We start from the raw sequence: 50,698 nt of genomic DNA on the forward strand, positions 1-50,698 counted from the left end.
ATCCTCCGTCTCCTCGGTTTGAAGCGGATTCTATCTCAAACCGGAGGAGAATGCGGGGCTCAGGTCAGCCTCAACACCGCTTCTTCCAGCACGGGACGGCGGATGGATGTCCTTTGCGTGCAGGTGCCGAGCTTGCGCGCGGCCGAGCAGGCCAGATAGTCCCGGCCGACGGCGGCAAACCCTCCACCGCAGGTCCCGCAGCGCAGAAGGTCGGTCAGCAGGTGGATCTGGCCCTTCTTCTCCCAGAAGCGCGTGGCCTTGATCGCCGTGATACGCGGGTCCTGATCGATCTCCCACTGCCGTCCCTTCACCTGCTCCCAAGGCTCCCCTTCGATGATCCTGTGTTCAAGGACCTCTGTGATAATCAGCGCTTCAGGCGGGTTCAGTCGAGAGACACGGCGGCCGGTGCCCGGGTCCTTCACATAGTGCGGTCGGTTCCACACCAGCCGGCCGATGCAGAGTTCGTTGTTCAATAGCCCCGCACCGAGGGTGCAAAGACCGCAGATCCCAGTGAGCGGAAGCTTATATACTAGCCGAATGCGCTACGGTGCAGGTTATTTTATGGTGAACCACGCAATCGTATCCGTCACCACGGGTGACCTACGCGCAGCTTTCGGCCCCGGAAGCCGGGGTTGTAATCTCGACACGACGCTCTGGCCCCTACAATATTTGATGCACTACATGGGCTTCTCGGTTCTGCCGCCCTTCATTTTCTATGGAGTGCAGGGGTATTCTTACAGCTACGAAGACCACATTAGCGTGGAAGAGAGGTTGAGCAAAAACTTTTGGATCCAGACCCACTGATTTTGGACCGATTTCGTCATTAAAACCGCTGCAATTAGACCTGATCTATGAGCAACTTGTTCTGGCTGATCCAAGCGCAGATGGCGCAGCTTCGCCCTTTCTTTCCAAAGAGCCATGGCAGGCCACTTGTCCATGATCGGCCGGTCCTCGGCGGAATTATTCTCATCAATCGCAACGGCTTGCGAAGGTGATACGCACCAAAGGAATATGGACCGGCGAAGACGCTCTATAACCGTTGGAAGCGCTGGAGCGATGACGGTGTCTTCTCCCGGATCATGGTGGGCTTGGCCGCCGATGCAACCGATCCGAAGACAATCATGATCAAAGTGAGCAGGCGAACGCCATACGTTCTAGTGTTCTTGGGCAAGTATCTGAAAGCGCACCACACGGCTTGCAGAATGGGTACAAAAAAGGGGGCGCGATCGCCAGACCGGTCGAACGAAAGGCGGAATGAACACAAAGCTGTTCGCCGTCACCGATGCGAAAGGCGACTTCATGTTGGCGAGACAGCTCAGTGATTATACCGGCGCAGCGGCGCTTCTGGACAGCCTGTACAGGTCAATTGGTTTCGGGCAGACCGGGGCTATGACGCTGACCGGCTTTGACAAACAGTGCCAGACAGAGGAATAAAAGCCTGCATTTCCGGTCGATAGTCTTGTAAGAAGACCGTTAAATACGACAAGTGCCGCTACAAAAGGCGCAATCGCATAGAGATCATGTTCGGGTGGCTGAAACACTGGAGACGTGGCGCGACGCGTAGCACCAAGTGTCCGGAGACCTACCTCTCCGCAATCGCATTGGCCGCCACTGCCCCGTTCTGACCGTAGCTTCATCTGCTATATCCCAAGCTGATAACTGATCGTTTCGGTGGTCAAATGGGCCAATGGAATGGGTGACCCCGATATATTCATTGCCGTGGATATGCTGATGGAAGCGTTTGATTGAACGCTGAAACTTGTCGAATGGGCTGGGGAAGCCCCAGACCGGCAACGCCACACGGCTAGTTATTACATCTGGGCCTTGACGCAGCCGGGAACGGCACCTGAACCGTCATACTGCCCGCGATATTCGTCCAAGTTCGGGGACAAGTTGCATAAGCGCCTGATAATGCGACAAGAACACCCCGCCTGTCAGGTGATGCATGAAGTCGCTGCGCTTCAGTCGGTCCATGACCGGGCCCTTGACCTCGGACAGGTGCAACTGGATGCCCGCATCATGCAACCGGTGCATCATCAGCTCCAGGCTTTCCAGCGCGCTGGCATCGATGCTGTTGATGGCGGCGCAGTTCAGCACGACGTGGCGCAGGTCGGGCCGGTCGGCAACCTGTTGCTGGATGACGGTCTCAATGGCGCGGGCATTGGCGAAGAACAGGCTCTCGTCAATGCGCAGGCCCAGGACCGAAGGGGTGCAAAGGACATCGTGTCGGTTCACGTTGCGGAAATGCTGGGTGCCCGGCACAAGGCCGATCACCGCGACATGCGGGCGCGAGGCCGCCCAGAGGTGCAGCAGCACCGAGACTGCGACGCCGGCCATGATCCCCGCCTCGACGCCAACGCCAAGCGTGACCAGCAGGGTCGCGGCCAGCGCCGCGAAATCGGCATGGGCGTATTTCCAGGTCCGCCGCAGCGCGCCGAAATCGGCCAAGCCCAGCACCGCGACGATGATGGTGGCAGCCAGCACCGCGATCGGCAGGTGATACAGAAGCGGCGTCAGAAAAACGGATGCCAGTGCGATGCCGATGGCGGTGAAGGCCCCCGCCGCAGGGGTCTGGGCGCCGGCATCGAAATTGACCACCGAGCGTGCGAAACCGCCCGTCACAGGATAGCCCGCGGTCAGGGCCGCCGCCAGGTTTGCCATGCCCAGCCCGATCAGCTCCTGGTCGGGGGCGATTGATTGCCGCCGCTTGGCCGCCAGGGTCTGCGCGACCGAGACTGACTCGACAAAGCCGATCAGCGCGATCAGCGTGGCGGCGGGCAGCAGCGTGATCCACAGCGACAGGTCCATCGCAGGCAGCGACAGGGGCGGCAGGCCACGTGGAATGTCGCCCACCACGGCCACGCCTCGTGCGGCCAGATCCAGAACCGTCACCGCAATGATCGAGGCGATCACCACCATCACCGGCCCGGTCCGCGACACCAGTGCGGCGACCCCTTCCGGCACGTTCAGCGCCTGCAGCGTCGGTTTCAACCATCGCCGCGACCACAAGAGAAATGCGGTCGCCGCCATCCCGATGATCAGCGTCGGCAGATGCGTCCGCCCCAGGTTACCCAGCAGCGAGGGGAGGATCTGGACCAGGGTATGGCCCTCGGCCTTGATGCCCAGGATATGCTTCAACTGGCCTGCCGCGATCAGCAGGCTGGAAGCAGTGATGAAGCCTGAAATCACCGGGTGCGACAGCAGGTTCGCCACAAAGCCAAGCCGAAAGATACCCATGGCCAGCAGGATCAGCCCCGACAGCAGCGCCAGCGCCAACGCTGCGGCCAGGTATTCGGGGCTGCCCGGCGTTGCGACGGCGCCGGCCGCGGTTGCGGTCATCAGCGACACCACCGCCACCGGTCCCACCGACAGGGTACGGCTGCTGCCGAACAGCGCATAGACCAGCAGCGGCAGGATCGAGGCGTAAAGCCCGACAACCGGCGGCAGGCCCGCCAGCATGGCATAGGCCAGCGATTGCGGGATCAGCATGATCGTCACGATCACCGCCGCCATCCCGTCGCCCACCAGGGCCTGCCGGTCATAGCGGCGGCCCCAGTCCAGGATCGGCAGGAACCGGCACAGGCCGCGGGCTTTCGGTGCCATGCGCCCTCTCCTCAGAAGCGGTTGACGGGAATCTTCAGATAGCTGTGACCATCGGCCTCGGTCGGGGGCAGGCGGCCGCCGCGCAGGTTGATCTGCAGCGCTGCCATGATCCGGTCGGGCAAGGGCAGCGTGGCGTCGCGTTCGTTGCGCCGCTTGATCCAGTCGTCACGGTCGGTGCCGTCCTTGACATGGCGGTTTTCGGCGCGGTGCTGCGCCACGGTGGCCTCCCATTCGGGTTCGTCGCGGGTGTCGCTGCCGTAATCATGGCCGACGAACAGCCGCGTGTCACCGGGCAGGGCCAGGATCGCCTGGATCGAGTCCCACAGCTCTTCGGTGGTGCCGCCGGGGAAATCGGCGCGCGATGTGCCGACATCGGGCTGCATCAGCGTGTCATGGGTAAAGGCCGCATCGCCGCAGACATAGGTGACGGACCCAAGCGTGTGACCGGGCGACAGCATCACGCCCACTTCCAGATCGCCGATGCGGAAGGTCTCGCCATCGGCAAACAGGCGGTCGAAATCGCGGGGCGGATCGAAGGCGTCGGGCAGGTGATAGAGATCGGCCCAGATGCGGGCGATGTCGGGAGCCTTTTCGCCGATGGCGGTCGGTGCCCCCGTTCGATCGCGCAGATGGGCCGAGGCCATGACGTGATCGGCATGGGGATGGGTGTCCAAAACCCATTCGACGCTCAGACCATGCTTGCCGACAAGGTCCAGCACCTGATCCATGCTGGTGGTCGAAAAGCGATAATTGCGCGGGTCCAGGTTCCAGACCACGTCGATCAGCGCCGCCTTGCGGGTGGCGGGGTCGGCGCAGATATACTGGATGGACCCGGTATCGGGTTCATAGATGCCCCAGACATCGGGGCTGCCTGCGCCGCGGGACGGCGAATGACGAACGACCGGTTGCTTGAGTTTCGAACGGCTCATGCTGATGCTCCTTTCATGTCGGAAAGCCCGCGGGCCTTGATCCGGGCGCCGATCCACAGGCCGACCAGCATGGCCGGCACGAAGACCAAGGTGCCTGGTGCCAACAGGGGAAGTGCGGTGAAGGCGGGGCCGGGACAGAAGCCGCCGATCCCCCAACCGATTCCGAACAGCGCCGCGCCCGTCAGAAGGGGCCTGTCGATCCTGCGGTTCGTGGGAATGTCGAAGGATGTGTCCAGAACGGGCGCCGGGCGCCGCCATGCCATGCGGTAACCCAGAAAGGTCGTGATGGTGGCCCCGCCCATGACGAAGGCCAGGCTGGGGTCCCAGCTGCCCGCAAGGTCCAGGAAGTTCAGAACCTTGGCTGGGTCAGACATGCCCGAGATCACCAGCCCCAGCCCGAAGACCAGGCCAGAGAGAAAGCCCCATAGGATGCGCATCACAGACCCCCCATCACGTGGCGGATGACAAAGACGGTGACGAAACCCGCCGCCATGAAGGTGGCGACCGCCGCCAGCGACCGCCTCGACAGCCGGGCAAGCCCGCAGACCCCGTGCCCCGAGGTGCATCCCGACCCCAATGCGGTGCCGACGCCGACCAGCAGACCCGCAATGCCCATGGCGGGCAGGTTCTGCGGGACGGTCTGAACTACGCTGCCGCCGAAGGCCAGAATGGCCAGCGGTGCCGCCAGCAGTCCCAGCAGGAAGGCCCATCGCCAATCCCTGTCACGGGCGGCACCCTGCAGGGGCACGATGGCGCCCAGGGCACCTTGCGATATGCCCGCGATCCCGGCGATGCGCCCGAAAAGGGCCATGACCATCACCGCGCTGAGGCCGATCAGGATGCCGCCGCCCAGGGATGCCCAAGGCGTGAATGCGGTCTGTGTCACGATCTGCATGGCCGTTCTCCATCATGGCGGCGCCACTTGTCCTGCGGTGCCCGATGCTGTATATATTAAATAACGCTAATTCAGTCAAGGCTAATATAATGGAACTGGACGATCAGGCCTCGCGGATCCTGCAACAGCGGGCCGATCACGTCGCAGGGCGGCTGGCACTGGTCGCCAATGCCAAGCGCCTGCTGATCCTGTGCGAACTGGCCAAGGGGGAACGGTCGGTGGGGACGCTGCAGCAGGCGGTGGGCTTGGGCCAATCGGCCCTGAGCCAGCACCTGGCCAAGCTGCGCGAGGCCGGAATGGTCGATACGCGGCGCGAAAGTCAGACGATCTATTACCGGATCAGCGATCCCGATCTGGAGGTGCTGATGGCGGCCCTCTATGAAGCCTTCTGCAAGGACAACTGAGGGCGCACCGGCTCAGCGTTTGGGCATGCCCGACGGGCGCGCGGCGCGTTTCTGGGCGGCGATGCGGAAGGGCGCGTTCGGCGCGCCATAGCCTGCATACCCGCCCTGACGCTGGACAATTTCAAAGAAGAAGCCATCGGTGCGGGGTTCGCTGTAAAGCTGGAAGAAGTGGCCGTCGGCATCCTCGTCATACATGATGTTGGCGCGCTGCATCCGCGCGACCAGATCGTCCTCCAGCCCGAAACGGGCTTGGATGTCCTGATAGTAATTGGCCCCGATCCGCAGGGGTGCGAATCCCAGATCCGCCAGGCGGTCCGCCGTGGCAAAGATGTCGTCACTGGCAAAGGCCACGTGCTGGACCGAGGCGCCGAAGCTGTCCTCGATGAAGCGGCCCGCCAGGGTGTGGCGCGCCTCGGCGCCGTTCAGCGTCACGCGCAGGCCGCCCAGCTGCACCGCCTGGCTGCGGACCAGCCCGTCGGGGTCCACCACATCCACCATCGGTGCCTTCTGCCCGTCGAAGATCGAGGTATAGAACAGCGTCCAGCTCAGCATCTCGTCATAGGCCATCGTCTGGCCCACATGGTCGATCCCGGTGATGCCCGCCCCGACCGGCGCGGGGGCCGAGCGGAAATCGACCTGCCAGATATCGGCCAGGTCCGATCGGTCATCCAACAACCGGATCACGCTGCCGCCGACGCCGCGGATGGCGGGAATGGCCAGCTGGCCCAGGGGCGCGTCCTGCCGATGGGGCTGTGCCAGCAGCGCGGTGGCGCGGGAAAAGGCCGCCCGCGCGTCCCCGACCAGCAGCGCGATTTCGGAAACGGTGGTGCCATGCGCCACATAGGAGCTGTGCGAAAACCCCATCGGATCGGTGTTGACCAGCAGGTTCGTCGCGCCCTGACGCCACAGGGTGACCTGCTTGGACACATGCTGGCCGGATTTCGCAAAGCCTGCACTGGCCAGCAGGGCCTCCAGCGCGGGGGCTTCGGCCTCGCTGGTGGCGAATTCGATGAATTCGACCCGTTCGACGGGTTGGGGGGCCGAAAGGTCAGGCAGGCCGGGAATGGCCATGGACGACGACCGCCGCACCGCATCCATGACCGCGATCAGGCTGCGATGCCCGTCCTGCGCCACCAGCCGGGGCAGCCCGGCGCGAAACTGATCATTGAAGATCTCCAGGCTCAGCGGGCCGGAATAGCCGGTCGCGGTGACCGCGCGCATGAAGCCTGCCACGTCCAGATCGCCCTCGCCGGGCATGTTGCGGAAATGGCGCGACCAGTACAGCAGGTCCATGTCGATCGCCGGCGCATCGGCCAGCTGGACGAAAAAGATCTTGTCGCCCGGAATCGCCCGGATCGAGGCCGGGTCGATCTTGCGCGCCAGCGTGTGGAAACTGTCCAGGATCAGTCCGATATTCGGGTGATCGGCGCGGCGCACCACCTCCCAGGCATCGCGGTGGTCGTTGACGAAGCGGCCCCAGCACAGCGCCTCGAACCCCACGCGGACGCCGTGGCGGGCGGCCATGTCGCCAAGGTCGCGGAAATCCTGCGCCATGCGGTCGATGCCGCCGATGGCCGCCGGATGCACGGTCGAACAGACCAGCATCAGGTCGGTGCCCAACTGGTTCATCAGGTCGAACTTGCGTTCGGCGCGAGCGAAGGCGCGGCTCCGATGCGGTTCGGGCAGGCCTTCGAAATCGCGGAAGGGCTGAAACAGCGTGATCTCCAGCCCGTGGTCGCGGACCATGCGGCCCACTTCGGCCGGGGCAAAATCCGAGGCCAGGAAATCCTGTTCGAAGATCTCGATCCCGTCGAAACCGGCGGCGGCGATGGCGGCCAGCTTGGTCGTCAGGCTGCCCGACAGGGACACGGTGGCGATCGAGGTCTTCATTCGGTGTCATGCCCCGCTGCCAGATCCGCCCGCAGGCGGGCTTCGTCCAAGGGCAGGCCGGTGAACAACGCCCAGGCATCGACGCCCTGTCCCACGAACAGCTCGTACCCCGAAATGATCTGCAGGCCCGCCGAAGCGGCATCGCTCAGGAATTGCGTCTGGACGGGCGTGTAGACCGCATCGAAGGCCCAGGCAGCACCCTGCATCAGGAGCGCAGGCAGCGGTGTGCCGTCGTAACCGACCATGCCGACGGGCGTGCCATTGACCAGCCCATCTGCGCCACCCGCCATCGCGGCCGCATCCGTGCCTGTCAGGACCGTGACGCTTGGCTGTGCGTCGCGCAGGCTGCGAGCCAGAGCCTCGGCGCGCGCCAGGTCGCGATCAGCCAGGCGGATTTCCGTGGCCCCCAAGGCGATCAGGCCAAAGGCAATGGCGCGCCCGACGCCGCCCGCGCCGATCATCAGCACAGCCCCCGGCGCCCGCTCGCTCCGCACACGCCGGTATGCCGACACAAAGCCGGAATAATCGGTGTTGAACCCGCGCGGGCCATCCGCATCGAACAGCACCGTGTTCACCGCCCCCATCGCCCTGACCAGCGGATCGTCGATCTGCAGCTTTTCCGTCACTCGCTCCTTGTAGGGATAGGTGACGTTGATGCCGCGATATCCCGACACGGCGCAGCGGGCGAAAAGCGCGTCGAAATCCAGCCCCTCCAGGGCGGGGATCAGGCTGTCATAGCTGACCGGGCAGCAGTTCTGCCGGCCCGCCAGCCGATGCAGGCGCGGGGATTGCGACGCCGCGATGTTGTCGCCGATCAGGCCAAGGCGAAGGGGCTCAGTCATGGTCTTGTCTTTCTGCAACGGTTTGGCCGGTGGCCTTGCGGGCGCGCCAGCGCACCCACCAGGGCGTGTTGGTGACCAGGATCATCACGACCGCCAAGAACAGGCACAGCGACAGCGGGCTGGTGAAGATGCCCATCATCATGGCGCCGAAATCCTCGCGTTCGCTGATGATGGCGCGCCGCCAGTTGTCATCCAGCAGCCGCGACAGGATCACCCCCAGGATGATCGGCGCCAGCGGATAGCCGTAAAGCCGCATGAAATAGCCCAAGATGCCAAAGCCCAGCATCCAATAAACATCGGTCAGGCTGTTGTTGATGGCATAGGCGCCGACGATGGACAGGACCATGATCACGGGCAGCAGCACGGTGCGGGGAAGTTCGACGATCTTGACGAACAGCCGGATGCCCGTCAGCCCGAACAGCAGCATGAAGCAGTTGGCCAGCGCCAGCGACCCCACGATGAACCAGAACATGTCCGGCTGTTCGATCATCAGCATTGGGCCGGGGTTCAGGCCGTGGATGAACAGCGCGCCGATCATGATGGCGGTGACCGCGTCGCCGGGGATGCCAAGCGTCATCATCGGGATGAAGGCGCCGCCGACGGCTGCGTTGTTGGCGGTTTCGGGGGCGACCAGGCCTTCGACCGCGCCCTTGCCGAAGGGGGTCTCGGGGTTCCGGGTCACACGCTTGGCGTGGTCATAGGCCATCAGCGCCGCGATGTCGCCGCCCGTGCCTGGCAGGGCACCCACGATCGTGCCGATGGTCGATGTCTGCAGCCCAAGCGGCAGGTGCTTGCGCACCTTGGCCCAGCTGGGAATGATGCCGGCCACGCGCTGGCGCACGGCGGGGCTGTGGATGCTGTGCATCTGGATCAGGGCCTCGGACACGCCGAACAGGCCGATCATCACTGCCACGAAGGAAATTCCGCCGCGCAATTCGTCGATGCCGAAGACGAAGCGGTCCTGGATGGTCAGCGGGTCCATGCCCACCGCACCGATGGCGATGCCGAAGGCCCCCGCGAAGACGCCCTTGACCAAGCTGTCGCCCGACAGCGATCCGACCAGCAGGATGCCCATGATCGCCAGCAGCATGAAGTCGCGCGGCTGAAAGCCGATGGCGAAATCCGACAGCAGTGGCGCAAAGGCCCCAAGGGCGAAGATGCCGATGAAGCCGCCGATGAAGGACACGACCGTGACGATGCCGATCGCCTCTCCGGCACGGCCCTGTTGGGCCAGCGGAAATCCGTCCAGCGCCGTGGCGATGGCCGAGGGCGCGCCGGGGATGTTCAGCAGGATCGCCGTCCGCGACCCGCCATAGACGCCCCCCATGTAGATGCCGATCATCAGCGCCAGCGCCGGATAGACCTCCCATGAGAAGGTGAAAGAGATCAGGATCGACACGGCCATCGTCACCGACAGGCCCGGAATGGCACCGACATAGATGCCGGCAAAGGTCCCCGCGCCGATCAGGAACAGCAGTTCCAGGTTCAAAAGCGGCATCAGAAGGTTTGACAGGATATCCATGGCGCCCTCAGAACAGCGACGTGATGAAAGCGACGATGCGCCCTTCGGGAACGATCCCTTGCGGCATCAGCACCGCAAAGATCAGCCGGAAAATGGCCCAGATGACGATGACCGTGCCCAGGGCCACGGCCAGGCAGAAGCCCCAGGACCGTCGCGACAGGAACCGCACCAGGATGAACAGGAACAGCGCCGAGGTGGGCAGGAACCCCAAGGGCCGCAACAGCAGCGCATAGCCCAGGATCATCACGATCGGCACGACCACGACCGCCGGCAGGATATCGCGACGCAGGCTCTGGTCGCCGCGGCCTTTGCGCAGCGTGTCGCGCAGGATGAACACCCCCGCGATGGCCATGATCGCCGTCGTGGCCATCGGGATTACGCCCGGGGAAGATAGGGCCTCGAACCCCGAAATCCCATAGGCGGAATAGAGCAGGAACAGGCTGGCAAGCATGATCGCCACGTTGAAGATCAGCTCTCCGGGGCGGCGTTTCGGGGGCATGTCCATGGAGGGGTCCTTCCTTGCGGTCACCGGGCGGCGCGGGCAACATCGGCGCAATGGGGGGCTGCCCCGGCATCACCGGGACAGCGCGACATGTCGGCGTCAGGGACGCGGGATGTCGAAGTCTTCGGGAGAGTTCTTGGCGATCTCGCCGTCCCACAGGATCCAGGCGGTCTGGCTTTGCCAGGTGTCCAGGAAGTCCTGCGCCTCGGTTCCGGTCAGCGACAGCATGCGGAAGCCGCGGCCGTCCATCATCGACAGGAAGTCGGGGTTCTGGGCTGCCTGACCATAGGCGTCGGTCAGTTTGGCCACGACGTCGTCGGGCGTGCCAGCCTTGACGAAGATGCCGAAGAACGGGCCCCAGGGCAGAATATCGGCGAATTCTGGATTGGTGTCGGTGATGGCCGGGGTGTCGGGCAGCTGCTCGACGCCTTCGGTATCAAAGATCGCGATGGCCTTCAGGTTGCCGGCCCGCACCGGTTCCAGCGCGGCACCCAGCACGGCAGGCATCACGTCGATGGCGCCGCCCTGCAGCGCCGTCAGCGCCGGGCCGTCGCCGTCATAGGGGACGGCCGTGACATCCAGCGGCGTCTTTTCGTTGATCATGGCGGTCACGACCGAAGGCAGGCCGCCCGGACCGGTCGAACCGAAACGGATCTCTCCGGGGTTGGCGGTGATGTATTCGACCATCTCGGGGAATGTGTCGAAGGGTGCGTCGGGTCGGGCGACCAGAATGGGAATGCCGCGGGCGATGATGTTGATCGGGACAAAGTCCGAGTAATCCTTCTGGCCCAACCCCATCACCTTGTACAGCAGCGGGTTTTCCGCACCGAACAGCAGCGTGTAGCCATCGGCATCCGCCCGTTCGGCTTGGTTCAGGCCGATGGCACCCACGCCGCCCGTGACGTTCTGCAAGATGACCTTGGCGCCCAGGATGTCCTCGGCGTGGGGGGTGACGGACCGGCTGACCGTGTCGGTGGACCCGCCCGCACCCCATTGGATGATGCCTTGGATGTCGCGTTCGGGGTATTCGGCCAGGGCGGGTGCCGCCGCAAGGCCAAGCGCGACGATCGCGCCGCAAACGATGTTCCGCATGTAATCCTCCCTTGGATCGGCCCCGTCCACTGGGGGCTTGTCATGGGGATATCGCAAAACCGTCTTTAACGGCAAATACTGTTTTTGCCGATGTCGTAACATGATGTTAATCTGGGGCGCGATCCCATGTCTCGCGCGCGCGGGCCTTGGCCAATTCGCGGCGGAACAGATGGACCGTCTGTTCGGCAAAGCTGGAGAGCTGGCGACCGCGTTTCTGCACCGACCAGGCGGTGATGATGGCGGGTTCCACCAAGGGGCGCCGCACCAGACCGGGCATATAGACCTCGGCCACCGAAAATTCGTCGATCACCGCCACCCCCAAGCCGTGGCGCACCAGGCTAACGATGGTCTGCGCGAAACGGCCACGCATGGCATGGCGGGGGTTCAACCCGGCATCCAGAAAGGGCCGCGCCAGCGTGCGCCCATAGGGATCGTCGGGGTCCACGCCGATGAAGGGATAGCGGATCAGGTCACGGATCGACACGGCGGACTTTTTCGCCAGCTCATGTCCCTCTGGCATGATCGCCACGATCCGCCCCTCGCAGATGGGAATGCTTTCGACCGCTGGATTGTCCAACGGCGAGGACATGATCACGACCTCGCCCTCCTCCAGCAGCAGATAATCCAGCGTCTCCTCGATCTTCAGGATGTCCAGATCGATGTCCAGATCGGGAAAGCGCTGCCGCAGGCCGGTGATCACCCGCGCCGCGATGAATTGCGCGATCGAGGGCGCCGAGGCGAAGGACAGCGTAAAATCATGCCCCTTCTGCAACGCGCCCACCGCCGCGTTCAGGTTGTCCATCCGGCGGTGGACCTGTTCCAGCATGGCAAAGATGGAATGGGCTTCCTGCGCGGGGACGAAGACGCCGGCGCGTCGTTCGAACAGACGGATGCCAAGCCCGTCCTCGGTATGCTTGATCAGCCGGCTGATGCCGGGGGCTGACACGTTCAGCAGGTTGGCCGCGCCTTGGATCGTGCCCGCGATCATCACGGCGCGCACCACCTCGACCTGGCGCAGGGTAAGTTCCTTCATGCCAGCGATGGTAGGCACGGCGCGGGGGTTTGCAAGACGCATCCTGCAGCAGCGGACGCATCGCGATCGGATGAACGGACGGCCCCTTGGGACCGTCCGCCGAACCCGTTAGCGGGAATAACTGTTCAGCTTGGCCGCCAGGCTTTGGATGTCTGGCCCGGACACCTTGGGCACAATGCGGTAGGCCGCGTTGACAAAGCAGAAGACCGCAAAGCCGACCAATCCCAGGCAGATCCCGATCACCAGGATCTGGCCATAGACTTGGCCCGACAGCCAGGAAAAGGCTTCGCCCGTCCCTCCCGCCTGCTGGGGGTTGGCCCGCCATGTGGCGAACAGGAACAGCAGGCCGACGACGCCCACCACGATTCCATGCGCGATCAGGCCTGCCTTCAGGATCGGATTCCAACGGGTAGTGAACTGGTTGGCCTGAAGCTGCTGGCGGTATTCGTTCGTCCATCCCTGCTTCATGTAATGGATGCCCGCGCCGATGATCAGCAGGGCCGCGATGCCGATGATCCAGCGTCCGCCCGGCCATTGCATCACCGCCCCGACATAACGGGGGATGCTGGACCCCTGGCCTTGGTCGCTGCCGCCGAACAGCAGGGAAAAGGCCAGAACGCCGATGCCCAGATGGATGGCGCCGGTGACCAGCATGCCGATCCGGGCCACGATGCCCTTGGCCTTGCTGCCATAATCTTCCAGATCGAAGGCGGCGTCGATGACGCGCCACAGGGCATAGGCGAACATCCCCAACAGGATGACAAACAGTGTCACGCCCCCCCACAGGGTGTTTTCCAGCCAGCCCAAGGCGGACGAGGTGTCCTGCGCCTGCCCGCCCCGCCAGATCGAATAGAGCGAGATGCCCGCGACGGCCAGATAGACCAGCCCCTTGCCCGCATATCCCAACCGCATCAGCGGAATGGCCCAGCCCAGTTTGTCTTTCGTCATCTTCTCCACGCGCTTGACACCTCTCAGCCGGCCAAAGGGGGCCGAACGGTTTCCGATCATGGAAAGCGCATCCCGACCACGCGGCCGGGACGTTCCGTTCACCATGTTGTGGGGCCAACGAACCGAGGCGACAGGGGTTCCGGGGGAACTGGCGGCATTCATGGATGCGCCGCCCGGGCCGGTCAGTTCAACAGAACGCGGGTCAAGTTGATGATCGTCAGGATCTGCTGCGTCTGCGCATCCACGCGGATCAGGCGGTCCCCGCCGCGGTAACAGCGCCAGTCGTCGCGGCGTTCGATGTCATAGCGGCTGTAATCGTGCACCAGCGTGTAGTCGCCCACGCGCAATCTGTCGCCCACATTGCGGCCATAGTGGATGTCGTTTTGGTGGGCCTGCCCGGCGGCACGCAGGACGGCGACTTCTTGGACAGCCCCGGCGGACAGCCGCTGTGCTGCTGGACCTTGTGCCCATGATGGCCGCCATGTCCGTTGCCCTTGCCGGGGTTTGCCATGGCTGGCAATGCCGTCAACGACAGCGCTGTGGTCAGTGTCCTTTCATGAATACGCAAGGCTGTCATCTTCTGTGCCGGATCGTTCGATGTGACCGTTTAACAGACGAACGGGGCATTCGGCAGCATTCCGATATAGTGACAGGCGGTTCCCCGCTTTCTGTGCGACGGGCCGGAGGTTGACCAGGGTCGCCGGAATCATGCCCTTGGAACAATCGACCACCAGCGGCATGACGGCAGCGGTTATTCGGTCCGCATCGCAACCCCGAATGCCCTGTTCCATGGACAAGGCCTGCCTGCGCGCGACGATACTCTTCAGGTCGGCGTCCCGACGCCCCGTATCCCCGTATCCCCGTTGCCCGTAACCAACGATTACCGTGAGCGCACCGATCCCGAGCTGGTGGGGATCGGCTTATGTCCTACGTCACGGTAGCGCTGTCCTTACGCAGCAAAGCTGCGAGCAAGCCATGGTGCCGACCCCCACGGCGGCAGAGCGCCACAATAGCGCGGGGGCTGCGCATATTTGCCTGTGGAGGGGAGTGCCGCCTTGACGGATGACGCGGACTTACACAGCGCAGCTTTGGAAGCCCGATCCCCTCTCAGCACCATCACATTATGGTAGGTGATAGGATCGCCCCAAAGCTGACCAGGCTTGGACGCGAGGCAGGTTGCCGCCGACCTCAGCGCAGGACGTAATCGACCTGCGATCCGTCCTCGGCTGCAAAGCGGACATGGACCAGCGTCGCGCCTGCGAACCACAGGTCGCGCTTCAGATCGCCCCGCAGCGCGTAATGCGTGGCCTGAACCGGGCCCTGGCCCGTCGCGATGGTCTCGGCGCCCAGATTGCTGACGCTGATCTGGTCGGTGCTGCCGTCGATGGTGTTCAGGACCTGACCTGCGGCCAGAATATCGGCATCCCAAAGGCTGGCGGGGACCAGCGATGTCGCGCCCACGCTGATCTTGTGGGGCGTGCCGTTGTCGTCCGTCTGAGAGGCCAGCGCCGCCAGTTGCCCGCCGCGCCAGGTTTCCGTGCTGGTCTGGCGGAAGCGATAGGCGCTGACGCCGATCACAGGAACCTTGACCGACACGTCGGTGGCCACATCCACGGTCATGTCGCCGCCTTGGCCGCGAAAGGTGACGACATAGTCGCCGATGTCGCGTCCGTTGCGCATCACGTCGAAGGCCAGCCGGCCCGAAGACGGCACGCTGGCGGCAGGGGCGGCATGCGCGGTGCCGAAGGCGGTCAGGGTCAAGGCCAAGGCGGCCAGAAGGGTGCGTGTCATTGGGGTCCTCATGTCAGATCATTCCCATGCCGATGAACAGGTTGCGGTTGGCGTCGGCGATGGCGCGGCGACCATGCATGACGCGGGTGTTGTCCAGGATGGCGATGTCGCCGTCCTGCCAGTTGATCTCGTGCGTGACCTCCTCGGCCAAGGCGCGGATATCCTCGACCTCGGTCGGCGTGACGACGCTGCCATCGGCCATCGCATAACGCGGCGGCTGATAGTTGTGCGACGGACCCATGACGGCGTTGGCAAAGCCCGGGGCGGTGCCGCCCAGAACCGATCCGCGCACCGGATCGACAGTCAGGCGATAGGTCAGCGATCCGTCGTCATGCAGGGTGAAATCCTGCCCCGGCACGCTGGCCTTGAACTGCAGCACATGGTCCATCGTGACCTGGTCGGGGTCGCTGAGGGCCGGGTGTTCGTTCACCAGATAGCGTTTCCACAACGCTTCGGGCAGCACCCGTTCGACGGTCATCGCCTGCGACCAGCGGCTGCGTTGTGCATCATCGAAGCGGTCCCAGACCGCGCGCCCGTCGCAGATGGTGGTCTGCGAGCCCTCGAAGGCGGCGGTCTGCGCGAAGAAGGTGACGATGTCGGGACAGCGCGGCGTATTGCCGTTTTCGATATGCAGGCCGATGGGACCCAGGCCCGCATCGACCATCTGCGTGGTGGCGGTGGTGTGGCTGCGCGCCGGGTCGAAGGTCACGCGGCGGCACAGCGTCGTCACCAGCCCCGAAAAGGCCTGCATGTCGGGATCAAAGCCGCGCAGCAGGGTCCAGCCGTCGCGGGCCAGGTCCCCACGGATGGTGGCCAGCAGGCCGGGGTCGGACAGGCCGTTCGGATGGTCGCGGTGGCGCAGGATGTTGTAGGTCATGGGGTCCTCATGGGCGGGAAATATCGGGTTGTGCGGCGGCGGCGACGGCGGGGTCGCGTGCCAGTCGGATCAGCGCGCGGTCGATCAGCGCCGGGCGCAGCCGTTGCAGGGCGATGAACAGGCGTTCGCGGCTGGCGGGCATCTGGTTCGGGCGGCGTGCGGCGATGGCGCGCCAAGCACGGGCGGCGACGGCATCGGGATCGTCCAGTGTCATGGCCATCGGGCCGACCAGCGACTGGAACCCCTGCGCCGCATTCGTCCGGGTGCCACGCGGCGCCAGATGCGTCACCGCGATGCCGCGCGGGGCCAGTTCCCGGCGCAGCGCGTCGGCCATGCCCCGCAGCGCGAATTTCGAGGCCGAATAGGCCGCGAAATAGGGGAACGCGATCTCTCCGAAGACCGAGCCGACCATCACCACCTGACCCTTGCTGGTACTCAGCGGAACCAGCAGGTCCCGCGTCAGCGCCAAGGGCGCGGCGACGTTCAGCGCCAGAAGGGCCGTGATGTCGGGATCGCTCAGACCCTCCAGCGCGCCCGAGGGGACGGTTCCCGCATTATGGATCAGGATGTCCAGCCCGGTCTGTGCAACCGCCGCCGCGATGGCGGCACGACCTTCGGGCGTGGTCACGTCGGCGGGCAGGACAAGCGCGTCGCGCAAGGTATTGGCGGTGTGCGCCAGCGGCTCGGGGCGGCGGCCCACCAGGATGATGCGGTGGCCATGCGCGTTGGCCTGTTGCGCCAGGGCACGGCCGATGCCGGACCCTGCGCCGGTGATCAGGACGGTGGGACGGGTCATGCCGCGATCCCCCGCGCCAGCGGGATCAGCACGCCGGGGCGGGCGGCGATCTGGCGCGCGATCTGGCGGTCGGCGGTGCCCGATAGCCGGATCAGCCCCGGTTCGCGCGGATCGGCGACGACCAGGGCATCGGGGCGCGCATAATCGGGCAGCTGCGCCAGCCGTGCCATCAGCGCGGCCATGTCGGGCGCGGCGGTCGCGGCCAGGACCAGCACCAGCCGGTCATCCGGCATCAGGACCAGAGCCGCGGCGGGCAGGGCGGGATCGGCCAATGCCTCGGCCTCGACCCATTCGGGGGCGATGTTGCGCCCCGAGGCCCGCAGGATCATCGCGTCGCGCCGCCCCAGAACGGTCAGGCGACCGCCCTCGATTCGGCCCAGATCACCGGTCCGCCATGGCCCCACATGGGACGGGCCATGCAGATAGCCCGCCATCACGGTGGGGCCATCGACCACGATCTCTCCGTCCTCGATGCGCAGGGAAAGGCCGTCCAGCGGCATCATGGCCGACCCTTCAGGCGCGTCCTGCGGGGTCAAGGCCACAACCGAACAGGCTTCCGAGAGGCCATAGCCCTCGGCCACGGGCAGGCCCAGTGACCGCGCCTCGGCGATCAGCGCGGGTGAAACCGGCGCCCCGCCGACGGCGACATAGCGCAGGCCATCGGGCCGGGGTGCGCCCGCACGCAGCGCCGCAACCCACAGGGTCAGCTGGCGCGGCGCCAGAAGGGTCACGGTGGGGCGGACCTGATGCGCGATCCGCGCCAGCGCGCGCCCGTCGCCGGTAAACAGCGCCGATGCGCCGGGCGGACAGATCACCGTCTGCGCGCCCGCCAAGATCGGCAGGAAGACGCCGCAGATCTGTTCCAGCAGCTGCGCCTGCGGCAGGACCGAAAGATAGCGGTCATGCGGTCCCGCAGCCAGCACCCGCGACAGCCCCACGGCCGAGGCCGTCAGCTGGCGATCGCCCAGGACCACCCCCTTGGGCCGCCCCGTCGTTCCCGAGGTATAGATAACCCGCTCTGCCCCGCCGGCATAGGTCAGGGGCAGCGACCGCCCCGCCTGCGGCAGCTGGTCGACCAGCGTGGCACCCGCATCCTGCAGCAGATGGGCGATTTGCCCGGTCGAAAAGAAGCCCGGCACCGGCACCACGCGGCAGCCTGCCAGCGTCGCGGCCAAATCGCCGATGACATAGTCCAGCCCGGAAAGGCGCAGACCGACCGCACGGGGACCCGCGTCGAAGGCTGCTGCGGCTTGCCCCACCGCATCGGCCAGCCCGGCCCAGGTCAGGCGGCGGTCGCCATCGACAAAGGCCGTGGCATCGGGACGTTCCCGCGCGTGGCGGGCCAGGGCGTCGAAAATGGGTGTCATTTCGGATGAACCTCGGTCAGGGGGGTGGCCCGGCGGGGCATGAAGCGCAGGGGCTGGGTGCATTCCTGCAGCGCGCAGACCCAAGGGTCGGTGTCGTAATAGCGGCCCCACCGGGACGCGTCGGGCAGCCGGTCGGGGCGCGCAGGGGCCAGCGGCATGATGGGTACGCCGGTGCGGCGCAGCATCCGCATCAGCGGACCGGTGGCGGTGAACAGGCCCCAGCTGGCGCCACGACGGCGGCCTTCGGCGGTGATCGCCTCGATCAGCGGCAGGGTGGCGGCGGGGGTGGGACAGGCCATCGACACGACCTCGATGACGTCGCCCGGCGCGACGGGGCTGTCCGAAAGGCGGCTCAGTTCCGTGGCCACGGGGCGGTCCAGATAGACCTGGCTGAAAAAGCCCCGACCCGCGTCGCGCAGGCCCGCCGCGCCCAGGATGCGCCCCTGCGCACCCGTGGCGACCGCCAGGGGCAGGGCGGGCAGGGTGACCTGCGCGCCGTGGGTGGCGTGGAAATGTGCCCCGATCATCGCGGCGGCGGCGTGCCATCCGGGGTCGCGCCAGTCCAGGATATCAACCTGCATGGGGCTGGCCTGTCGCGGGATGGGGGAGGGGGTTCGTCATGGGATACCTGCTGTCTGCCTGTATGGCCCAGAAATCCCGCCAAGCTTGCGGCAAGCTTACAGAACAGGGACCGCCGCTCACGTTGGCGTGTTCCATGATGGGCATTGATCCGCGGCGGGCGCCGCGTCATCTGTGGGCAACAGGACAGGAGAACCCGATGCGCGTCTTGATGGTCGAGGACGAGGCCGACATCGCCGATGCGCTTGGGCGTTTTCTGCGCGCGGACGGGCATGCGGTCGATCACGCCCCCGATCTGGACGGTGCCGAAGCCGCGCTGGATGTTGCCGAATATGATGCGATCCTTCTGGATCTTGCGCTGCCGGACGGGTCCGGTCTGACCCTGCTGCGCGATCAGCGGCGGCGGGGCAACCGGGTGCCGGTGATCATCGCGACCGCCCGCGACCAGATATCCGAACGTATCGCGGGCCTGGATGCGGGGGCGGACGATTACGTCGTCAAACCCTATGACCTGGCCGAGATCGCGGCGCGCCTGCGCGCCCATGGCCGGCGCGCCTCGGGCGATCCGGCGGCAGAAAGCTGGCTGGGCCCCTTGCGGGTCGACCGTGCAGGCGCGCGGCTGTTTCTGGAGGACGCCGAAATACGCCTGACATCGCGCGAATGGGCGTTGTTCGACGCCCTGCTGTCGGCGCGGGGACGCGTCCTGTCGCGCCAGGTGCTGGAGGAACGGCTCTATGCCTTCGACAATGCCATCGAGGGCAACGCGGTCGAGGTCTACGTCTCGCGCCTGCGGTCCAAGCTGGGCGCGGGCGTGATCCAGACACGGCGTGGGCTGGGATACCTGATCCCGTGACGCGGCCGTGGTCCCTGCGCGGGCGGCTGGTGCGGCGGGTGGTGCTGGGCGCCAGCCTCAGCTGGCTGGTGGGGGTGGGACTGGCGGCCCTGGTCATCGCGCATGAGATGTCGGAACTGATGGACGATACGCTGGCCGGATCGGCGCGGCTGACCCTGGCGCTGTATCAGGGCGGCGCAGACATGGCGATGGGCGGCGATACGGGTCAGGCCTTGCGCATCATCGCCGAGGGGAACGAAGTCATCGCCGCGCCTTGGCCGCCCCTGGATGCCGATGGCGGCCACGATGTCGAAGGCTGGCGCGTCCTGCGGCTGACCGACGCCGAAAGCGGCATCATCGTCGAGGCGGGCCAGCGCGACGAATGGCGGCGGGACGAATTGCTGGAAAGCATCGGCTGGCTTGTCGCGCTGATGCTGCCGGTGCTGCTGGGCGCGCTGGTGGCGGCGCGGGGGTCCGTGACGGGCGCGCTGCGACCCGCGACGCGGTTCGCGCAGATGCTGCGGTCGCGATCGGCGCGCGACCTGTCGCCGGTTGCCGCCCCCGACCTGCCATCCGAGCTGACGCCGATCCCGCAGGCGCTGAACGGATATCTGGACGATATCCGCGCCATGATCGAGATCGAACGCCAGTTCGCCACCAATGCCGCCCATGAATTGCGCACCCCCATCGCCGCCGCATCGGGTCAGGCGCAGCTGATCGCCGCCGGGCTGGCAGACCGCAACGCAGCAGGCAGGCTGGCGGCCGCGCTGGCCCGCATGGGCCGCCTGGTGGAACGTCTGTTGCAGCTGTCGCGGGCCGAAGGCGGCGCGGCGGGGCGGGGGCCCTGCGATCTGGTGCGGGTCGCGCGGATGGTCATCGCCGACAGCGGCCTCTCTGCGCGCTTTGATGATGCCGAGATGATCTCGGCCCCCGTGGCGGTGGACCCCGACGCGCTGGCGCTGATCCTGACCAACCTGCTGCGCAATGCAGCCGAACATGGCACCGGGGATCTGCGAGTGACCCTTGCGCCGGGGCCGACGATCAGCGTGTCGAACGCCGTCCAGCCGGGCGCGGTCTTCCGTCACGGGACGTTCGAGAAATCGCCCGGTTCGCATGGGGCGGGGCTTGGTTTGGCGATCGTCGCCCGGGTCGCCGAAACCCAAGGCATCACGCTGGACCACGTGATGAATCTGCACCGCGCCACCGTGACGCTGCGCTTTGCCAATGATCCGTCGGCGGGATCACGCTGACGCGGCGTCGAACCGCGGCGACGCCTGTGTTATGCTGCAGTCCGATGACCGGAAGGAGCTGCCCCCATGAGACATCTGACCCGCCGCCACGCCTCGCTTGCCATGCTGGCGGCCCTTGCGGCATGCGGATCGCAGGGGGCAGGGCGCGCGCCTGTCCCGAATTTCGTCCGGTATGACGGCCCCCCGGTGACGCAGGTCGTGGTGTGGAAGGGTCAGCGCCGGATGCAATTGCTGAACGGGCAGACGGTCCTGCGGTCCTATGGTTTTGGTCTTGGCAACCAGCCGGTCGGTGCCAAGCAGTTCGAAGGCGACGGCAAGACCCCAGAGGGGCTCTACTATATCGACCGTTTCAACCCGCGCAGCCGCTATCACCTGTCGGTCGGTATCTCTTACCCCAATGACCAGGACCGCGCCTATGCCGCACAATTCGGTCAAAGCGCCGGCAGCGACATCATGTTCCACGGCCGCGGCCCCGAGGGTAATGCCAAGGCACCGCGCAATCGCGACTGGACCGCCGGCTGCATTGCGCTGACCGACCCAGAGATCGAGGAGGTTTATGCCATGCTGCAACCGGGCATTCCGGTCCTTCTGCTGGCATGATGCAGGGAACCAGGCCCCCGCCGGTCACGATCCCGCGCAGCGGTTCAGAAATGCGTTGATGCGATGCCTGTGGGATCATAGAAAAATTTCATGACCCGTGTGTTTCGCCAACTGGCCGCGCTTATCGTCGTGACGTTGATCACGATGGGTGTCGGCATCTCTGCCGGAAATGCGGGCATGGGTCTGGAATGCCAGATGGCGATGTCCCTGGCGCGGGCCGATCACCATGCGCACCCCGCCGCGGGTGACGTCGGAACCGGGGCGGATCATGCCCATGACGCGGGCCTGTCCCCGCAGGGTCAGGGATCGCATTGCCAAGCCCATCTGTGCCCCGCAACGGCGCTGGCCGTGCCGGTGGATGTGGCACGTGCCCTGCTGATCGGCCGACCGCTGGAGGCCGTCGATACCCTAACGCTGCCGGAAACGACTGTTTTGGACGGGTTGCACCGACCTCCGCGCGCCTGATTCCCGGACCACTGATGATCTCTGCCTTGACCGGTGTCGGACTGATCCCCTGTTCGCAGGGGTGCAGGCCGATGGGCAAGGCCGACACGAACGCTAAAATACGAATGACCCGCAACGATTCAGATCGGAGATTACAATGACCTTCTGCAAGATGCTTGCTGCAACCGCCCTTGTCGTGACTGGGTTGACCCTGCCCGCTTTGGCGCAGGACGCAGCGCAGGACACGGAATTCCGCATGCCCGAGGTCTGCACCGCCGCCGCGGCGCAGGACGGAATGCATGACGGGCACGATCCCGAGGCACCCATGGACCACGCGGCACATGCCAGCGATGCCGAGGATGCGGATGCGTCAGGCATGCCCGAACATGTCCGTGAGAACATGAGCCGCATGAACATCACCATGCCGGCCATGCAGCAGGGCATGATGCAAGCGGATGCCGATGTCGCCTTCGCCTGCGGGATGATCGCCCATCACCAGGGGGCGATCGACATGGCCCAAGTGCTGCTGGAGCATGGCGACGACCCCGAGATGATCGAGCTTGCCGGCGAAATCATCGCGGCCCAAGTCGGTGAAATCGAACAGATGACCAATTGGCTGGCAGAAAACGCCAAGTGATCTGTTCCGGGCCGCGCGATCCAGGTCGCGCGGCCTTTCTGCAACGATTATCGGGCGTCGCGCGTTTTCCAGCATGCCGACAAGGGGTTGCGAAATAAACCTGACAGACTTCTTGACCTTCCTATGGTTGGAAGCCCCATATCGCAGATCATGTCACGACGGAGCCTTGCCATGAACATCGGAGACGCCGCCGCCCAATCGGGTGTATCGGCCAAGATGATCCGCTATTACGAACAGATCGGGTTGATCCCTGCCGCTGCGCGGACGGCGTCGGGGTATCGCGACTATGACGGCCCCGACATCCATATGCTGCGTTTCATCGCCCGGGCGCGGGACCTTGGCTTTCCGATCGCCGAGATTTCGGCGCTGCTTGACCTGTGGCGCGACAAGGATAGGCGCAGCGCCGACGTCAAGGCGCTGGCGCAGGCGAGGGTCCGCGACCTGCGCCACAAGATCGCCCACCTGCAGGACATGGCCGACACGCTGGAGGATCTGGCCAAAGGCTGCGCGGGCAATGACCGCCCCGAATGCCCCATCCTTCACAGGCTGCAGACACGTGACGATGCCGCCGCCCAAGCCCAGGAAAGGACCCCGTCATGACCAGCGCGAACGCCAAGACCGCCACCCTGTACCGGATGGTAATGACCAAGCACATGTGCCCCTATGGGCTGAAATCGCGCGACCTGCTGCGGCGTCAGGGCTATGAGATCGACGACCGCCACCTTACGACCCGCGACGAGGTCGACGCCTTCAAGGCCAAGCACGACGTGCAGACCACGCCCCAGACCTTCATCGATGGTCAGCGGATCGGCGGCTATGACGACCTGCGCCGCCATTTCGGCAAGACCGTCCGCGACAAGTCCAAGACCACATATCGCCCGGTGATCGCGCTGTTCGCGATGGCCGCCGCGATGGCGCTGGCCACCAGCTGGGCCGCGCTTGGCCAGCTGGTCACGGTCGCCGCCGTGGAATGGTTCGTGGCCTTCGCGATGTGTCTGCTGGCCCTGCAGAAGCTGAAGGATGTCGAAAGCTTTGCGACAATGTTCCTGAACTATGACCTGCTGGCGCAGCGTTGGGTGCCTTACGGCTATATTTATCCCTTTGCCGAAGGATTGGCCGGGGTGCTGATGGTGGCCGGTGCGCTGATGTGGCTGTCGATCCCCGTGGCGCTGTTCATCGGCACGATCGGGGCCGTTTCGGTCTTCAAGGCGGTCTATGTCGACAAGCGCGAACTGAAATGCGCCTGCGTGGGGGGCGACAGCAACGTGCCCTTGGGCTTCGTGTCCCTGACCGAGAACCTGATGATGATCGCCATGGCTGTCTGGATGCTGGTCAAGATCACCATGTTGGGCCACTGAGGCGGACCTCACGCCTGCTGACCTGAACCTGAGAGGAAGAAGGAAAGACCCTATGGGATATGGACGCTTCGTCGCGATGATCGCCACATCGACGGTGGTGATGTTCGGCCTGATGTATCTGAACACCTATTCAATCGATCACATCGAATTTTCACAGACCCGGATGTGGATGGCGATGTATATGGGGGCGGTGATGGCGGTGATCATGCTGGCCTTCATGCTGGGCATGTATTCCGACCGGCGCAAGAACATCGCCATCGTCCTGGGGGCCGGTCTGGCCTTCGGACTGTCGTTGTGGCTGGTGCGAAGCCAGCAAACGGTCGAGGATCTGGCTTGGATGCGCGCCATGATCCCCCATCATTCCATCGCCATCATGACCAGTGAACGTGCCGACATATCGGACCCGCGGGTGCGCGCGCTTGCCGATGCCATCATCGAGGCACAGCGAAACGAGATCACCGAGATGCAGCGCTATATCGCCGATATCAAGGCGAATGGCGACGCCCCTTCCGGCACGCCGCGGGCCAAGGCGCCATAGATTGCCGCATCGGGACCTTTGCAGGCCCGGGTACTGGACCTTGGTCCGGTTCGCAGGCGGGCGGGATGTGATTTGATCGAAGGGTGTTCAATGGCCCTTGTGGCCTCGACCCGGAGAAATCAGATGTTCACGAAGACCCTTTTGCCCAGGATGCAGATGCGATCCCGGCTGGCAGTTCTGCTGCTGGCAGGCGCTGCGATCACTACCCCCGTCATGGTGCGCGTCGATGCGCAACACGGCCTGCGCCTGCTGCCGGCGATGGCCCATGCGAAGGATGGCGACCGCAGTGGCGATGACCGTGGTGGCGACGATCGCGGCGGCGATGACCGTGGCGGGCGTGGCGGTGATGACCATGGTGGCGATGATCATGGCAGTGACGACCATGGCGGCCGCGACGACGCCGATGATCGCGGCGATGACGACCGCGGCGGCCGACGCGGCCGGGGGCGCGACGACAAGCCCTCGGGTCCGGTCGGTGGCGGCTATGCGGGCGCCCGGCCGACCGAGGTCGAGCGTTCCACCCGCGGGATCGAGGTGACCTATTCCGACGGCTGGCGCGAGGAAGTGGAAAACGGCCGGTACGAACTAAAGGATGCCCAGGGCCGCACCGTGATCGAACGCAGCGCGACCGCGCAGGACCGGGCGCGGCTGGCCTCCTTCACCCGCTGAGACCGCCCATCCACCGGCGCAATGGCTAGCCGTTGCGCCATTCCTTTTGCGCCAGCAGCGCGGCCTCGGTGCGGTTGCGCAGATGCAGCTTTTGCAGGATCTGCGTCATGTGATGCTTGACCGTGCGTTCCTGGACCTGCGTGCGGCGGGCGATTTCCTTGTTGGACAGCCCTTCGGAAACCAGGCGCAGCACCTCTTCCTCGCGTGGGGTCAGCAGGTCCAGCCCGTCGCGCGATGTGGGGGCGGGGCTGCGCATCCGCGCTAGCATCCGGGCCGCAAGCGACGGCGCGACATGGCTTTCGCCCTCCATGATGCGATCCAGTGTCGCGACCAGCTCGGCCCCGCCGATCCCCTTGAGCAGATAGCCCCGCGCACCCCCCTCCAACGCGGCAAAGACGGCGTCGCCATCCTCGGACACGGTCAGCATGACCATCACCGGCGCGGGGTCCTGAAGTGCGATGCGTTCCAGCGCCCAAAGCCCGCCCTGCGGCATGGACAGGTCCAGCAGCACTAGGGCAGGCGCGTGCAGCCGCGCGCTTTCGACGGCCTCGGCGCCCGATGCGACCGTGGCTACGACGTCGAAATGGCCGCTTTCCTGCAGCGTTCTCGCCACCCCTTCGCGATAGAGCGGATGGTCGTCCGCCACCAGAACCCGATGCCCGCTCATGTCTCGACCTCCATCCACAATTCCGTCCGTCCGTCCCGGCGCTCCATCCCGAAGCGACCGCCCAGTGATTCGACCCGGTCGCGCAGCCCCCGCAACCCCAATCCGGGGGCGTGGTCGGGGGCGGGACCGGGGCCGGCATCCGATACCGTCACCCGCAGCCGATCCGCGTCCCCCTGAAGGCGCACCGTCAGATCCGCGCCGCCGGCATGGCGGGCGGCGTTGTTCAACCCCTCTTGGACGAAGCGGAACAGGCAGATGCGCAGTCCCGGCGACAGGGGCGGATCGCCCTCGGCCTCCATATGCAGGGCGACCGGGGCGGGACAGCGCGCCTGATGCGCCTCGACCGCCAGGCGCGGAATGGCGGCGGCGGACAGATGCGCCAGTTCCGGCAGCGCCAACCCGTGCGAGATCTGGCGGATCTCGGACATGGCACGGTCCAGAGCCTGCTGGATGGCCGCCAGTTCGCCGGGCTGGGGGGTGCTGCCCCCGTCCAGGGCGTCCAGCCGCAGCCGCGCATAAGCCAAGTCCTGGGCCGGCCCGTCATGCAGATCGGCGCCGATGCGGCGCAGGCCGCCCTCGGTCGTGGCGGCGGCGCGGCCCGCGGCCTCCTGGATCCGCGCCCGCAGCTGTCCGTTGCGATGCGACAGGCGGCGCAGGTCTTCCAGCTGTCGGTCCAGGTCGCGGCGTTGGCGGTTGATCGTCCGGCTGCCCTGTCGCACGATCGCATAGAGGATCAGCCCAAGGGCCAGGCCGCCGCCGCCGACCCCGGCCCAAGCTGCCGCACGCGCCGCCGCCAGATCCGCCTTCAGCGCCGGATCGGCGATATAGAGTTCGGCCACGGCGATGATCTCTCCGGTCCAGTCGGCGCGGATGGGGCTGTAGATTTCCAGCAGCGGCAGCCCCAGGGCGTGTTCGCTGCGATCCTCTTCCTCGGCCTCATCCTCGAAGATGGCGGCGATCTGTCCCGACCAGGCGCGCGACAATTCGTGCGATGGTGGGAAATTCCGCCCCATCAGGTCGGCATTCGACGCGGCGATGACCAACCCACCCTTTCCCCACACCTTGTAGGAGACGATCCGCTCGGCCATGCCGGTGGCGGGCAGGACCTCGGACAGGGCGCGTCGCATGGCGGGCGAAGGCTGGGTGCCGGGAATGTAATCCTCGACCAGCGGGTGCAGAAAACTGTCCATATAGAAGGCTGCGGCCGTGGCCGTGTTGCGGATCACCACCTGTCGGATGCGGTCGGCCAACAGCCAGCCCGCAAGACCCATGAAGATGGCCAGCACGACGCCCCCCACCACCGCGAACCGGGTCGAGAGGCTGGCATCACGCCAGAAACGGGTTGCGGAAAGCGACTGCATCATGGCGACACGCTGCGGCATTTTACCGGGCTTTGCTACTGGACAGAAGGGCAGCCTTTCCGACGGCGCGGGGGGCTGATGGCCCATGTCCGAAAAGAACCGCGCCATGCCGGGGGATTCGCGACAAGTCCCGGTTCGGGGCGCCGTCCATGCCCGCTTTGATACCTTATGCGCGCGTGAACCTATCCTTTTGCATCTCTCAACCCTCTGGAAAAAAAGCGATAATTCGGTAATATGTTAATGGTAGGGAACGCGCGTATTTGCCGTTCCAGTCACAACGGAGCGGGCAAGAACACAGGCGATCTTCATCAGCCAGAACTTGATGTCGAAGCAAGCAACTTTTGCCCGACCGGCCGCACTCAGGCCTGCATCACCAACCAGATCCACCGGTTCCGTCATGACGCACGGACCCGCCCCTCCCCTGCATTCATCGCTCTCAGAGGACTACGACATGGCGACCACCTTCAACGTCATCAACCTGGGCACCTTCACCAACCTTGATGCGGTGGAAGGAGGACAGCCCGAAAACGCGTCCCTTCTGAACAACCGGGTCTTCGGTGGCTCGACCGATCCGCTCTATAACCGCATTCAGACCTTCGCGCCGGCGGGGAACGGTGCCGGCGGGACAGGCCTGCCGACGCAATACGAAGGTCAGGGCGATCTTGACCAGTTTTCGATCAATGGCGGTCCGGTGCAGACGGTCGAGGCCTTCATCTTCATGCCCGCCACGATCACCTATATCGACGGCACGACCGCGACCATTTCGGGACGCGTCATGCAGGGCACGAATCTGCAGCTGTACCTGGTGCCGTCGGTCACCCAGGATGCCTCTCAGAATGCGCTGGAGGCCAAGCCGATCCAGTCGATCACCTTCGGCACCTATGCCCCGCCCCCCGTTGACCAGACCTATGTCATGGTGGCCGATCGCGACGCCAACGAATTGGCCCCTGTGATCGAGGGGACGAACAACGATGACACGATGAATGTCGGCCATGCGGATCAGTTGAACAGCAACGCGACCGCACCCGTCATCGACAACAATGCGAACTTTGTCCTGGCCGGGGGCGGAAACGACTCCATCGAAGGCGGCGGCGGCAACGACACCATCTTTGGCGGGGCGGGCAACGATACGATCCAAGGCGGCACCGGCGCCGACAGCCTTGTCGGCGGCACGGGCATGGACACGCTGGACTATTCCGAGAATACGACCGGCATCAATGTCAATCTGGGCACGAACACTGCCTCGGGGGGAACGGCGCAGGGCGACATCATCAGCGGGTTCGAAAACGTCGTCGGCGGGTCCGGCAATGACACGCTGACCTTGTCGAACACTGCCGGAACGGCCGATGGCGGGGCGGGCAATGACGTTCTGACCGGTGGGACCGGAAACGATGTCCTGCTGGGCGGCATCGGCAATGACACGCTGTCGGGCGGGGCGGGCATCGACACGGTGACCGGGGGCGATGGGGCCGATACCTTCGTTGCCGACGGGACGGGCGACCTGATCGTCGATTTCGGCCAAGGTGGCGGCTCGATCACCGATGACGACCAGTCCAACAACGACTTTGTCGATCTTTCGGCCTTCTACAACAGCACGACTCTGGCCGCCTGGAACGCGGCCAACCCCGACAACCAGTATGACAAGGTGCTTGACTGGCTGCGGGCCGACTATGCCGACGGCGTCTTGAACCAGGCCGGCGGCCTCAGGATCCGCGACGGTAACGGCCAGCTGGTCGATCCCAGCTTCCTGAACTCGGAAACGACGAATGTCTGCTTCACGACGGGCACGAAGATCGCGACCCCCAACGGTCCCGTCGCGATCGAGCATCTGCGCGTCGGCGATCTGGTCGAGACGGTAGATCACGGCGCATGCCCCATCCGCTGGATCGGGTCGTCGCGCGTCGGTTCGCTGAGCCTGGCCAACAACCCCAAGCAGCGCCCGATCCGCATCCGTGCCGGAGTCTTGGGCCGTGGTCTGCCGCAGGCGGATCTGCTGGTGTCGCCGCAGCACAGGATCCTGGTCCAGTCGCGCATTCTGGAGCGGATGGTCGGCGCCAAGGAAGGGCTGGTCGCGGCCAAGCACCTGCTGGGGATACCCGGCGTCGAGGTGGCCGATGACGTGACGGTCGTGACCTATTGGCATTTCATGTTCGACCGCCATGAAATCGTCTTTGCCGAAGGTGCCGCCGCCGAGTCGCTGTTCACCGGCCCCGTCGCGCTGAAAAGCGTTTCCGCCGAAAGCCGCGAGGAAATCCTGTCGCTGTTTCCCGAACTGGCCACGCTGGACCACCATGCGCTGACCGCGCGCGCGGCCAGGACATTAGTCACCGGTCGCATCGGCCGCAACCTGGTGCAGCGCCATGTCAGGAACGACCGCGCGCTGGTGGAGCAAGACATCCGCTCCTGACCGCCTGCAGGGCGCCGCCCCCGTCGTCGACAACAAGGCCCGCATCGCATCACACGGTTGCGATGCGGGTTTCGCATGTGTGCGGCCTTTATCCGGCCAGATGGTCTTCGGTCGACACGACATCACCATAGGCGAAGGCAAGGGCGGCCATCATGGCGGTATGGACCTGGGCCGCGGGAACGGATTTGCCCTGGAATTCCAGCTGGCGGGTAGCGCAGGCGTCGTGGATGGTGGTCGTACCATATCCCAGATCATTGGCGGCCCGTACGGTCGCGTCGATGCACATATGGCTCATCGCGCCGACGACCACGACCTGTTCGATGCCGTGGGAGGTCAGCAGATCATGCAGGCCGGTGTCTCGGAACGCGTTGGGAAAGTTCTTGGTGATCACCGGTTCGTCATCAGCGGGTCGGACCGTATCGTTGATGCGCGCGCCGTCGCTGCCGGGCACGAAAAACGGGGCGTCGGGCATTTCGTGGCGGATATTGACCACCAGATCGCCCCGGTCGCGGGCATGGGTGATGACGCGCGCGGCGTTCGCGGCGGCGGTCTCGATCCCGTCAAGCGGCAGGTTGCCCGTGGGCCAGTATTCGTTCTGCAGATCGACGACGATGACGGCGCGATTGGTCATGGCGGATATCCTTCGGGTTTGTGGGCCGGGTTCGTCGGCTTGTCTGCAAGCATGGCAGCCCGCGGCATGTCCCGCCATTGGCAAAACGTCACAAGGCTACCAGTCAGGGCACCGGGCCAAGGTCAGCGCGGGGGAAGCGGTTGTGGCCAGACGTCGTCGCGCGACAGCTGGATCACCGTGTCGCGCAGCCGCATGGCAAGGGGCGACAAGGGGCGGCGGCGCAGGCTGAGCAGGTAATAGGGTGATACGCGGATCTCTCGGCGCGTCTGCAATATGGCAAAGCCCGCCGCGACCGGCGGGCGGATCAGCAGGTCGGCCACCTCGTCCGAGATCGGCGCCACGGCATCGCTTTGCGCCAGATAGGCGATGGTCAGCAGCAGCGACGGGCTGTTGACGATGTTGCCCGGCTCGGACAGGCCGACGCTGGCAAAGGCGGCCAAGGCGGCTTCGCGGATCGGGGCGCCGCGCTGCTGCATGATCCATTCGTAATCGGACAGCTCGGTCAGCGTCACCCGCGCCGCGCGGGCCAGCGGATGACCGGCGCGGACCAGGAAACAGACCTTTTCATCGCGCAATTGCAGGATGTTGAAGTCGCGGCTTTCGAATTCCGGCAGGATGCGCGCCAGCACGAAATCCATCTCCCCGGCGGCCAGGTGGCCCAGCAATTCGCGCGAGGGCATGACATCCACGGTTATCTCGGCCTCGGGGGATTGCTGTTTGATCTGGCGGATCGCCGAAACCAGCGTGCCGACCGCGGGGCCGGTGACCGCCCCCACATGCACTGAACCCGCCAGCCCGCCACGAAGCGCCGTGACGTCGGCGGCCATGCTGTGCATCTCGCGCAGGATGACGCGGGCGCGGCGCAGGACGGTCAGGCCGATCTCGGTCGGCTCCATCCCCGTGGGCTGGCGCAGGAACAGGGGCGCACCCACCTGCGCCTCGATCGCGGCCAGCATCCGCGATGCGGCGGGCTGGGTCATGGCGCTGGCCTGGGCTGCCAGCTGCAGCTGCCCGTGTTCGGCGATTTCCTGCAGCAGGCGCAGCTGCGCGGGTTTCAACATCAGACGGGCAGGGGTGTTTTGCATATCATTCCCGGCATGCAGATGGCTTTGAATATCATTTTACCAGCATGCTGTCATCTTGCTAGGGTCTTGTCGCGGCCCCCCAAGCTTTCGGGGGCCGCAAAGGGGATAGGCGGGTTGGAGAGCCGCCACAGGGAGGACAAGATGAAAATCAAAACCGCCGCGGTCGCGCTGGCGATCGGAGTCTCGTGGCTGGCGACCGGCGCGATGGCCGAAACCGTGGGCATCTCGATGCCAACGAAATCATCGGCCCGCTGGATCGATGACGGAAACAACATGGTCAAGCAGTTCCAGGATGCCGGTTACGACACCGATCTGCAATATGCCGAGGACGACATCCCGAACCAGCTGGCCCAGGTCGAAAACATGATCACAAAGGGTGTCGACGTTCTGGTGATCGCCGCCATCGACGGCACCACGCTGTCGAACGCGCTGGCCAACGCCGCGGCCGCCGACATCAAGGTCATCGCCTATGACCGCCTGATCCGCGACACGCCGGATGTCGACTATTACGCGACCTTTGACAACTTCAAGGTGGGCGTCGAGCAGGCCAATTCGCTGGTCCGGGGTCTTGAGGAACGTTTTCCCGACGCCAAGCCGTGGAATGTCGAGCTGTTCGGCGGCAGCCCCGACGACAACAACGCCTATTTCTTCTATGACGGCGCCATGTCGGTCCTGCAGCCGCTGATCGACGACGGGTCGGTCGTCATCCCGTCGGGGCAGACGGGCATGGACAAGGTCGGCACGCTTCGTTGGGACGGGGCAGTCGCGCAGGCGCGGATGGATAACCTTCTGTCGGCCAATTACACCGACAAGCAGGTGCATGGCGTGCTGGCGCCCTATGACGGGCTGTCGATCGGCATCCTGTCGTCGCTGAAGGGCGTGGGATACGGTTCGGGCGACATGGCGATGCCGATCGTGACGGGCCAGGACGCCGAGGTCCAGTCGGTCAAGTCGATCCTGAGCGACGAGCAATATTCGACCATCTTCAAGGATACCCGCGAACTGGCCAAGGTGACGGTCGGCATGGTCGAAGCCATGCTGAAGGGCGGCGAGCCCGAGATCAACGACACCGAAACCTATGACAACGGCGTCAAGGTCGTCCCGTCCTATCTGCTGCAGCCCGTGCCGGTCGACAAGTCGAACTGGGAGCAGGTGCTGGTCGACAGCGGTTACTATACCCAAGACCAGATCCAGTAACGCACATGCCAGACGGACCGCCCGACACCTGCCACCGAAAGGGGGCCGGGCGGTTCCCCGCACCGGAGACCACGCCATGACCGCGCTGCTGGAAATGCGCAACATCACCAAGACATTCCCGGGCGTCAAGGCGCTGGACAATGTCACCCTGTCCGTCCGCGAAGGCGAGATCCATGCCATCTGCGGCGAAAACGGTGCCGGCAAATCCACGCTGATGAAGGTGCTCTCGGGCGTCTATCCGCATGGCAGCTATGACGGCCAGATCATCTATGACGGCCAGCCCGCCAGCTTTGCCGGCATCCGCGACAGCGAGGATCGCGGCATCATCATCATCCACCAGGAACTGGCGCTGGTGCCGCTGCTGACCATCGCTGAGAACATCTTTCTGGGCAATGAACGCGCCACCCGCGGCGTGATCGACTGGCCGGTGACCTTCCAGCAGACCGAGACCCTGCTGGCCAAGGTAGGCCTGCGCGAAACGCCCGGCACGAGGGTGGACAGCCTGGGCGTCGGCAAGCAGCAGCTGGTGGAAATCGCCAAGGCGCTGTCCAAGAACGTGCGCCTGCTGATCCTGGACGAACCCACCGCCGCGCTGTCGGAAAGCGACAGCCAGGCGCTTCTGGACCTGCTGCTGGAACTGAAGGGGCAGGGTGTCACCAGCATCATCATCAGCCACAAGCTGAACGAGGTCCGCCGCGTGGCCGACAGCGTCACCGTGATCCGTGACGGGGCGACCATTTCCAGCATCGATGCGCGCGGCGGCGATTTGACCGAGGATCGCATCGTCCGCGACATGGTGGGCCGCGACATGGCCAGCCGCTATCCCGAACGCGACCGCCGCGCGGGGGATGTCGTCTTCGAGCTGCGGAACTGGAACGTCTGGCATCCCGAACATGCCGACCGGCAGGTGATCCGCGACCTGTCGATGTCCGTCCGCGCAGGCGAGGTCGTGGGCATCGCGGGCCTGATGGGCGCGGGCCGGACCGAGCTGGCCATGAGCATCTTCGGCAGGTCCTATGGGCGCAACATCTCGGGGCAGGCGCTGATGCACGGAAAGCCGGTCGATGTGTCGACGGTGGATCGCGCCATCAAGGCCCGGATGGCCTATGTGACCGAGGACCGCAAGACGCTTGGGCTGATCCTGGAGGAGACGATCCGCCGCAACACCGTCCTGGCCAATTTCGAGGCCGTCGCCACCCGCGGCGTCATCGAGGAGAACCGCGAGACGGAGGTGGCCGAAAGATACCGCAAGGCGCTGCGCATCCGCACGCCCTCGGTCTTTCAGAAGGTGATGAACCTGTCGGGCGGCAACCAGCAGAAGGTCGTCCTGGCCAAGTGGCTGTTCACCGATCCCGACCTGCTGATCCTGGACGAACCAACGCGTGGCATCGATGTCGGCGCGAAATACGAAATCTACAACATCATCAACGAACTCAGCGCGGCCGGAAAGGCCGTCATCATGATCTCGTCCGAGATGCCCGAGCTGCTGGGCATGTGCGACCGGATCCATGTCATGAACGAAGGTCGCTTCGTGGGCGAACTGTCGGCGGCCGAAGCCAGCCAGCAGGCCATCATGTCGCTGATTGTCAGGGAATAGGGGGAAGGTCGTGGAACAGACGGACCGCGCGCCGGGCACAAGCATCGGTGCCTATATCACCAAGCATATCCGCGAATACGGGCTGCTTTTTGCGCTGATCGCCATCATGGCCTTCTTTCAGGTCGTGACCGGCGGCGTGCTGCTGAAGCCCGTCAACATCACCAACCTGTTCCTGCAGAACAGCTATATCATCATCATGGCCCTGGGCATGCTGCTGGTCATCGTGGGCGGCAATATCGACCTGTCGGTCGGATCGGTCATGGGTTTCATCGGGGCCTTGGCGGCGGTGATGATCGTCAGCTGGGACATGCCCGTGCTGATTGCGGGGGCGATCTGCCTGGTCGCGGGCATGGTGATCGGCGGGGTGCAGGGCTATTTTGTGGCCTATTGGAAGATCCCGTCCTTCATCGTGACGCTGGCGGGGATGCTGGTCTTTCGCGGCCTGTCGTTGTGGCTGCTGGCGGGGCAATCCATCGGGCCTTTCCCCAGCAGCTTCCAGTCGCTGTCCACCGGCTTCATCCCCGACCTGTTCGGTGTGGGCCGTCCCAACGGCCTGGCGCTGGCGGTGGGTGCGGTGTCGGTCGGGCTGATCGTGTGGACCGGCCTGCGGGCGCGGGCGCGCAACACCCGCTACGGCATCGAGGACGAGCCTTGGGCCCTGTTCCTGCTGCGCAATGGCATCGTCGCGGTGGCGCTGCTGTTCGTGACCTGGAAGCTGGCCTGGTTCCGCGGCCTGCCCAACGTGCTGCTGTCGATGGTCGTGCTGACGGTGATCTATGTCTTCATCACCGAACGCACCATCATCGGTCGCCGCGTCTATGCGGTGGGCGGCAATGCCAAGGCCGCCAAGCTGTCGGGCATCCGGACCGAGCGTCTGACCTTCCTGACCTTCGTGAACATGGGCTTTCTGGCCGCGCTGGCGGGCCTGGTCTTTGCAGCCCGGTTGAACACGGCCACGCCCAAGGCCGGCTTCGCGGTCGAGCTGGACGTCATCGCGGCGGTCTTCATCGGCGGAGCCTCGATGGCGGGGGGCGCGGGCAAGATCGTCGGCGCGGTCGTGGGGGCCTTCATCATGGGGGTGATGAACAACGGCATGTCGATCATGGGGATCGGCATCGACTATCAGCAGGTCATCAAGGGATTGGTGCTGCTGGCCGCCGTGTTCTTCGACGTCTACAACAAGAACAAGGAAGCCTGAGATGTTTTTGTCGCAACTGACATTGCCCGATGGCAGCCGCGCCGTCGCCATGCGGCAGGAGGGGACAGCGCATCTGGTTCCCGGCACCGCCAGCACCCGCGACCTTGCCTTGGCGGCCATCGCCGCGGGCCGCAGCCTGGGCGATGAGATCGCCGCGCGCGGGCAGGGCGCCCCCGTCGATCTGGCCCAAGCCCTGGCGCAGGGCCGGATGCTGCCGCCCTTGGATCACGACGACCCCGCCCATCTGCATCTGACCGGCACCGGCCTGACGCATCTGGGCAGCGCCTCGACCCGGGATTCGATGCACCAGAAGGCCGACCCCGAGGACATGACCGACAGCATGAAGATGTTCCGCATGGGGCTGGAGGGCGGCAAGCCCGCCGCGGGTCAGGTGGGCGCGCAGCCGGAATGGTTCTACAAGGGCAATGGCCATGCCGCCATCGCCCCCGGCGCGGCCCTGCCCAGCCCCGGATTTGCACTGGACGCGGGCGAGGAACCCGAGATCGCAGGGCTTTACGTCATCGCCCCCGACGGCCGGCCCTTCCGTCTGGGGTTCGCGCTGGCCAATGAGTTCTCGGACCACGTGACCGAACGCGGCAACTATCTGTGGCTGGCCCATTCCAAGCTGCGCCCCGCCAGTTACGGCCCCGAGATGCGCGTGGGCGATCTGCCCGGCCATGTCGAAGGCGTCAGCCGGGTCATCCGCGACGGCGCGGTCATCTGGGAAAAGCCCTTCCTGTCGGGCGAGGCGAACATGTCCCACAGCCTTGGCAACCTGGAACATCACCACTTCAAATACGACCTGTTCCGTCAACCGGGCGATGCGCATGTGCATTTCTTCGGGACCGCCACGCTGTCCTTTGCCGACGGCATCACCACACGTCCGGGCGACGAATTCGAGATCGCCTGCGACGCCTTCGGCCTGCCTTTGCGCAACGCCGTCCTGCAAACCCAGACCGACGCGGCCCCGGTCGCCGTCGCAGCCCTATAGGTGCGCCATGTCCTTCACCCCAGCCAAATGGCCCCGCAGGTTGCGTTCGCAGGAATGGTATGGCGGCACGTCCCGCGACACGATCTATCATCGCGGTTGGATGAAGAACCAAGGCTATCCGCATGACCTGTTCGATGGCCGGCCCATCATCGGCATCCTGAACACCTGGTCCGATCTGACGCCCTGCAACGGGCATCTGCGCGAACTGGCCGAAAAGGTGAAGGCCGGTATCTGGGAGGCCGGCGGCTTTCCGGTCGAGGTGCCGGTGTTCTCGGCCTCGGAAAACACCTTCCGCCCGTCGGCGATGATGTTCCGCAACCTGGCCGCCCTGGCCATCGAGGAAACCATCCGCGGCCAGCCGATGGACGGGGCCGTGCTGCTGGTCGGATGCGACAAGACCACGCCCAGCCTGATGATGGCGGCGGCATCCTGCGACATCCCGTCGATCGTGGTGACGGGCGGTCCGATGCTGAACGGCTATTTCCGCGGCGAACGCGTCGGCTCGGGCACGCATCTGTGGAAGTTCAGCGAGGCCGTGAAGGCCGGAGAGATGACCCAGGACGAATTCCTGGAGGCCGAGGCCAGCATGTCGCGGTCATCGGGCACCTGCAACACGATGGGCACGGCCAGCACGATGGCATCCATGGCCGAGGCGCTTGGCATGGCGCTGTCCGGCAATGCCGCCATCCCGGCGGTGGACAGCCGCCGCCGCGTCATGGCGCAGCTGTCGGGGCGGCGCATCGTGCAGATGGTCAAGGACGATCTGAAACCGTCCGACATCATGACCAAGGCGGCCTTCGAAAACGCCATCCGCACCAATGGCGCCATCGGCGGGTCGACCAATGCGGTCGTGCATCTGCTGGCGTTGGCGGGCCGGGTGGGCGTCGACGTGACGCTGGATGACTGGGACCGTTGCGGCCGCGACGTCAAGACCATCGTGAACCTGATGCCGTCGGGGAAATACCTGATGGAGGAGTTCTTCTATGCAGGCGGCCTGCCCGTCGTCCTGCGCCGCCTGGCCGAGGCGGGGCATCTGCACAAGGACGCGCTGACCGTCAGCGGCGGCACGATCTGGGACGAGGTCAAGGATGTCGTCAACTGGAACGAGGACGTCATCCTGCCCGCCGACCGGCCGCTGACCGACCAAGGCGGCATCGCGGTGCTGCGCGGCAACCTGGCGCCCAAGGGCGCGGTGCTGAAACCCTCGGCCGCCAGCGCGCATCTGCTGGTCCATCGCGGCCGCGCCGTCGTCTTCGAGGATATCGACGACTACAAGGCGAAGATCGAGGACGAGGATCTGGATATCGACGAAACCTGTGTCATGGTCCTGAAGAATTGCGGGCCGCGCGGCTATCCCGGCATGGCAGAGGTCGGTAATATGGGTCTGCCACCCAAGGTGCTGCGCAAGGGCATCACGGACATGGTGCGGATCAGCGATGCGCGCATGTCCGGCACCGCCTATGGCACGGTCGTGCTGCACACCAGCCCCGAGGCCGCGGCGGGCGGCCCCCTGGCGGTGGTCCGCGACGGCGACATGATCGAGTTGGACGTGCCGAACCGCCGCCTGCACCTGGATATATCCGATGCCGAAATGCAGGCGCGTCTGGCCGCCTGGACGCCGCTGTCCGGCCAGCCCGAAAGCGGTTACGCCTGGTTGCACCAGCAGCACGTGATGGGTGCAGATACCGGCGCGGACATGGATTTCCTGCGGGGCTGTCGCGGCAATCCGGTTGGAAAGGACAGTCACTGATGGACATCGCATTGGTCGGCATCGGCAAGATCGCCCTGGACCAGCATGTGCCGGCACTGGCCGCCAGCGGCGACTGGAAATTGGCCTCGACCGTCAGCCGCCATGGCACGGTGGACGGCGTCGAGGCCTTCACCGATCTGGAAACCATGCTGGCAGCCCGCCCCGATATCGGTACCGTCAGCCTGTGCCTGCCGCCCGTGCCGCGTTTCGCCGCCGCGCAGGCGGTGCTGCGCGCGGGGCGCCACCTGATGCTGGAAAAGCCGCCCGGCGCCACCCTGGCCGAGGTGCATATCCTGCAGGGGATGGCCCGTGCCCAAGGCGTCAGCCTCTTTGCCACATGGCATAGCCGCATGGCCCATGGCGTGGCCGCGGCGCGGCGCTGGCTGTCCGGGCGGACGATCCACGAAGGTCGCATCACTTGGCGCGAGGATGTGCGCAAATGGCATCCCGGTCAGGACTGGATCTTTGCGGCAGGCGGCATGGGGGTCTTCGATCCCGGCATCAACGCGCTGTCTATCCTGACGGAGATCCTGCCCCAGCCGGTCCATCTGACAGATGCCCAGCTGGATTTCCCCGCCAACCGCCAGGCACCCATCGCAGCCCGCCTGTCCCTGTCGCACGGCATCGAGGCCGATTTCGATTTCCGCCAGCAGGGTCCCCAGACCTGGGACATGGAATTCCGGACCGATGCCGGCCATCTTGCGCTGCGCATGGGCGGCAACCTGCTGGAAATCGACGGTCAGCGTGTGGGGGGGCAGGACAGCATCATGGGCGAATACCCCGCCCTATACGCGCGCATGGCCGATCTGGTCCGCGATGGCGCATCCGACGTGGATCTTGCACCGATGGTGCTGGTCGCGGATGCATTCACGCGCGGGTCACGCAACAGCGTCGATCCGTTCGAATTCTGAAGGAGTGAACATGACCTATACCCCGTCTGGCAAACATCTGATCCGTGGCGAATGGGTCGGGGGTGATGCGCAGTTTTCCTCGGACCCCGCAGAAGGCCCGTCGCACCGCTTTGCTTCGGGGACGGTCGATCTTGTCGATCAAGCCTGCGAGGCTGCTGAAGACGCCTTCTGGACCTATGCCAATACCAGCCGCGCGGATCGCGCCGCCTTCCTTGATGCCATCGCCGACGAGATCGAGGCCCGCGCCGAGGACATTACCCTGATCGGCACCCAAGAAAGCGGCCTGCCGTCGGCACGGTTGCAGGGCGAACGGGGCCGCACGACAGGTCAGCTGCGGCTGTTCGCGGACCATATCCGCGACGGCGCCTATCTGGACCGCCGCCACGATGCGGCACTGCCCGACCGCCAGCCCCTGCCGCGCCCCGACCTGCGGATGATCCAGCGCCCCATCGGGCCAGTCGCGGTCTTTGGCGCGTCGAATTTCCCGCTGGCCTTTTCCACGGCGGGGGGCGACACGGCATCCGCGCTGGCGGCGGGCTGCACGGTGGTCGTCAAGGGACACCCGGCCCATCCCGGCACCGGCCAGATCGTGGCCGAGGCGATCGATGCCGCCATCCGGCGCTGCGGCATGCCGGCGGGCACCTTCAGCTTTATCCACGGCGACACGCATGAGGTCGGGCAGGCGTTGGTCCGGCATCCGCTGATCAAGGCGGTGGGCTTTACCGGCAGCCTTGGAGCCGGGCGGGCGCTTTACGATTTGTGCGCGGCACGTCCCGAACCGATCCCCTTCTTTGGCGAACTTGGGTCGGTGAACCCGATGTTCATGCTGCCGCAGGCGATGTCGGCGCGCGGTGGCGAATTGGCCAAGGGTTGGGCTGGGTCGCTGACGATGGGCGCGGGCCAGTTCTGCACCAATCCCGGCATCGCCGTGGTCCGGCAGGATCAGGCCGGGGCATTTGCCGACGCCACGCTGGCCGCGCTGCGCGAAACGGGTGCCCAGGTGATGCTGACCCAAGGCATCGCCGCTGCTTATTCCAAGGGTGCCGACAAGATCAGGGATCAGCCGGGCGTGCGCGATCTGCTGACCCAGACCTGCGACGATCGCCGGGCGCTGCCACGGCTCTATATGGTCGCGGGTGACGACTGGCAGGCCAACCATGCCCTGTCCGAGGAAGTCTTTGGCCCCCTGGGCCTGATCGTGACAGCAAAGGACGACGACCAGATGGTCGCGTTGGCGCGCAGTTTTGCAGGCCAGCTGACCGCAACGCTGCACATGGATGACGGGGATTCCGAACTGGCCAAGGGCCTGCTGCCGGTGTTGGAACGCAAGGCGGGCCGCATCCTGGCCAACGGCTTTCCGACCGGGGTCGAGGTTGCCGACGCGATGGTCCACAGTGGCCCCTGGCCCGCCAGCACGAATTTCGGCGCAACATCGGTCGGCACGCTGGCGATCCGTCGCTTCCTGCGCCCGGTCTGCTTCCAGAACATCCCCGCGGCCATCATGCCAGAGGATATCGCGGGCTGAGAGGACAGCCCGAACAAGGTCATCAACCCAAGGGAGGATAACATGACCAAGACCCTGATGAGCACCGTCGCCGCGCTGGCGATTTCGGCAACGGCCGCGATGGCCGAAGGCGAGACGGTGGGCTTTGCGCAGATCGGATCGGAATCCGGTTGGCGCGCGGCCGAAACCACCCTGACCAGGCAACAGGCCGAGGACCGCGGCTATCAGCTGCAATTCTCGGACGCGCAGCAGAAGCAGGAAAACCAGATCGCCGCGATCCGATCCTTTGTCGCGCAGGGCGTCGATGCCATCCTGCTGGCCCCGGTCGTGGCCACGGGGTGGGATTCGGTTCTGGAGGAGGCCAAGGAAGCCGAAATCCCCGTCGTCTTGCTGGACCGGCAGGTGGACAGCAGCGACGACCTGTATCTGACCGCCGTCGGATCGAACCTTGTCCACGAAGGCGAGGTCGCGGGCCAGTGGCTGGCCGAAACCGTCGGCGACAAGGAATGCCGCATCGTCGAATTGCAGGGCACCACCGGCTCCAGTCCCGCCATCGACCGCAAGACCGGCTTTGAAAACGCGATCAAGGGGCATGACAACCTGGAAATCGTGCGCAGCCAGACGGGCGATTTCACCCGTGCCCAGGGCAAGGAGGTGATGGAGAGCTTCCTTCAGGCCGAAAACGGCGGCAAGGATATCTGCGCGCTGTATGCTCATAACGACGACATGGCGGTGGGCGCGATCCAGGCCATTAAGGAAGCCGGGCTGAAGCCGGGTACCGACATCCTGGTCGTGTCGATCGACGCGGTGCCGGACCTGTTCCAGGCGATGGCCGCGGGCGAGGCGAATGCCACGGTCGAACTGACGCCGAACATGGCCGGTCCTGCCTTCGACGCGCTGGAAGCCTATTGGAAGGACGGCACCATGCCCGAAAAGTTCATCCAGACGGAATCCAAGCTTTATACCCAATCCGACGATCCGCAGGGCGAATATGATCGCCGCAAGGATCTGGGATATTAAGCCGATATCCGGGCCGCGCAGGTCGTGGCCCGGACCCTGACGGAAAGGCCATCCCATGCTGTTGTCGATCAGGTCGCTGACCAAGACCTTCCCCGGAACCCTGGCGCTGGACGGGGTCGATTTCGACCTGCGCGCCGGCGAGGTCCACGCCCTTTTGGGCGAAAACGGCGCGGGCAAATCCACGCTGATCAAATGCCTGACCGGGGCCTATCGCCGCGATGGCGGCACGGTCGCGCTGGAGGGTGCGCAGATTGACCCCCGATCGACCGTCGAGGCGCAGGATCTGGGTATCGGCACCGTCTATCAGGAGGTCAACTTGCTGCCCAACCTGACGGTGGCGCAGAACCTGATGTTCGGGCGCGAACCGCGCCGGTTCGGCCTGATCGACGCCCGTGCCACGCGGTCCGAGGCGCGGGCGATGTTGCGCCAATACGGGCTGGACCTGGATGTGGATCGCGATCTGGGCAGCTATTCGGTGGCCATCCAGCAGATCATCGCCATTGCCCGTGCCGTGGCGCTGTCGGGCAAGGTGCTGATCCTGGACGAACCCACAGCATCGCTGGACGCGGCCGAGGTGCAGATGGTCTTCGACGTGGTGCGCGGGTTGCGCGACAGGGGCCTGGGGATCGTCTTCGTGTCGCATTTCCTGGATCAGGTCTTCGATCTGACCGACCGCGTGACGGTGCTGCGCAATGGCCGCCGGATCACCACGCTGGACACCGCCGATCTGGACCGCGTCCAGCTGATCGAACACATGCTGGGCCGTGCCTTGGAGGACGCGGTCGGGGACGCTGCCGCCGATGGCGCCGGAAGCGTCCGCCCCGAGTTGTTGAGTTTTCAGGGCTTCGGCCGTCGCGGCGTGATCGAGCCTTTCGATCTGTCCGTGGGGCAGGGCGAGGTCGTGGGGCTGGCCGGGTTGCTGGGCTCGGGGCGGACCGAAACCGCCGAGCTGATGTTCGGCGTCCGGCCCGCGCAAACCGGCAAGGCCCACGACGCCAATGGTCAGCTGGATCTGTCGAACCCCCGCGCGGCCATCGCGCAAGGCTTTGGCTTTGCCCCCGAAGATCGCAAGACCGATGGCATCGTGCCCGACCTGTCGATCCGCGAAAACATCATCCTGGGGCTGCAGGCGCAGCGCGGTTGGGCACGCCCGATCCCGCGGGCCGAACAGAACCGGCTGGCTGACGACTATATCCGCCGGCTGGACATCCGCACCTCGGGGCGTGAGAAACCGATCGGAGAGCTTTCGGGCGGCAATCAGCAAAAGGCCGTCCTGGCGCGCTGGTTGGCGATGAACCCGCGCTTTCTGATCCTGGACGAACCCACGCGCGGCATCGATGTCGGCGCCCATGCCGAGATCCTGCGCCTGATCCGTGAACTGACCGATGCCGGCATGTCCGTCCTCGTCATCAGCAGCGAGATCGACGAACTGGTGGCGGTCGCTGACCGGGTCATCGTGGTCCGCGACCGCCGTCACGTGGCCGAACTGAAAGGCACGCGGCTTGGAGGCGACGAGATCATGCGCGCCATCGCCGACAGCGGAGAGGTCGCATGACCCTGTTGAAACGCATTGCCCCCCAGCTGATCGCCCTGGTCGCGCTGATCGCGCTGGTCAGCATCGTCTTTCCGGGCTTTCTGTCCGTGCAGTTCATCGACGGGCGGTTGGTCGGTCCGGTGATCGATGTGGTCAAACGCGGCGCGCCGGTCGCGCTGTTGGCCGTGGGGATGACGCTGGTCATCGCCACGCGCGGAATCGACCTGTCGGTGGGCACCATCATGGCGATCTGCGGTGCGGTCGCGGCTGCGGCGCTGGCGGGCGGTTGGGGCATGGCCCCGGCGCTGGCCGCAGGGATGCTGACCGGGGCGGCGGCGGGGTTGTGGAACGGGGTTCTGGTCACCGTGATCGGCATCCAGCCTTTCGTGGCAACGCTGATCCTGATGACGATGGGTCGTGGCATCGCGCAGCTGATCACCGAAGGTCGCATCCTGACCTTTACCGATCCGGGCTTTGCCTGGTTCGGATCGGGGACGTTGCTGGGCCTGCCAGTGCCGGCCTGGCTGTGGCTGCTGACCGGGGCAGGGGTGGCGCTGCTGATGCGGCGCACCGCCTTGGGTCTGCTGATCGAATCCATCGGCATCAACCGCCGCGCCAGCGCCCTGGCCGGGGTGAACGCGACGGTCCTGCTGATCGCGGTCTATATGGCCTCGGGGTTGTGCGCGGCGCTGGCCGGGATCGTGGTGACCGCCGACATCCGCGGCGCGGATGCCAACAATGCCGGCCTGTGGCTGGAGCTGGACGCCATTCTGGCGGTGGTGATCGGCGGCAATTCCCTGCTGGGGGGTCGGTTTTCCATCATCGCATCGCTGATCGGGGCGATGATCATTCAGACCATCGACACGGGCATCCTGCTGGCCGGGTTTCCGTCGGAATACAACCTGGTGATCAAGGCCGGTCTGGTGCTGGTCATCCTGGTCCTGCAATCGCCGCGCATCGCGGCCGAGTGGCGCCTGTGGCGCGACAGTCACCGCGTTGATCGCGAAGCACGGCTGGAAGGGAAGGCCCGATGAACACCCGCGCGCTGCCACTTTACGCCACCATCGCGATCTTCCTGATCGCCTATCTGCTATGCTGGCTGCAATTTCCCAACATCCTGTCGACCCGTGTCATCGGCAACCTGCTGACCGACAACGCTTATCTGGGCATCGTCGCGGTGGGCATGACGCTGGTCATCCTGTCAGGTGGCATCGATCTGTCGGTAGGCAGCGTCATCGCCTTTTCCGGCGTCTTCATCGCCGTGATGCTGCGCGATACTGGCTTGCATCCGCTGGTGGTCTTCGCGATTCTGTTGGCGATCACAACCGCCTTCGGCGCGGCCATGGGGTTCCTGATCGACCGTTTGGCCATGCCCGCCTTCATCGTGACGCTGGCGGGAATGTTCCTGGCACGGGGCGCGGCCTACATGCTGTCGATCGATTCCGTCCCGATCCAGCATCCGTTCTTCAAGACGCTGCAGTCCGCCTATTACCTGATGCCCGGCAAGGGACGGCTGACGCTGATCGGGGTGCTGATGATCCTGACCGTCGTCGCGGGAATGATCATCGCCCACAGGACCCGTTTCGGCCTGTCGGTCTATGCGCTTGGCGGGGGCGAACAGACCGCACGGCTGATGGGGGTCAGACAGGGGCGCACGACGATGCTGGTCTATGGGTTTTCGGGGCTGATGGCGGGGCTGTCGGGGATCGTCTTTTCGGTCTATACCGGATCGGGCTATTCGCTGGCCACGGTGGGAACCGAACTGACCGCCATCGCGGCGGTAGTGATCGGTGGCACCCTGCTCAGCGGGGGCGCGGGCTACATGTTCGGCACGCTGGTCGGCGTCTTGACCATGGGGCTGATCCAGACCTACATCGTCTTCGACGGGTCGCTGTCCAGCTGGTGGACCAAGATCGTCATCGGCATCCTGCTGCTGGTCTTCATCCTCCTGCAGAAGGGTCTTTTGAAACTCTCACGCACGAGGTTGGCATGACGCCTGCGCATGCGGGGCTGTTGCCCGACGGACGGCTCGTTGAACGCTTCACCCTCCGCGGCGGCGGGCTGCGGGCAGAGATGCTGACCCTTGGCGCCATCGTACAGGATTTGCGCTTGGACGGCGTGGACCATCCCTTGGTGCTGGGCTGCCCCGACCTAGCGGATTATTTGGATGGCGGCCGCTATTTCGGGGCCATCGTGGGGCGTTTCGCGAACCGTATCGGCGGCGCAGGGTTCAGACTGGACGGCCGTGATTACCGGACGGACCAGAATTTTCGCGGCAGGCACACGCTGCATGGCGGGTCCGACGGATGCGACCTGCAGATCTGGCAGATCGTGGCATTGGCCGAAGACAGGGCGACCCTGACGCTGGACCTGCAAGATGGGCATATGGGCTTTCCGGGCCGGATCGAGATTACCGCCCAGATCGCCTTGGCCGACGGGGCGCTATGCTTTACCCTGTTCGCCCGCAGTGACGCCCCGACGCCCTGCAGCCTGGCGCATCATGGCTTCTTCGATCTGGACGGGACGGGCGACATCCGCAACCACGACCTGACCATCGCGGCCGCCCATTACCTGCCGGTCGATGACGACCTGATCCCCACGGGCCAGATCGCGCCGGTCGTTGGGACCGCTTTCGATTTCCTGACCCCGCGACGTATCGGTTCAGCGGGGTATGACCATAATTTCTGCCTGTCCACCACGCCGCAACCCCTTCGTCCGGTGGCCCAGCTGTCCGGACAGTCGGGCCTGACCCTTCATATCGAAACGACGGCCTGCGGGCTGCAATTCTATGACGGCGCCTATATCGATAGGGTTCGGGGGATTGGAGAGCGCGTCTATGGCCCCCATGCAGGGTTGGCGCTGGAAACGCAGGCCTGGCCCGATGCGCCGAACCGCGAGGGGTTCCCCGACGCCATCCTGCGCCCCGACCAGACATGGTGCGAGGTGACGCGATACCGCTTCCGAAGTTGACCGCACGATCTTCTGGCCTTGCATCGGTGGCCAGGGCTAAAGGCATGCGGCTTGGCGGATGGCGACAGTTCCGCTTCGGACTCAGATATAATGTTGTCACCAAGTTAAAACGTCGCGTGTTCCGCCATTTAGAAATATCGCTGCCGGTGCGGCTGTGTGATGAGCCGGCCCCGGCCCGCTCTCTCCACAAAGGGCCGTAGGGGCGGGGCCGGCGGCTTTGGGCTCCCATGTCGTCATTCTGCTGGCGGCGGTGCAGCGGCCTGCGCTTCAGCCGCACGCCGTTCAAGCCCGCTTATCCTGCCGCCGCCACGCTTGCGCGTGGGAGTATAGCGGGTGCGCTGCTTGCCGACCGCGCCGACCAGCGGAGGATCGGCGTCCTGCTGCGTCTCGATGAAGGCCAGCATGTCGCCAAGGCGCTTGTTCTCGGTGATCGCGGTGTGGGTCACGCGCTGCTGGCTGGGGTTGAAGATCCGGTAGGGCAGTGGGATGCCTTTCCAGCGGATCTCGAACGGCCGGTCAGCAAGGCGTAGGTCTCGACATAGCGCCTAATCGCGCTGCGCGCATAATCGCTGTCCTCGAGGATGAACTTCCGGCGCTCGTAATGCACCACCAAGCTCGCGCCGACCCGTCGCTGGTCGCGAACGCAGAGGATGTCGCTGCGGCGTGATGCCGGCAGATTGAATGGCCGATGCAGGTTGTCGGGCCGGGCAGGGGGATAGGCAAAGCGCAGGTTGTGCCGAGCGATGAAGCAGGGCAGGAAAGCGTTGCTCGCCGCCATGTCGCTGATCCCGGCCAGCCGCAATTCCTTGAAAAGCCGGTCCTGCAACGTTCGGTTCGCCAGTTCCACCCTGCCCTTGGCCTGTGAACTGTTTGCACATAGGATCTCGATGTTCAGTTCGCTCAAAGCGCGGCCGAACTGTGTCATTCCGTGCCCGATGCGGGCCTCTGTCTTGTTGACGCGGAAAACGCTGTGCTTGTCGGAATAAAAGGCCACCGGCAGACCATGCTCGTGCAGATAATCCGCCAAGACTGCGAAATAGCTCTCGGTTGACACCGAGCGCACGAAGCGCAGATGCATGAGCGCACCCGTGGCATCGTCGATGAACACCAACAGCGTGCAGGCAGGGCCGCGGTCCTCAAACCAGCGATGCTCGGAGCCGTCGATCTGGATCATCTCACCCAAGGCTTCCCGCCGCATACGGGGCTGATGCACCCGGCGCCTTTGTGATCGGCTTTGCCAGATCCCGTCCGCGATCATCCATTTGCGCAGCGTCTCCGAGGAGACCCGGATGCCGTGCCGCTCGGCCAGCGTCTCGGCCGCCAAGGTCGGTCCCAAGTCGGAATAGTCGATGCGGATGAGCGACAGGATGTAATCGCGCTTCAGATCGCCGATGCGGTTGTTTGACGGCCGGCAGCGCAGCTTGTGGCGCAAAGCCATCGCACCATCAGCACGAACTCCTCGGATCAACCGCTGCACCTGGCGCGGGCTGAGACCCAGCTGGCTCGCCGCCGTCACGCTGCGCAGGCTGCCGTCCAGCACCTCAATGCGTTGAAGCTCGTGCTCGCTCATTAGGATAAGATAAGCCCCATGTCGAAAACCCTCGTGCCATGCTGCTTAGCTCAGCGCAGTGTCAGCTTTCAGGGCAGAGGCGACAAATCAACTTTGCCGGTTCGAGACAATCTCACTTTGCTCTTACATATAATGTTTTAATAATCCGTCTTATGTAAAATTAAAGGAGCACAGCACCTAATGGAAGGCGATGCCCGGCATGCGCGATAAGCCTTGCAACCAGCCGCCAAACTGAACTGAGGCATTCCAAAAAAATATCGGATGCGGCGTAACGCTTCCCTCGGCTGCGGCGAACTGTCCTTCATCGGACACCACGGGGGTGACCGACTGACTGACGGGAGCTTTCATCATGATGACCAAGACCACGATTCTTGCGCTCGCCCTTCTTGGCGCCTGCGCCGCTGCAACCGGTGCCAGCGCACAGGATATGGAAAATGCTACGGCGTCGCACCCGCCGGAGAGAACGGCTGCGCCGCCCGCCCCGGACCGACCTGTGCCGGCACATCCACCGTCGATTACCAGGGGAACGCATGGTCCCTTGTTCCGGCCGGCAACCGCGAGAAAATGGCCGTACCTACCGCCGACGACGGCACCGAGCGCATGGGGTCGCTGACCGCGTTGGAGCGTGATCTGCCGGCATAACCGCCCCGGACACCGCGCGGCGGATCGAGGTCGCGCGGCAAACCGTCCAGCCCAGAGGGAGACGCGACGTGACACAGCTTCCCGATACGGTGGCATTGGCTTCAAGCGCTCTCATTACGAGGACCTGCGCAGCACGCCGAACGAACTGGGGTTCATCGCGGTCCATGGCGAGAACTACATGGGCGATGGCGGACTGCCCCATGCGCAGCTGGCGATGCTGCGCGACTGCTATGCGCTGTCGATCCACGGGGTCGGTCTGTCCATCGGCAGCTCCGGCCCCCTGGATCGCGACCACTTGGCACGCATGAAGCGCCTGTGCGGCCGGTACGCTCCCGAAAGCTTTTTCAAGCATCTTGCCTGGTCCAGCCATGGCGGCGCGTTCCTGAACAATCTTCTGCACCTGCCCTATGACGATCGGACGCTGTCGACTGTCTGCAATCACATTGACCATGTGCAGGACATGCTTGGTGGCCGGATGCGTCTGGAAAATCCTTCCATCTACGTCACCTTTCAGACGTCCACTCTGTCAGAAACCGATTTCCGTCGATTGATCGTGCTCCGCACGGGTTGCGGGCTGCTGCTGGACGTCAACAATGTCTTTGTCAGCTGTACCAATCACAGCATGGCCCCGCGCCTAGCTGGCCGAATTTCCGCTGGAGGCCGGGGGCGAAATCCTTCTGGGCGGTCACGACGCCGAAGAGCTGCCCTCGGGGCCGCTGTTGATCGACGACCATGGATCGCCCGTCGCGGATCCGGTCTGGACCTTATATGCCGAAACGGTGGCGCGCGGCGGGCCCCGGCCCACAGTGATCGAATGGGACAACAATGTTACGGAATTCCCGGTCCTTCTGGCCGAAGCGAACCGTGCCGCGGCGATCCTCAGCGAGGCTGGCCATGCGCTAGCATCGTGAAACAGAAGCGGCATTCCGCGCAGGCCTCGCCTCGCTAGATGTTCCGCCCGGTGTGACGGCGGTGGGGGATCTGGCGCGCCGTTTTTCAGTCTATCGCAACACTGTCGCGCATTCCATGTAAGGCGCTGGCACGGCGGTTCCCCACCGTGTTGCGGCTTGTGGGGACGGCGTTCTTCAAGGCCACGGCGCGCATCTTCGTTGCGCACCACCCCCCGCGATCGGCGATCCTGCACGAATATGGCACGGAATTTCCGGACTTTTGTGCGGCCTTTCCTCCGGTAGCCAAGGTCCCCTACCTTGCAGACATCGCCCGTCTGGAAGTGCTGCGGTAGAAGCCTATCATGCCGCCGATGCCCTGCCGATATCGGTGGCCGAGGTGACGACCGCATTCGCCCCGGGCCGCGAAACGATCAGCCTGGAACTGCATTCTTCGGTCCGCGTGATCGTGTCACGCCACCCCATCGTGTCGACCTGGGCGATGAACCAAACCGGCGCTTCCCTTGTCCCCCTGCTACCGATCCCAGATGCGGCGGTGATCTTTCGACGGGGTGACGATGCTGTCGTGCTGCGCATCTCTCAGGACACCGCCGGCGACACTGGCCGCTTGGGTGATGGTGCCCCCTTGGGACTGGCCTGCAGCATCGTCGGACCGGACCTTGCGGCCGATGCGGTTGGGACCATCCTGAATTATTGGCTGATCATGGCCCCGAACCCCACATAAAGGCGAAAGAACCATGCACATCATGACAACAAGACCGTATGGCGCCCAAGCCCTTGGCCGCATCAGTCACTTGATCGTCGCGGGAAATGCCATTGCCGGTCGCCTGCCTTGGTCCGTCCCGGCCCTGCTGGCCCTGCTGATCCCGGCATGGGTGTTCTGGTCCTCGGCCCGCACCAAGGTCAATGGTTTTGCCATTGCCGACAGCACATGGTGGTTGTTCAAAAACGAATACGCCCTGCCGCTGATCGCCGCGGCGGCGGCTGTTCTGGCCACCTTGGCGGAGCATGTCTTTTCCGTGGCGCTGGCGTTGGGCATCGTGACCCGTGCGTCCGCCGCGGACTTGTTGGGCATGACGGCGGTGATACAGATTTTCGTCTATCCGTCGGCCTGGGTGACGCATGGCCTCTGGGCCACATGTTTCTTGGCGCTTGTCGCCAAAGGACCGGGCGCGTTGTCGCTTGATCGCCTTCCGCGGCTGGATCGCTGAACAGTACCTTGCCCGGCGTCGGACCGATGATGCCCGACCCTAGCCGAGGGCGTATCCTGTGCCGCGGACGGTTCGGACCGGGTTGTCGCCGCCGTTTTGCATCAGTGCCTTGCGCAGGCGGCCGACATGGACGTCGATGGTGCGGG

Annotated in this window: 54 protein-coding genes and 4 pseudogenes; 31 read left to right on the top strand and 27 right to left on the bottom strand. The window is 65.1% G+C overall.

The annotated features are described in order from the left end of the window. Positions 1–59: 59 nt before the first annotated feature. Positions 60–473 (bottom strand): zinc ribbon domain-containing protein, encoded by a 414-nt coding sequence (locus DKT70_RS14935; RefSeq protein WP_233490601.1) that lies wholly within the window; start codon positions 471–473, stop codon positions 60–62. Positions 474–537: 64 nt separating this feature from the next. On the opposite strand from DKT70_RS14935, the gene DKT70_RS14940 reads away from it, so the two are divergent. Together DKT70_RS14940 and DKT70_RS14945 are read left to right on the top strand one after the other, a co-directional pair. Beyond that, the gene (locus DKT70_RS14940) at positions 538–804 is read left to right on the top strand and encodes an NAD(P)H-dependent oxidoreductase (protein WP_267895663.1); all 267 of its coding nucleotides are present in this window, start codon (positions 538–540) and stop codon (positions 802–804) included. 47 nt (positions 805–851) lie between these two features. Further along, a pseudogene (locus tag DKT70_RS14945) lies at positions 852–1,625 on the top strand (IS5 family transposase). A gap of 229 nt (positions 1,626–1,854) precedes the next feature. On the opposite strand, the gene DKT70_RS14950 reads toward DKT70_RS14945, so the two are convergent. The 4 genes from DKT70_RS14950 to DKT70_RS14965 are packed head-to-tail and all read right to left on the bottom strand — an operon-like array spanning position 1,855 to position 5,427. Further along, the gene (locus tag DKT70_RS14950) at positions 1,855–3,603 is read right to left on the bottom strand and encodes a SulP family inorganic anion transporter (protein ID WP_111559892.1); all 1,749 of its coding nucleotides are present in this window, start codon (positions 3,601–3,603) and stop codon (positions 1,855–1,857) included. A gap of 11 nt (positions 3,604–3,614) precedes the next feature. After that, the gene (locus DKT70_RS14955) at positions 3,615–4,532 is read right to left on the bottom strand and encodes an MBL fold metallo-hydrolase (protein ID WP_111559893.1); all 918 of its coding nucleotides are present in this window, start codon (positions 4,530–4,532) and stop codon (positions 3,615–3,617) included. Further along, on the bottom strand, positions 4,529–4,969 hold the full coding sequence (locus tag DKT70_RS14960) for a DUF6691 family protein (RefSeq protein ID WP_111559894.1): 441 nt from the start codon (positions 4,967–4,969) through the stop codon (positions 4,529–4,531). Before DKT70_RS14960 ends, DKT70_RS14955 begins: the two co-directional genes overlap by 4 nt. Continuing rightward, positions 4,969–5,427 carry a YeeE/YedE family protein gene (locus DKT70_RS14965; RefSeq protein ID WP_111559895.1) on the bottom strand — a complete coding sequence of 153 codons (459 nt, stop codon included), beginning with the start codon at positions 5,425–5,427 and terminating at the stop codon, positions 4,969–4,971. Before DKT70_RS14965 ends, DKT70_RS14960 begins: the two co-directional genes overlap by 1 nt. Positions 5,428–5,516: 89 nt before the next feature. Here DKT70_RS14965 and DKT70_RS14970 point away from each other — a divergent pair, with 89 nt between their 5' ends. Further along, a complete protein-coding gene (locus tag DKT70_RS14970) occupies positions 5,517–5,831 on the top strand; it encodes an ArsR/SmtB family transcription factor (protein WP_072298145.1) in 315 nt (104 codons plus the stop codon). Positions 5,832–5,843: 12 nt separating this feature from the next. Here the strand turns inward: DKT70_RS14970 and DKT70_RS14975 are convergent, their stop codons facing one another. The 14 genes from DKT70_RS14975 to DKT70_RS15030 all read right to left on the bottom strand — a co-directional run bounded on the left by DKT70_RS14975 (position 5,844) and on the right by DKT70_RS15030 (position 19,072). Next, positions 5,844–7,721 carry a bifunctional sugar phosphate isomerase/epimerase/4-hydroxyphenylpyruvate dioxygenase family protein gene (locus tag DKT70_RS14975; protein WP_111559896.1) on the bottom strand — a complete coding sequence of 626 codons (1,878 nt, stop codon included), beginning with the start codon at positions 7,719–7,721 and terminating at the stop codon, positions 5,844–5,846. After that, positions 7,718–8,563, bottom strand: coding sequence for a shikimate dehydrogenase family protein (locus DKT70_RS14980; RefSeq protein WP_111559897.1), 846 nt, complete (start codon positions 8,561–8,563; stop codon positions 7,718–7,720). Before DKT70_RS14980 ends, DKT70_RS14975 begins: the two co-directional genes overlap by 4 nt. After that, positions 8,556–10,085 (bottom strand): tripartite tricarboxylate transporter permease, encoded by a 1,530-nt coding sequence (locus DKT70_RS14985; protein WP_111559898.1) that lies wholly within the window; start codon positions 10,083–10,085, stop codon positions 8,556–8,558. The genes DKT70_RS14980 and DKT70_RS14985 overlap by 8 nt, the downstream gene beginning before the upstream one ends. Positions 10,086–10,092: 7 nt before the next feature. After that, on the bottom strand, positions 10,093–10,590 hold the full coding sequence (locus DKT70_RS14990; protein ID WP_111559899.1) for a tripartite tricarboxylate transporter TctB family protein: 498 nt from the start codon (positions 10,588–10,590) through the stop codon (positions 10,093–10,095). A gap of 96 nt (positions 10,591–10,686) precedes the next feature. Beyond that, positions 10,687–11,679 carry a tripartite tricarboxylate transporter substrate binding protein gene (locus tag DKT70_RS14995; protein WP_111559900.1) on the bottom strand — a complete coding sequence of 331 codons (993 nt, stop codon included), beginning with the start codon at positions 11,677–11,679 and terminating at the stop codon, positions 10,687–10,689. A 106-nt stretch (positions 11,680–11,785) separates the two neighbouring features. Continuing rightward, positions 11,786–12,712 carry a LysR family transcriptional regulator gene (locus DKT70_RS15000; protein WP_111559933.1) on the bottom strand — a complete coding sequence of 309 codons (927 nt, stop codon included), beginning with the start codon at positions 12,710–12,712 and terminating at the stop codon, positions 11,786–11,788. 108 nt (positions 12,713–12,820) lie between these two features. Continuing rightward, positions 12,821–13,660, bottom strand: a complete 840-nt coding sequence (locus DKT70_RS15005) for a DUF1206 domain-containing protein (RefSeq protein ID WP_111559934.1) — start codon at positions 13,658–13,660, stop codon at positions 12,821–12,823. A gap of 182 nt (positions 13,661–13,842) precedes the next feature. After that, positions 13,843–14,019, bottom strand: a complete 177-nt coding sequence (locus DKT70_RS18075) for a hypothetical protein (RefSeq protein ID WP_158530071.1) — start codon at positions 14,017–14,019, stop codon at positions 13,843–13,845. Between the two features lie 195 nt (positions 14,020–14,214). Continuing rightward, positions 14,215–14,451, bottom strand: coding sequence for a hypothetical protein (locus DKT70_RS17825; protein WP_146612650.1), 237 nt, complete (start codon positions 14,449–14,451; stop codon positions 14,215–14,217). 397 nt (positions 14,452–14,848) lie between these two features. After that, positions 14,849–15,451: a DUF6134 family protein gene (locus DKT70_RS15010; protein ID WP_111559901.1), complete on the bottom strand. Its 603-nt coding sequence runs from the start codon at positions 15,449–15,451 to the stop codon at positions 14,849–14,851. A 13-nt stretch (positions 15,452–15,464) separates the two neighbouring features. After that, the gene (locus tag DKT70_RS15015; protein ID WP_111559902.1) at positions 15,465–16,328 is read right to left on the bottom strand and encodes a TauD/TfdA family dioxygenase; all 864 of its coding nucleotides are present in this window, start codon (positions 16,326–16,328) and stop codon (positions 15,465–15,467) included. A 7-nt stretch (positions 16,329–16,335) separates the two neighbouring features. Further along, a complete protein-coding gene (locus DKT70_RS15020) occupies positions 16,336–17,124 on the bottom strand; it encodes an SDR family NAD(P)-dependent oxidoreductase (RefSeq protein ID WP_111559903.1) in 789 nt (262 codons plus the stop codon). Next, positions 17,121–18,491: a class I adenylate-forming enzyme family protein gene (locus tag DKT70_RS15025; RefSeq protein ID WP_158530073.1), complete on the bottom strand. Its 1,371-nt coding sequence runs from the start codon at positions 18,489–18,491 to the stop codon at positions 17,121–17,123. The genes DKT70_RS15020 and DKT70_RS15025 overlap by 4 nt, the downstream gene beginning before the upstream one ends. Continuing rightward, complete coding sequence (locus DKT70_RS15030; protein WP_111559905.1) at positions 18,488–19,072, bottom strand: thermostable hemolysin; 585 nt, start codon at positions 19,070–19,072, stop codon at positions 18,488–18,490. Before DKT70_RS15030 ends, DKT70_RS15025 begins: the two co-directional genes overlap by 4 nt. Positions 19,073–19,269: 197 nt before the next feature. Here DKT70_RS15030 and DKT70_RS15035 point away from each other — a divergent pair, with 197 nt between their 5' ends. From DKT70_RS15035 to DKT70_RS15075, 9 genes are all read left to right on the top strand, one after another. After that, positions 19,270–19,923 carry a response regulator transcription factor gene (locus DKT70_RS15035; protein ID WP_111559906.1) on the top strand — a complete coding sequence of 218 codons (654 nt, stop codon included), beginning with the start codon at positions 19,270–19,272 and terminating at the stop codon, positions 19,921–19,923. Then, the gene (locus DKT70_RS15040) at positions 19,920–21,152 is read left to right on the top strand and encodes a histidine kinase dimerization/phospho-acceptor domain-containing protein (protein ID WP_111559907.1); all 1,233 of its coding nucleotides are present in this window, start codon (positions 19,920–19,922) and stop codon (positions 21,150–21,152) included. Before DKT70_RS15035 ends, DKT70_RS15040 begins: the two co-directional genes overlap by 4 nt. Positions 21,153–21,218: 66 nt before the next feature. Continuing rightward, positions 21,219–21,752: a L,D-transpeptidase family protein gene (locus DKT70_RS15045; RefSeq protein WP_233490602.1), complete on the top strand. Its 534-nt coding sequence runs from the start codon at positions 21,219–21,221 to the stop codon at positions 21,750–21,752. 90 nt (positions 21,753–21,842) lie between these two features. Further along, positions 21,843–22,217: a hypothetical protein gene (locus tag DKT70_RS15050; protein WP_146612651.1), complete on the top strand. Its 375-nt coding sequence runs from the start codon at positions 21,843–21,845 to the stop codon at positions 22,215–22,217. Positions 22,218–22,392: 175 nt separating this feature from the next. After that, on the top strand, positions 22,393–22,833 hold the full coding sequence (copM, locus tag DKT70_RS15055) for a CopM family metallochaperone (RefSeq protein ID WP_233490603.1): 441 nt from the start codon (positions 22,393–22,395) through the stop codon (positions 22,831–22,833). A 171-nt stretch (positions 22,834–23,004) separates the two neighbouring features. Beyond that, a complete protein-coding gene (gene cueR / locus DKT70_RS15060; RefSeq protein ID WP_111559910.1) occupies positions 23,005–23,433 on the top strand; it encodes a Cu(I)-responsive transcriptional regulator in 429 nt (142 codons plus the stop codon). Continuing rightward, the gene (locus DKT70_RS15065; RefSeq protein WP_111559911.1) at positions 23,430–24,191 is read left to right on the top strand and encodes a MauE/DoxX family redox-associated membrane protein; all 762 of its coding nucleotides are present in this window, start codon (positions 23,430–23,432) and stop codon (positions 24,189–24,191) included. The genes cueR and DKT70_RS15065 overlap by 4 nt, the downstream gene beginning before the upstream one ends. 52 nt (positions 24,192–24,243) lie before the next feature. Then, complete coding sequence (locus DKT70_RS15070; protein ID WP_111559912.1) at positions 24,244–24,729, top strand: DUF305 domain-containing protein; 486 nt, start codon at positions 24,244–24,246, stop codon at positions 24,727–24,729. A gap of 123 nt (positions 24,730–24,852) precedes the next feature. Next, positions 24,853–25,398, top strand: a complete 546-nt coding sequence (locus tag DKT70_RS15075; RefSeq protein ID WP_111559913.1) for a hypothetical protein — start codon at positions 24,853–24,855, stop codon at positions 25,396–25,398. Positions 25,399–25,423: 25 nt separating this feature from the next. On the opposite strand, the gene DKT70_RS15080 is transcribed toward DKT70_RS15075, so the two are convergent. From DKT70_RS15080 to DKT70_RS18080, 3 genes are all read right to left on the bottom strand, one after another. Continuing rightward, positions 25,424–26,065 carry a response regulator gene (locus DKT70_RS15080; protein ID WP_111559914.1) on the bottom strand — a complete coding sequence of 214 codons (642 nt, stop codon included), beginning with the start codon at positions 26,063–26,065 and terminating at the stop codon, positions 25,424–25,426. Then, entirely contained in the window at positions 26,062–27,429 is a 1,368-nt protein-coding gene (locus DKT70_RS15085) for a sensor histidine kinase (protein ID WP_158530075.1), read from the bottom strand. The genes DKT70_RS15080 and DKT70_RS15085 overlap by 4 nt, the downstream gene beginning before the upstream one ends. Before the next feature lie 234 nt (positions 27,430–27,663). Further along, a complete protein-coding gene (locus DKT70_RS18080; RefSeq protein ID WP_158530077.1) occupies positions 27,664–27,825 on the bottom strand; it encodes a hypothetical protein in 162 nt (53 codons plus the stop codon). 52 nt (positions 27,826–27,877) lie between these two features. Here DKT70_RS18080 and DKT70_RS15090 point away from each other — a divergent pair, with 52 nt between their 5' ends. Further along, positions 27,878–29,833, top strand: coding sequence for a Hint domain-containing protein (locus DKT70_RS15090; RefSeq protein ID WP_158530079.1), 1,956 nt, complete (start codon positions 27,878–27,880; stop codon positions 29,831–29,833). Between the two features lie 88 nt (positions 29,834–29,921). On the opposite strand, the gene DKT70_RS15095 is transcribed toward DKT70_RS15090, so the two are convergent. Together DKT70_RS15095 and DKT70_RS15100 are read right to left on the bottom strand one after the other, a co-directional pair. Further along, positions 29,922–30,464, bottom strand: coding sequence for a cysteine hydrolase family protein (locus tag DKT70_RS15095; protein WP_111559917.1), 543 nt, complete (start codon positions 30,462–30,464; stop codon positions 29,922–29,924). A gap of 122 nt (positions 30,465–30,586) precedes the next feature. After that, positions 30,587–31,525: a LysR family transcriptional regulator gene (locus DKT70_RS15100; RefSeq protein ID WP_233490604.1), complete on the bottom strand. Its 939-nt coding sequence runs from the start codon at positions 31,523–31,525 to the stop codon at positions 30,587–30,589. 165 nt (positions 31,526–31,690) lie between these two features. Here DKT70_RS15100 and chvE point away from each other — a divergent pair, with 165 nt between their 5' ends. The 12 genes from chvE (at position 31,691) to DKT70_RS15160 (ending at position 46,221) form a co-directional block, all read left to right on the top strand. Further along, positions 31,691–32,746: a multiple monosaccharide ABC transporter substrate-binding protein gene (gene chvE, locus DKT70_RS15105; RefSeq protein WP_111559919.1), complete on the top strand. Its 1,056-nt coding sequence runs from the start codon at positions 31,691–31,693 to the stop codon at positions 32,744–32,746. Between the two features lie 76 nt (positions 32,747–32,822). Beyond that, complete coding sequence (gene mmsA, locus DKT70_RS15110) at positions 32,823–34,343, top strand: multiple monosaccharide ABC transporter ATP-binding protein (protein WP_111559920.1); 1,521 nt, start codon at positions 32,823–32,825, stop codon at positions 34,341–34,343. A gap of 10 nt (positions 34,344–34,353) precedes the next feature. Beyond that, positions 34,354–35,541, top strand: coding sequence for a multiple monosaccharide ABC transporter permease (mmsB, locus tag DKT70_RS15115; protein WP_233490605.1), 1,188 nt, complete (start codon positions 34,354–34,356; stop codon positions 35,539–35,541). Between the two features lies 1 nt (position 35,542). Beyond that, positions 35,543–36,532: an AraD1 family protein gene (araD1, locus tag DKT70_RS15120; protein ID WP_111559921.1), complete on the top strand. Its 990-nt coding sequence runs from the start codon at positions 35,543–35,545 to the stop codon at positions 36,530–36,532. Positions 36,533–36,539: 7 nt separating this feature from the next. Continuing rightward, on the top strand, positions 36,540–38,282 hold the full coding sequence (araD, locus tag DKT70_RS15125; protein WP_111559922.1) for an L-arabinonate dehydratase: 1,743 nt from the start codon (positions 36,540–36,542) through the stop codon (positions 38,280–38,282). Continuing rightward, complete coding sequence (locus DKT70_RS15130) at positions 38,282–39,193, top strand: Gfo/Idh/MocA family protein (RefSeq protein WP_111559923.1); 912 nt, start codon at positions 38,282–38,284, stop codon at positions 39,191–39,193. The genes araD and DKT70_RS15130 overlap by 1 nt, the downstream gene beginning before the upstream one ends. A 10-nt stretch (positions 39,194–39,203) precedes the next feature. Continuing rightward, a complete protein-coding gene (locus DKT70_RS15135) occupies positions 39,204–40,718 on the top strand; it encodes an aldehyde dehydrogenase (NADP(+)) (protein WP_111559924.1) in 1,515 nt (504 codons plus the stop codon). Positions 40,719–40,760: 42 nt separating this feature from the next. Then, on the top strand, positions 40,761–41,717 hold the full coding sequence (gene ytfQ, locus DKT70_RS15140; RefSeq protein ID WP_111559925.1) for a galactofuranose ABC transporter, galactofuranose-binding protein YtfQ: 957 nt from the start codon (positions 40,761–40,763) through the stop codon (positions 41,715–41,717). Positions 41,718–41,772: 55 nt separating this feature from the next. Then, complete coding sequence (locus DKT70_RS15145; RefSeq protein ID WP_111559926.1) at positions 41,773–43,272, top strand: sugar ABC transporter ATP-binding protein; 1,500 nt, start codon at positions 41,773–41,775, stop codon at positions 43,270–43,272. Beyond that, the gene (locus tag DKT70_RS15150) at positions 43,269–44,285 is read left to right on the top strand and encodes an ABC transporter permease (protein WP_111559927.1); all 1,017 of its coding nucleotides are present in this window, start codon (positions 43,269–43,271) and stop codon (positions 44,283–44,285) included. The genes DKT70_RS15145 and DKT70_RS15150 overlap by 4 nt, the downstream gene beginning before the upstream one ends. Beyond that, the gene (gene yjfF / locus DKT70_RS15155; protein WP_111559928.1) at positions 44,282–45,244 is read left to right on the top strand and encodes a galactofuranose ABC transporter, permease protein YjfF; all 963 of its coding nucleotides are present in this window, start codon (positions 44,282–44,284) and stop codon (positions 45,242–45,244) included. The genes DKT70_RS15150 and yjfF overlap by 4 nt, the downstream gene beginning before the upstream one ends. Continuing rightward, entirely contained in the window at positions 45,241–46,221 is a 981-nt protein-coding gene (locus tag DKT70_RS15160; protein ID WP_111559929.1) for an aldose epimerase family protein, read from the top strand. Before yjfF ends, DKT70_RS15160 begins: the two co-directional genes overlap by 4 nt. Positions 46,222–46,454: 233 nt before the next feature. Here DKT70_RS15160 and DKT70_RS15165 read toward each other — a convergent pair. Beyond that, a pseudogene (locus DKT70_RS15165) lies at positions 46,455–47,791 on the bottom strand (ISNCY family transposase). 177 nt (positions 47,792–47,968) lie between these two features. Further along, positions 47,969–48,151 carry a hypothetical protein gene (locus DKT70_RS18235; protein WP_199559623.1) on the bottom strand — a complete coding sequence of 61 codons (183 nt, stop codon included), beginning with the start codon at positions 48,149–48,151 and terminating at the stop codon, positions 47,969–47,971. Here DKT70_RS18235 and DKT70_RS15170 point away from each other — a divergent pair. The 6 genes and pseudogenes from DKT70_RS15170 (at position 48,144) to DKT70_RS15190 (ending at position 50,552) form a co-directional block, all read left to right on the top strand. Beyond that, positions 48,144–48,433 (top strand): annotated as a pseudogene (locus DKT70_RS15170) (BufA1 family periplasmic bufferin-type metallophore). The gene DKT70_RS18235 and the pseudogene DKT70_RS15170 overlap by 8 nt on opposite strands. After that, positions 48,417–49,007, top strand: a pseudogene (locus tag DKT70_RS18770) (multinuclear nonheme iron-dependent oxidase); the annotation flags it as partial. The pseudogenes DKT70_RS15170 and DKT70_RS18770, both read left to right, overlap by 17 nt. Before the next feature lie 103 nt (positions 49,008–49,110). After that, positions 49,111–49,344 carry a multinuclear nonheme iron-dependent oxidase gene (locus tag DKT70_RS18775; protein ID WP_325048046.1) on the top strand — a complete coding sequence of 78 codons (234 nt, stop codon included), beginning with the start codon at positions 49,111–49,113 and terminating at the stop codon, positions 49,342–49,344. 125 nt (positions 49,345–49,469) lie between these two features. Then, positions 49,470–49,676, top strand: a complete 207-nt coding sequence (locus tag DKT70_RS18840) for an HvfC/BufC family peptide modification chaperone (RefSeq protein ID WP_407672221.1) — start codon at positions 49,470–49,472, stop codon at positions 49,674–49,676. Between the two features lie 44 nt (positions 49,677–49,720). Continuing rightward, positions 49,721–50,065 (top strand): hypothetical protein, encoded by a 345-nt coding sequence (locus tag DKT70_RS15185; RefSeq protein WP_146612653.1) that lies wholly within the window; start codon positions 49,721–49,723, stop codon positions 50,063–50,065. A 22-nt stretch (positions 50,066–50,087) separates the two neighbouring features. Next, on the top strand, positions 50,088–50,552 hold the full coding sequence (locus tag DKT70_RS15190) for a DoxX family protein (protein ID WP_111559937.1): 465 nt from the start codon (positions 50,088–50,090) through the stop codon (positions 50,550–50,552). A gap of 39 nt (positions 50,553–50,591) precedes the next feature. On the opposite strand, the gene DKT70_RS15195 is transcribed toward DKT70_RS15190, so the two are convergent. After that, the coding region (locus DKT70_RS15195) for a winged helix-turn-helix domain-containing protein (RefSeq protein ID WP_199559622.1) at positions 50,592–50,698 on the bottom strand (107 nt) is incomplete at its 5' end.

Source organism: Paracoccus sediminilitoris (genome assembly GCF_003259195.1).
In the GTDB taxonomy this organism is placed as follows: domain Bacteria; phylum Pseudomonadota; class Alphaproteobacteria; order Rhodobacterales; family Rhodobacteraceae; genus Paracoccus; species Paracoccus sediminilitoris.

Coding starts and splice junctions, on each gene's coding strand:
- DKT70_RS14940 (WP_267895663.1), top strand. CDS start 538: ATGCGCTACGGTGCAGGTTATTTTATGGTGAACCACGCAATCGTATCC.
- cueR (WP_111559910.1), top strand. CDS start 23,005: ATGAACATCGGAGACGCCGCCGCCCAATCGGGTGTATCGGCCAAGATG.
- DKT70_RS15005 (WP_111559934.1), bottom strand. CDS start 13,660: ATGACGAAAGACAAACTGGGCTGGGCCATTCCGCTGATGCGGTTGGGA.
- DKT70_RS15020 (WP_111559903.1), bottom strand. CDS start 17,124: ATGACCCGTCCCACCGTCCTGATCACCGGCGCAGGGTCCGGCATCGGC.
- DKT70_RS15095 (WP_111559917.1), bottom strand. CDS start 30,464: ATGACCAATCGCGCCGTCATCGTCGTCGATCTGCAGAACGAATACTGG.
- DKT70_RS15160 (WP_111559929.1), top strand. CDS start 45,241: ATGACGCCTGCGCATGCGGGGCTGTTGCCCGACGGACGGCTCGTTGAA.
- DKT70_RS14975 (WP_111559896.1), bottom strand. CDS start 7,721: ATGAAGACCTCGATCGCCACCGTGTCCCTGTCGGGCAGCCTGACGACC.
- chvE (WP_111559919.1), top strand. CDS start 31,691: ATGAAAATCAAAACCGCCGCGGTCGCGCTGGCGATCGGAGTCTCGTGG.
- DKT70_RS18080 (WP_158530077.1), bottom strand. CDS start 27,825: ATGACGGAACCGGTGGATCTGGTTGGTGATGCAGGCCTGAGTGCGGCC.
- DKT70_RS15080 (WP_111559914.1), bottom strand. CDS start 26,065: ATGAGCGGGCATCGGGTTCTGGTGGCGGACGACCATCCGCTCTATCGC.
- DKT70_RS15065 (WP_111559911.1), top strand. CDS start 23,430: ATGACCAGCGCGAACGCCAAGACCGCCACCCTGTACCGGATGGTAATG.
- DKT70_RS15100 (WP_233490604.1), bottom strand. CDS start 31,525: ATGTTGAAACCCGCGCAGCTGCGCCTGCTGCAGGAAATCGCCGAACAC.
- DKT70_RS15015 (WP_111559902.1), bottom strand. CDS start 16,328: ATGACCTACAACATCCTGCGCCACCGCGACCATCCGAACGGCCTGTCC.
- DKT70_RS15070 (WP_111559912.1), top strand. CDS start 24,244: ATGGGATATGGACGCTTCGTCGCGATGATCGCCACATCGACGGTGGTG.
- DKT70_RS14965 (WP_111559895.1), bottom strand. CDS start 5,427: ATGCAGATCGTGACACAGACCGCATTCACGCCTTGGGCATCCCTGGGC.
- DKT70_RS17825 (WP_146612650.1), bottom strand. CDS start 14,451: ATGGAACAGGGCATTCGGGGTTGCGATGCGGACCGAATAACCGCTGCC.
- mmsA (WP_111559920.1), top strand. CDS start 32,823: ATGACCGCGCTGCTGGAAATGCGCAACATCACCAAGACATTCCCGGGC.
- DKT70_RS14980 (WP_111559897.1), bottom strand. CDS start 8,563: ATGACTGAGCCCCTTCGCCTTGGCCTGATCGGCGACAACATCGCGGCG.
- DKT70_RS14955 (WP_111559893.1), bottom strand. CDS start 4,532: ATGAGCCGTTCGAAACTCAAGCAACCGGTCGTTCGTCATTCGCCGTCC.
- DKT70_RS15135 (WP_111559924.1), top strand. CDS start 39,204: ATGACCTATACCCCGTCTGGCAAACATCTGATCCGTGGCGAATGGGTC.
- DKT70_RS15025 (WP_158530073.1), bottom strand. CDS start 18,491: ATGACACCCATTTTCGACGCCCTGGCCCGCCACGCGCGGGAACGTCCC.
- DKT70_RS15085 (WP_158530075.1), bottom strand. CDS start 27,429: ATGATGCAGTCGCTTTCCGCAACCCGTTTCTGGCGTGATGCCAGCCTC.
- DKT70_RS15145 (WP_111559926.1), top strand. CDS start 41,773: ATGCTGTTGTCGATCAGGTCGCTGACCAAGACCTTCCCCGGAACCCTG.
- ytfQ (WP_111559925.1), top strand. CDS start 40,761: ATGACCAAGACCCTGATGAGCACCGTCGCCGCGCTGGCGATTTCGGCA.
- DKT70_RS15000 (WP_111559933.1), bottom strand. CDS start 12,712: ATGAAGGAACTTACCCTGCGCCAGGTCGAGGTGGTGCGCGCCGTGATG.
- DKT70_RS15130 (WP_111559923.1), top strand. CDS start 38,282: ATGGACATCGCATTGGTCGGCATCGGCAAGATCGCCCTGGACCAGCAT.
- DKT70_RS15050 (WP_146612651.1), top strand. CDS start 21,843: ATGACCCGTGTGTTTCGCCAACTGGCCGCGCTTATCGTCGTGACGTTG.
- DKT70_RS15045 (WP_233490602.1), top strand. CDS start 21,219: ATGAGACATCTGACCCGCCGCCACGCCTCGCTTGCCATGCTGGCGGCC.
- yjfF (WP_111559928.1), top strand. CDS start 44,282: ATGAACACCCGCGCGCTGCCACTTTACGCCACCATCGCGATCTTCCTG.
- DKT70_RS15010 (WP_111559901.1), bottom strand. CDS start 15,451: ATGACACGCACCCTTCTGGCCGCCTTGGCCTTGACCCTGACCGCCTTC.
- araD (WP_111559922.1), top strand. CDS start 36,540: ATGTCCTTCACCCCAGCCAAATGGCCCCGCAGGTTGCGTTCGCAGGAA.
- DKT70_RS14995 (WP_111559900.1), bottom strand. CDS start 11,679: ATGCGGAACATCGTTTGCGGCGCGATCGTCGCGCTTGGCCTTGCGGCG.
- DKT70_RS15075 (WP_111559913.1), top strand. CDS start 24,853: ATGTTCACGAAGACCCTTTTGCCCAGGATGCAGATGCGATCCCGGCTG.
- DKT70_RS15190 (WP_111559937.1), top strand. CDS start 50,088: ATGACAACAAGACCGTATGGCGCCCAAGCCCTTGGCCGCATCAGTCAC.
- DKT70_RS14985 (WP_111559898.1), bottom strand. CDS start 10,085: ATGGATATCCTGTCAAACCTTCTGATGCCGCTTTTGAACCTGGAACTG.
- DKT70_RS14960 (WP_111559894.1), bottom strand. CDS start 4,969: ATGCGCATCCTATGGGGCTTTCTCTCTGGCCTGGTCTTCGGGCTGGGG.
- DKT70_RS14970 (WP_072298145.1), top strand. CDS start 5,517: ATGGAACTGGACGATCAGGCCTCGCGGATCCTGCAACAGCGGGCCGAT.
- DKT70_RS15090 (WP_158530079.1), top strand. CDS start 27,878: ATGGCGACCACCTTCAACGTCATCAACCTGGGCACCTTCACCAACCTT.
- DKT70_RS15035 (WP_111559906.1), top strand. CDS start 19,270: ATGCGCGTCTTGATGGTCGAGGACGAGGCCGACATCGCCGATGCGCTT.
- DKT70_RS14990 (WP_111559899.1), bottom strand. CDS start 10,590: ATGGACATGCCCCCGAAACGCCGCCCCGGAGAGCTGATCTTCAACGTG.
- DKT70_RS15150 (WP_111559927.1), top strand. CDS start 43,269: ATGACCCTGTTGAAACGCATTGCCCCCCAGCTGATCGCCCTGGTCGCG.
- DKT70_RS15030 (WP_111559905.1), bottom strand. CDS start 19,072: ATGCAGGTTGATATCCTGGACTGGCGCGACCCCGGATGGCACGCCGCC.
- DKT70_RS14950 (WP_111559892.1), bottom strand. CDS start 3,603: ATGGCACCGAAAGCCCGCGGCCTGTGCCGGTTCCTGCCGATCCTGGAC.
- araD1 (WP_111559921.1), top strand. CDS start 35,543: ATGTTTTTGTCGCAACTGACATTGCCCGATGGCAGCCGCGCCGTCGCC.